This window comes from Streptomyces bugieae, assembly GCF_036352915.1.
GTDB lineage: Bacteria > Actinomycetota > Actinomycetes > Streptomycetales > Streptomycetaceae > Streptomyces > Streptomyces endophytica.
This window is the reverse complement of the sequence record NZ_JAZBJP010000002.1, coordinates 850,100-901,726: the sequence shown is the minus strand read 5'-3', so window position 1 is coordinate 901,726 and position 51,627 is coordinate 850,100. Positions and strand designations below refer to the sequence as shown.

78 protein-coding genes and 2 pseudogenes (2 of these 80 only partly in view) are annotated in these 51,627 nt (G+C 68.2%); 58 read left to right on the top strand and 22 right to left on the bottom strand.

Annotated elements, in window-relative coordinates; all coding sequences use genetic code 11:
- The 25 genes from V2J85_RS09330 to V2J85_RS09210 all read left to right on the top strand — a co-directional run.
- Nucleotides 1-139 carry the 3' portion of a hypothetical protein gene (locus V2J85_RS09330; protein WP_330821229.1) on the top strand. Its footprint begins 110 nt before the window's first position, so only the last 139 of its 249 coding nucleotides appear in the window; its start codon lies off the left edge, out of view; it ends in the stop codon at nt 137-139.
- A 103-nt stretch (nt 140-242) separates the two neighbouring features.
- A complete protein-coding gene (locus tag V2J85_RS09325) occupies nt 243-587 on the top strand; it encodes a hypothetical protein (RefSeq protein WP_330821227.1) in 345 nt (114 codons plus the stop codon).
- 4 nt (nt 588-591) lie between these two features.
- Nucleotides 592-807 (top strand): hypothetical protein, encoded by a 216-nt coding sequence (locus tag V2J85_RS09320; protein ID WP_330821226.1) that lies wholly within the window; start codon nt 592-594, stop codon nt 805-807.
- 18 nt (nt 808-825) lie between these two features.
- Nucleotides 826-1,104 carry a hypothetical protein gene (locus V2J85_RS09315; protein WP_330821225.1) on the top strand — a complete coding sequence of 93 codons (279 nt, stop codon included), beginning with the start codon at nt 826-828 and terminating at the stop codon, nt 1,102-1,104.
- Between the two features lie 49 nt (nt 1,105-1,153).
- Nucleotides 1,154-1,330 carry a hypothetical protein gene (locus V2J85_RS09310; protein WP_330821224.1) on the top strand — a complete coding sequence of 59 codons (177 nt, stop codon included), beginning with the start codon at nt 1,154-1,156 and terminating at the stop codon, nt 1,328-1,330.
- Nucleotides 1,331-1,370: 40 nt separating this feature from the next.
- Nucleotides 1,371-1,574, top strand: a complete 204-nt coding sequence (locus V2J85_RS09305; protein ID WP_330821222.1) for a hypothetical protein — start codon at nt 1,371-1,373, stop codon at nt 1,572-1,574.
- Between the two features lie 83 nt (nt 1,575-1,657).
- Nucleotides 1,658-1,861 (top strand): hypothetical protein, encoded by a 204-nt coding sequence (locus tag V2J85_RS09300; RefSeq protein WP_330821220.1) that lies wholly within the window; start codon nt 1,658-1,660, stop codon nt 1,859-1,861.
- Nucleotides 1,862-1,943: 82 nt separating this feature from the next.
- Nucleotides 1,944-2,105, top strand: a complete 162-nt coding sequence (locus tag V2J85_RS09295; RefSeq protein ID WP_330821219.1) for a hypothetical protein — start codon at nt 1,944-1,946, stop codon at nt 2,103-2,105.
- Between the two features lie 99 nt (nt 2,106-2,204).
- Entirely contained in the window at nt 2,205-2,543 is a 339-nt protein-coding gene (locus V2J85_RS09290; RefSeq protein ID WP_330821218.1) for a hypothetical protein, read from the top strand.
- Nucleotides 2,543-2,758, top strand: coding sequence for a hypothetical protein (locus tag V2J85_RS09285; RefSeq protein ID WP_330821216.1), 216 nt, complete (start codon nt 2,543-2,545; stop codon nt 2,756-2,758). Before V2J85_RS09290 ends, V2J85_RS09285 begins: the two co-directional genes overlap by 1 nt.
- Before the next feature lie 85 nt (nt 2,759-2,843).
- Nucleotides 2,844-3,026 carry a hypothetical protein gene (locus V2J85_RS09280; protein ID WP_330821215.1) on the top strand — a complete coding sequence of 61 codons (183 nt, stop codon included), beginning with the start codon at nt 2,844-2,846 and terminating at the stop codon, nt 3,024-3,026.
- A gap of 61 nt (nt 3,027-3,087) precedes the next feature.
- Nucleotides 3,088-3,240, top strand: coding sequence for a hypothetical protein (locus V2J85_RS09275; RefSeq protein ID WP_330821214.1), 153 nt, complete (start codon nt 3,088-3,090; stop codon nt 3,238-3,240).
- A gap of 50 nt (nt 3,241-3,290) precedes the next feature.
- A complete protein-coding gene (locus tag V2J85_RS09270) occupies nt 3,291-3,494 on the top strand; it encodes a hypothetical protein (protein WP_330821213.1) in 204 nt (67 codons plus the stop codon).
- Nucleotides 3,495-3,586: 92 nt separating this feature from the next.
- The gene (locus V2J85_RS09265; RefSeq protein ID WP_330821212.1) at nt 3,587-3,796 is read left to right on the top strand and encodes a hypothetical protein; all 210 of its coding nucleotides are present in this window, start codon (nt 3,587-3,589) and stop codon (nt 3,794-3,796) included.
- 101 nt (nt 3,797-3,897) lie between these two features.
- Entirely contained in the window at nt 3,898-4,110 is a 213-nt protein-coding gene (locus V2J85_RS09260) for a hypothetical protein (RefSeq protein WP_330821210.1), read from the top strand.
- A gap of 29 nt (nt 4,111-4,139) precedes the next feature.
- The gene (locus V2J85_RS09255; RefSeq protein WP_330821208.1) at nt 4,140-5,378 is read left to right on the top strand and encodes a hypothetical protein; all 1,239 of its coding nucleotides are present in this window, start codon (nt 4,140-4,142) and stop codon (nt 5,376-5,378) included.
- Nucleotides 5,375-7,465, top strand: coding sequence for a hypothetical protein (locus V2J85_RS09250; protein ID WP_330821206.1), 2,091 nt, complete (start codon nt 5,375-5,377; stop codon nt 7,463-7,465). The genes V2J85_RS09255 and V2J85_RS09250 overlap by 4 nt, the downstream gene beginning before the upstream one ends.
- A 210-nt stretch (nt 7,466-7,675) precedes the next feature.
- On the top strand, nt 7,676-7,852 hold the full coding sequence (locus V2J85_RS09245; protein ID WP_330821204.1) for a hypothetical protein: 177 nt from the start codon (nt 7,676-7,678) through the stop codon (nt 7,850-7,852).
- A gap of 18 nt (nt 7,853-7,870) precedes the next feature.
- Nucleotides 7,871-8,395 (top strand): DUF6197 family protein, encoded by a 525-nt coding sequence (locus tag V2J85_RS09240; RefSeq protein ID WP_330821203.1) that lies wholly within the window; start codon nt 7,871-7,873, stop codon nt 8,393-8,395.
- 20 nt (nt 8,396-8,415) lie between these two features.
- Nucleotides 8,416-8,976 (top strand): DUF6919 domain-containing protein, encoded by a 561-nt coding sequence (locus V2J85_RS09235; protein ID WP_330821201.1) that lies wholly within the window; start codon nt 8,416-8,418, stop codon nt 8,974-8,976.
- 15 nt (nt 8,977-8,991) lie between these two features.
- Nucleotides 8,992-9,531 carry a hypothetical protein gene (locus V2J85_RS09230; RefSeq protein WP_330821200.1) on the top strand — a complete coding sequence of 180 codons (540 nt, stop codon included), beginning with the start codon at nt 8,992-8,994 and terminating at the stop codon, nt 9,529-9,531.
- An 11-nt stretch (nt 9,532-9,542) separates the two neighbouring features.
- Nucleotides 9,543-9,731: a hypothetical protein gene (locus tag V2J85_RS09225; protein ID WP_330821198.1), complete on the top strand. Its 189-nt coding sequence runs from the start codon at nt 9,543-9,545 to the stop codon at nt 9,729-9,731.
- Nucleotides 9,732-9,747: 16 nt separating this feature from the next.
- A complete protein-coding gene (locus V2J85_RS09220; RefSeq protein WP_330821196.1) occupies nt 9,748-9,987 on the top strand; it encodes a hypothetical protein in 240 nt (79 codons plus the stop codon).
- A 62-nt stretch (nt 9,988-10,049) separates the two neighbouring features.
- Entirely contained in the window at nt 10,050-10,292 is a 243-nt protein-coding gene (locus V2J85_RS09215; protein ID WP_330821195.1) for a hypothetical protein, read from the top strand.
- A gap of 53 nt (nt 10,293-10,345) precedes the next feature.
- Nucleotides 10,346-10,648 (top strand): DUF7739 domain-containing protein, encoded by a 303-nt coding sequence (locus V2J85_RS09210; RefSeq protein WP_330821194.1) that lies wholly within the window; start codon nt 10,346-10,348, stop codon nt 10,646-10,648.
- Nucleotides 10,649-11,015: 367 nt separating this feature from the next.
- Here V2J85_RS09210 and V2J85_RS09205 read toward each other — a convergent pair whose 3' ends face one another.
- The 5 genes from V2J85_RS09205 to V2J85_RS09185 all read right to left on the bottom strand — a co-directional run bounded on the left by V2J85_RS09205 (nt 11,016) and on the right by V2J85_RS09185 (nt 15,919).
- Nucleotides 11,016-11,198, bottom strand: a complete 183-nt coding sequence (locus V2J85_RS09205) for a hypothetical protein (protein WP_330821193.1) — start codon at nt 11,196-11,198, stop codon at nt 11,016-11,018.
- 374 nt (nt 11,199-11,572) lie between these two features.
- Nucleotides 11,573-13,249: a hypothetical protein gene (locus tag V2J85_RS09200; protein ID WP_330821192.1), complete on the bottom strand. Its 1,677-nt coding sequence runs from the start codon at nt 13,247-13,249 to the stop codon at nt 11,573-11,575.
- A 17-nt stretch (nt 13,250-13,266) separates the two neighbouring features.
- Nucleotides 13,267-14,517, bottom strand: coding sequence for a PBSX family phage terminase large subunit (locus tag V2J85_RS09195; protein ID WP_330821190.1), 1,251 nt, complete (start codon nt 14,515-14,517; stop codon nt 13,267-13,269).
- A gap of 2 nt (nt 14,518-14,519) precedes the next feature.
- Nucleotides 14,520-15,044 (bottom strand): hypothetical protein, encoded by a 525-nt coding sequence (locus tag V2J85_RS09190; protein WP_330821189.1) that lies wholly within the window; start codon nt 15,042-15,044, stop codon nt 14,520-14,522.
- Nucleotides 15,044-15,919, bottom strand: coding sequence for a hypothetical protein (locus V2J85_RS09185; protein ID WP_330821188.1), 876 nt, complete (start codon nt 15,917-15,919; stop codon nt 15,044-15,046). The genes V2J85_RS09190 and V2J85_RS09185 overlap by 1 nt, the downstream gene beginning before the upstream one ends.
- A gap of 147 nt (nt 15,920-16,066) precedes the next feature.
- Here V2J85_RS09185 and V2J85_RS09180 point away from each other — a divergent pair, with 147 nt between their 5' ends.
- The 17 genes from V2J85_RS09180 (at nt 16,067) to V2J85_RS09100 (ending at nt 32,110) form a co-directional block, all read left to right on the top strand.
- Entirely contained in the window at nt 16,067-16,855 is a 789-nt protein-coding gene (locus tag V2J85_RS09180) for a hypothetical protein (protein WP_330821187.1), read from the top strand.
- Between the two features lie 19 nt (nt 16,856-16,874).
- A complete protein-coding gene (locus tag V2J85_RS09175; RefSeq protein WP_330821186.1) occupies nt 16,875-17,732 on the top strand; it encodes a phage major capsid protein in 858 nt (285 codons plus the stop codon).
- A 45-nt stretch (nt 17,733-17,777) separates the two neighbouring features.
- The gene (locus tag V2J85_RS09170; RefSeq protein WP_330821185.1) at nt 17,778-18,155 is read left to right on the top strand and encodes a hypothetical protein; all 378 of its coding nucleotides are present in this window, start codon (nt 17,778-17,780) and stop codon (nt 18,153-18,155) included.
- Nucleotides 18,155-18,784 (top strand): hypothetical protein, encoded by a 630-nt coding sequence (locus V2J85_RS09165; protein WP_330821184.1) that lies wholly within the window; start codon nt 18,155-18,157, stop codon nt 18,782-18,784. Before V2J85_RS09170 ends, V2J85_RS09165 begins: the two co-directional genes overlap by 1 nt.
- A gap of 2 nt (nt 18,785-18,786) precedes the next feature.
- Nucleotides 18,787-19,161, top strand: a complete 375-nt coding sequence (locus tag V2J85_RS09160) for a head-tail connector protein (RefSeq protein WP_330821182.1) — start codon at nt 18,787-18,789, stop codon at nt 19,159-19,161.
- Nucleotides 19,161-19,499, top strand: a complete 339-nt coding sequence (locus V2J85_RS09155; RefSeq protein WP_330821181.1) for a head-tail adaptor protein — start codon at nt 19,161-19,163, stop codon at nt 19,497-19,499. Before V2J85_RS09160 ends, V2J85_RS09155 begins: the two co-directional genes overlap by 1 nt.
- Entirely contained in the window at nt 19,499-19,825 is a 327-nt protein-coding gene (locus V2J85_RS09150) for an HK97 gp10 family phage protein (protein ID WP_330821180.1), read from the top strand. The genes V2J85_RS09155 and V2J85_RS09150 overlap by 1 nt, the downstream gene beginning before the upstream one ends.
- Nucleotides 19,825-20,049: a hypothetical protein gene (locus V2J85_RS09145; protein WP_330821179.1), complete on the top strand. Its 225-nt coding sequence runs from the start codon at nt 19,825-19,827 to the stop codon at nt 20,047-20,049. The genes V2J85_RS09150 and V2J85_RS09145 overlap by 1 nt, the downstream gene beginning before the upstream one ends.
- A 20-nt stretch (nt 20,050-20,069) precedes the next feature.
- On the top strand, nt 20,070-20,486 hold the full coding sequence (locus V2J85_RS09140) for a hypothetical protein (protein WP_330821177.1): 417 nt from the start codon (nt 20,070-20,072) through the stop codon (nt 20,484-20,486).
- Between the two features lie 10 nt (nt 20,487-20,496).
- Entirely contained in the window at nt 20,497-21,075 is a 579-nt protein-coding gene (locus V2J85_RS09135) for a phage tail tube protein (protein WP_330821176.1), read from the top strand.
- A 99-nt stretch (nt 21,076-21,174) separates the two neighbouring features.
- Complete coding sequence (locus tag V2J85_RS09130; protein WP_330821175.1) at nt 21,175-21,588, top strand: hypothetical protein; 414 nt, start codon at nt 21,175-21,177, stop codon at nt 21,586-21,588.
- Nucleotides 21,589-21,623: 35 nt separating this feature from the next.
- The gene (locus V2J85_RS09125) at nt 21,624-21,998 is read left to right on the top strand and encodes a hypothetical protein (protein WP_330821174.1); all 375 of its coding nucleotides are present in this window, start codon (nt 21,624-21,626) and stop codon (nt 21,996-21,998) included.
- A 15-nt stretch (nt 21,999-22,013) separates the two neighbouring features.
- A complete protein-coding gene (locus V2J85_RS09120) occupies nt 22,014-27,281 on the top strand; it encodes a transglycosylase SLT domain-containing protein (protein WP_330821173.1) in 5,268 nt (1,755 codons plus the stop codon).
- A gap of 4 nt (nt 27,282-27,285) precedes the next feature.
- On the top strand, nt 27,286-28,239 hold the full coding sequence (locus V2J85_RS09115; protein ID WP_330821171.1) for a phage distal tail protein: 954 nt from the start codon (nt 27,286-27,288) through the stop codon (nt 28,237-28,239).
- Nucleotides 28,240-28,252: 13 nt separating this feature from the next.
- Nucleotides 28,253-29,431 carry a siphovirus ReqiPepy6 Gp37-like family protein gene (locus tag V2J85_RS09110; protein WP_330821170.1) on the top strand — a complete coding sequence of 393 codons (1,179 nt, stop codon included), beginning with the start codon at nt 28,253-28,255 and terminating at the stop codon, nt 29,429-29,431.
- Complete coding sequence (locus V2J85_RS09105) at nt 29,431-30,456, top strand: hypothetical protein (RefSeq protein WP_330821168.1); 1,026 nt, start codon at nt 29,431-29,433, stop codon at nt 30,454-30,456. The genes V2J85_RS09110 and V2J85_RS09105 overlap by 1 nt, the downstream gene beginning before the upstream one ends.
- Nucleotides 30,457-30,478: 22 nt before the next feature.
- A complete protein-coding gene (locus V2J85_RS09100; RefSeq protein WP_330821166.1) occupies nt 30,479-32,110 on the top strand; it encodes an SGNH/GDSL hydrolase family protein in 1,632 nt (543 codons plus the stop codon).
- 112 nt (nt 32,111-32,222) lie between these two features.
- On the opposite strand, the gene V2J85_RS09095 is transcribed toward V2J85_RS09100, so the two are convergent.
- Nucleotides 32,223-32,465, bottom strand: coding sequence for a hypothetical protein (locus V2J85_RS09095; protein WP_330821165.1), 243 nt, complete (start codon nt 32,463-32,465; stop codon nt 32,223-32,225).
- Between the two features lie 343 nt (nt 32,466-32,808).
- On the opposite strand from V2J85_RS09095, the gene V2J85_RS09090 reads away from it, so the two are divergent.
- From V2J85_RS09090 to V2J85_RS09060, 7 genes are read left to right on the top strand one after another with little or no spacing between them, the layout of a single operon-like run.
- Nucleotides 32,809-33,735, top strand: a complete 927-nt coding sequence (locus V2J85_RS09090; protein WP_330821164.1) for an N-acetylmuramoyl-L-alanine amidase — start codon at nt 32,809-32,811, stop codon at nt 33,733-33,735.
- A 53-nt stretch (nt 33,736-33,788) separates the two neighbouring features.
- The gene (locus V2J85_RS09085) at nt 33,789-34,040 is read left to right on the top strand and encodes a hypothetical protein (protein WP_330821163.1); all 252 of its coding nucleotides are present in this window, start codon (nt 33,789-33,791) and stop codon (nt 34,038-34,040) included.
- Nucleotides 34,041-34,048: 8 nt separating this feature from the next.
- The gene (locus V2J85_RS09080; RefSeq protein WP_330821162.1) at nt 34,049-34,399 is read left to right on the top strand and encodes a hypothetical protein; all 351 of its coding nucleotides are present in this window, start codon (nt 34,049-34,051) and stop codon (nt 34,397-34,399) included.
- 17 nt (nt 34,400-34,416) lie between these two features.
- Nucleotides 34,417-34,779 carry a hypothetical protein gene (locus tag V2J85_RS09075; RefSeq protein ID WP_330821161.1) on the top strand — a complete coding sequence of 121 codons (363 nt, stop codon included), beginning with the start codon at nt 34,417-34,419 and terminating at the stop codon, nt 34,777-34,779.
- A 12-nt stretch (nt 34,780-34,791) separates the two neighbouring features.
- Complete coding sequence (locus tag V2J85_RS09070) at nt 34,792-35,136, top strand: hypothetical protein (RefSeq protein WP_330821159.1); 345 nt, start codon at nt 34,792-34,794, stop codon at nt 35,134-35,136.
- A gap of 53 nt (nt 35,137-35,189) precedes the next feature.
- Entirely contained in the window at nt 35,190-35,795 is a 606-nt protein-coding gene (locus tag V2J85_RS09065) for a collagen-like domain-containing protein (protein ID WP_330821158.1), read from the top strand.
- A complete protein-coding gene (locus tag V2J85_RS09060) occupies nt 35,792-36,100 on the top strand; it encodes a hypothetical protein (RefSeq protein ID WP_330821157.1) in 309 nt (102 codons plus the stop codon). The genes V2J85_RS09065 and V2J85_RS09060 overlap by 4 nt, the downstream gene beginning before the upstream one ends.
- A 4-nt stretch (nt 36,101-36,104) precedes the next feature.
- Here V2J85_RS09060 and V2J85_RS09055 read toward each other — a convergent pair whose 3' ends face one another.
- On the bottom strand, nt 36,105-36,815 hold the full coding sequence (locus tag V2J85_RS09055; RefSeq protein WP_330821156.1) for a hypothetical protein: 711 nt from the start codon (nt 36,813-36,815) through the stop codon (nt 36,105-36,107).
- A gap of 185 nt (nt 36,816-37,000) precedes the next feature.
- Here V2J85_RS09055 and V2J85_RS09050 point away from each other — a divergent pair, with 185 nt between their 5' ends.
- Nucleotides 37,001-37,240, top strand: coding sequence for a hypothetical protein (locus V2J85_RS09050; protein WP_330821155.1), 240 nt, complete (start codon nt 37,001-37,003; stop codon nt 37,238-37,240).
- A gap of 57 nt (nt 37,241-37,297) precedes the next feature.
- Here V2J85_RS09050 and V2J85_RS09045 read toward each other — a convergent pair whose 3' ends face one another.
- The 3 genes from V2J85_RS09045 to V2J85_RS09035 form a co-directional block, all read right to left on the bottom strand.
- Nucleotides 37,298-37,744 (bottom strand): YebY family protein, encoded by a 447-nt coding sequence (locus V2J85_RS09045; RefSeq protein ID WP_330821154.1) that lies wholly within the window; start codon nt 37,742-37,744, stop codon nt 37,298-37,300.
- Nucleotides 37,745-37,977: 233 nt separating this feature from the next.
- The gene (locus V2J85_RS09040; RefSeq protein ID WP_330821153.1) at nt 37,978-38,712 is read right to left on the bottom strand and encodes a hypothetical protein; all 735 of its coding nucleotides are present in this window, start codon (nt 38,710-38,712) and stop codon (nt 37,978-37,980) included.
- Between the two features lie 126 nt (nt 38,713-38,838).
- Nucleotides 38,839-39,009 carry a hypothetical protein gene (locus V2J85_RS09035; RefSeq protein ID WP_330821151.1) on the bottom strand — a complete coding sequence of 57 codons (171 nt, stop codon included), beginning with the start codon at nt 39,007-39,009 and terminating at the stop codon, nt 38,839-38,841.
- A 455-nt stretch (nt 39,010-39,464) separates the two neighbouring features.
- Here V2J85_RS09035 and V2J85_RS09030 point away from each other — a divergent pair, with 455 nt between their 5' ends.
- Entirely contained in the window at nt 39,465-39,740 is a 276-nt protein-coding gene (locus V2J85_RS09030; protein WP_330821150.1) for a DUF3761 domain-containing protein, read from the top strand.
- Between the two features lie 84 nt (nt 39,741-39,824).
- Here the strand turns inward: V2J85_RS09030 and V2J85_RS09025 are convergent, their stop codons facing one another.
- From V2J85_RS09025 to V2J85_RS41260, 10 genes and pseudogenes are all read right to left on the bottom strand, one after another.
- A complete protein-coding gene (locus V2J85_RS09025) occupies nt 39,825-40,028 on the bottom strand; it encodes a hypothetical protein (RefSeq protein WP_330821149.1) in 204 nt (67 codons plus the stop codon).
- Nucleotides 40,029-40,039: 11 nt separating this feature from the next.
- Nucleotides 40,040-40,195, bottom strand: a complete 156-nt coding sequence (locus tag V2J85_RS09020) for a hypothetical protein (RefSeq protein ID WP_330821148.1) — start codon at nt 40,193-40,195, stop codon at nt 40,040-40,042.
- Nucleotides 40,196-40,206: 11 nt separating this feature from the next.
- Nucleotides 40,207-40,368 (bottom strand): hypothetical protein, encoded by a 162-nt coding sequence (locus tag V2J85_RS09015; RefSeq protein WP_330821147.1) that lies wholly within the window; start codon nt 40,366-40,368, stop codon nt 40,207-40,209.
- Between the two features lie 2 nt (nt 40,369-40,370).
- The gene (locus tag V2J85_RS09010; RefSeq protein ID WP_330821146.1) at nt 40,371-40,682 is read right to left on the bottom strand and encodes a hypothetical protein; all 312 of its coding nucleotides are present in this window, start codon (nt 40,680-40,682) and stop codon (nt 40,371-40,373) included.
- A 159-nt stretch (nt 40,683-40,841) separates the two neighbouring features.
- Entirely contained in the window at nt 40,842-40,988 is a 147-nt protein-coding gene (locus V2J85_RS09005; RefSeq protein WP_330821144.1) for a hypothetical protein, read from the bottom strand.
- A gap of 60 nt (nt 40,989-41,048) precedes the next feature.
- Nucleotides 41,049-41,144: pseudogene (locus V2J85_RS09000) on the bottom strand (endonuclease domain-containing protein); the annotation flags it as partial.
- 12 nt (nt 41,145-41,156) lie between these two features.
- On the bottom strand, nt 41,157-41,390 hold the full coding sequence (locus V2J85_RS08995) for a hypothetical protein (protein ID WP_330821143.1): 234 nt from the start codon (nt 41,388-41,390) through the stop codon (nt 41,157-41,159).
- Nucleotides 41,387-41,956, bottom strand: a complete 570-nt coding sequence (locus V2J85_RS08990; RefSeq protein WP_330821142.1) for a recombinase family protein — start codon at nt 41,954-41,956, stop codon at nt 41,387-41,389. The genes V2J85_RS08995 and V2J85_RS08990 overlap by 4 nt, the downstream gene beginning before the upstream one ends.
- Before the next feature lie 217 nt (nt 41,957-42,173).
- Complete coding sequence (locus V2J85_RS08985) at nt 42,174-42,590, bottom strand: hypothetical protein (protein ID WP_330821141.1); 417 nt, start codon at nt 42,588-42,590, stop codon at nt 42,174-42,176.
- A 70-nt stretch (nt 42,591-42,660) separates the two neighbouring features.
- Nucleotides 42,661-43,251, bottom strand: a complete 591-nt coding sequence (locus tag V2J85_RS41260) for a GntR family transcriptional regulator (RefSeq protein ID WP_419836762.1) — start codon at nt 43,249-43,251, stop codon at nt 42,661-42,663.
- Nucleotides 43,252-43,660: 409 nt separating this feature from the next.
- Between V2J85_RS41260 and V2J85_RS41255 the strand changes: the two are divergent.
- The 5 genes and pseudogenes from V2J85_RS41255 to V2J85_RS08960 all read left to right on the top strand — a co-directional run.
- A pseudogene (locus V2J85_RS41255) lies at nt 43,661-43,819 on the top strand (acyl-CoA dehydrogenase family protein); the annotation flags it as partial.
- 149 nt (nt 43,820-43,968) lie between these two features.
- A complete protein-coding gene (locus V2J85_RS08975) occupies nt 43,969-44,577 on the top strand; it encodes a flagellar basal body-associated FliL family protein (RefSeq protein ID WP_330821140.1) in 609 nt (202 codons plus the stop codon).
- Nucleotides 44,578-44,875: 298 nt separating this feature from the next.
- Nucleotides 44,876-46,657, top strand: a complete 1,782-nt coding sequence (gene gcl / locus V2J85_RS08970) for a glyoxylate carboligase (protein WP_261954202.1) — start codon at nt 44,876-44,878, stop codon at nt 46,655-46,657.
- A gap of 113 nt (nt 46,658-46,770) precedes the next feature.
- Complete coding sequence (locus tag V2J85_RS08965; protein ID WP_261954201.1) at nt 46,771-47,610, top strand: TIM barrel protein; 840 nt, start codon at nt 46,771-46,773, stop codon at nt 47,608-47,610.
- Nucleotides 47,611-47,664: 54 nt separating this feature from the next.
- A complete protein-coding gene (locus V2J85_RS08960) occupies nt 47,665-48,564 on the top strand; it encodes a 2-hydroxy-3-oxopropionate reductase (protein WP_330821139.1) in 900 nt (299 codons plus the stop codon).
- A 93-nt stretch (nt 48,565-48,657) separates the two neighbouring features.
- On the opposite strand, the gene V2J85_RS08955 is transcribed toward V2J85_RS08960, so the two are convergent.
- Entirely contained in the window at nt 48,658-49,863 is a 1,206-nt protein-coding gene (locus V2J85_RS08955; RefSeq protein ID WP_330821138.1) for a cytochrome P450 family protein, read from the bottom strand.
- 122 nt (nt 49,864-49,985) lie between these two features.
- Between V2J85_RS08955 and V2J85_RS08950 the strand changes: the two genes are divergently transcribed.
- Complete coding sequence (locus V2J85_RS08950) at nt 49,986-50,213, top strand: hypothetical protein (protein ID WP_030417114.1); 228 nt, start codon at nt 49,986-49,988, stop codon at nt 50,211-50,213.
- 130 nt (nt 50,214-50,343) lie between these two features.
- Nucleotides 50,344-50,865: a methylated-DNA--[protein]-cysteine S-methyltransferase gene (locus tag V2J85_RS08945; protein WP_330821427.1), complete on the top strand. Its 522-nt coding sequence runs from the start codon at nt 50,344-50,346 to the stop codon at nt 50,863-50,865.
- 20 nt (nt 50,866-50,885) lie between these two features.
- Here the strand turns inward: V2J85_RS08945 and V2J85_RS08940 are convergent, their stop codons facing one another.
- Nucleotides 50,886-51,627, bottom strand: the 3' portion of a protein-coding gene (locus V2J85_RS08940; RefSeq protein WP_261954198.1) for an SDR family oxidoreductase. It continues 23 nt past the right edge of the window; 742 of the gene's 765 nt are visible here — the last part of the coding sequence; the start codon falls outside the window, past its right edge; it ends in the stop codon at nt 50,886-50,888.

Genomic DNA, 51,627 nt, shown 5'->3' with positions numbered 1-51,627 from the left:
GGACGTCGCCGGCTATCCGTGCACGACGCCGACGCCTCATCTGTTGGCCGACGCGCAGATCGATCGGCTCTCCGGGGTGCTGGCCGTAGACACCGCGGTTCTGATCGCGCACCAGGCCTCGAAGACCGACAACCCCTGATCGCCGTGCCGGCGGGTTGACCGCCCCCTACCGCCCGCCGGCGCGGTCATCCCTCGCACCTCATCCCATTCGTGCACCACCTCCACCGAGAGGCCATGCCGTCATGCCCGCAAAGACCGAGACCACCACCCAGACCACCTGGCCGGAGGGCGTCATCGCCCGCTACCTCACCGACGCCGGTAAGGCGCTCGGCGACCTCAATCTGGCAGTGACCATCACCGAGATCGAACGCGACGAGCGCGGCGGAGGCGTGTACGTCACGGCCGCAGAGTGCTCCGGATGCCCTTCCGCCGAACGGTTCCAGTGGGAGGACGGCTTCTACGACTACGGCAGCCGCTGGCACGCACTGACCCGTGAAGAGGCCCTGGCCCGCGCCGAAGCGAAGGCCCGCAACTGGGCCCAGTCCCACGCCGAGAAGTGCCGGGCCATGCCCCGGCCGGGGGCGTGACTCCGTGCAGTTCACCGACGAGGAGCGCGCCGAGATCGCGGCCTACTACGAGGCCAAGGCCATCCGCCTGCGGGTGAAGGTTCTCCGCTTGGAGGCCGCCGGCCAGTTCGATGCCGCTGCCCGCCTCCGTATGCAGGCCCGCCGCGCCGAAGCCCTCGTAGAGGCGGCCCGGGAGCCCGATGCCCGCCGCGCAAACGCTCTGCTCTCCCGCATCTACTGACCTCCAAGGAGCAACGCCATGCCTGGTACCCCGACCGAGATCCACGTCAGCCGCGCCGAGGATGGCGTCAACGGCAAGAACCCGATGCACGGCTTCTCCGTCCAGGACGGTCCGCAGAGGGCTGTGCCCCACGCGCTCCTGGCTCTGGTCACCGAGCAGCAGGCGACGAACGCGCACCTCGCCGCCATCGCCGACAGTCTCGACCGGATCGCCACCGCCCTGGCCAAGCCGACCGTCGTCGAGCCGGCGCCGGAGCCCAAGCGGCGCCTCTGGCTCCCCAAGCCCCGCACCGCCTGACCCGCACCACCCCCTGCCACCGCCCACACCTTCCGAGAGGACCACCGTCATGCCCGAGAACACCCGTATCGCCTACCTGAACGAGTACCGCGACGCCCTCCACAAGGACGACCTGGACCGGCAGCTCGGCCTCCAGCTGGCCGCGCTCGACCTCGACCAGGCGGATCCCGACGGGCCGCGGCTCATGGACGAGATCCGCGGCCTCCACCAGCCCGCGGCCGCCTGATCACTCACCACCAACACCCGACCTGACCGAGGAGCCCCATATGTCGAACGACCTGACCGACGACCGCGCCAACGCCCTCCACTGGGCCGCCGTCGCCATCGAACTGAAGGCGTCACGGGAGCGGCGTGGCATGCCGCTCACCACCGATGAGCTCGCCATGCACAAGCGCTACCAGGACAACGCCCGCGCCCACGGCTTCACCGACGCCGACGTCCGCAACTACCACGCCAAGCTCGCGGCCTGACGGCTGCCTGTCCCGCTCGGGCCAGCACCGAGCGGGGCGGGGAGCCGGGACAGCCCCGAGCCCACGGACGAAAGGACACGTACATGGGTTTCTTGAGCAGCAAGAAGGAAGCGGCGATCCAGGCCTACTGCGACGCCGCCGAGGACGAGGAAATCTCCCGCCACCTGCTCCCGGGCCAGAACCGCGGCTACCTGCAGCGCGCCGCCAAGGCCCAGAAGGAAGCCCGGGAAGCCGGCGCCACCTACGACGACATGGACAACGCGATGGCCAAGCGCCGCCGACGCTGATCGGTTGCCCGATCCGCCCGTCTCGCACGGGCGGGGCGGGGAGCCGGGACAGCCCCGGACCACACACCGCGAGGAGAACCGCATGGCCATCCGCAAGAGCTACGTCCCCAGCGAGATCTATGGCGTGTCCCGCCCGCAGTACCGCGTCGACGGCGACGGGTGGGGGCGCAGCTACTCGACCGAGGAGAAGGCCAAGGAGCGGGAGGCCGAGCTCGCCGAGAAGCGCAACTCCGAGAAGGACTGACGGTTGCCCGCCGGGCCCGACACGTGCGGGCCCGGTCGAGGGGAGCCGGCCAGCCGGACCACCGAACTACCCAGCCATTCACCGAGTGAGGAGACAGAGATGACCGAGTGGGAGCCCACGAGGCGCGGAGTCAAGGCCTTCCTGGCACAACTGGACCCGGAGAAGACCTACTACACGATCCACACCGAGTACCAGCCGTGGGGGCAGGAGAGGACCTGGCGCCCGTGGCGGTTCGACCAGAAGAAGCCCCCGCTGGGCGGCTATTGGTGCGGCGCGGTCTCGGCTGAGGGCGCCCTCCGGCGGTTCGGTCCGATCTCGGACGAGCGGCCGGGCAAGCACATCCGCCCGATGTTCGCGTGTGACGACGACGGCTTGTACGCGACCCCCGAGGACGTACTGAAGGTTCTTGCCTCCCGTCGCGCGAAGGCCCACCGCTGATGGCCGCCGTCACCACCGACACAAGCGACGAGGCACTGGCTGCCCAAGCCCGCGATGCCATCGCCCAATACGAGGTCGACATCGCGAACATTCACAGGTCGATCGCTTCGATGGTCGGCTCGGGCCAGCGCGACAAGGCCACCGAGATCTTCACGCTCGAACGGATCGCCGCCGAGCGCCAGCAGCGCATCGATCGACTCCATTCCCTGATCTGACCGGCTGCCTGTCCGCCCCGGGCCTCCACTGGCCGGGCCGGGCGGGGAGCCGGGACAGTCCCAGCTCACACAGGAGGTTGAACGCATGGCGAAGTGGGCCTGGAACGCGACCGTCGTTGAAACGAAGCTCGGCGAGCGCCGCGTCGGGTCGGCGTCCGGAGAGGTCGAGGCCCCCACGCGAGAGGCAGCGCACGCTGCAGCGCGCCGCAACATCGAGCGCAAGGGCAGCGGCCGCACCGCCCACGAACTGCGTGTTTTTGAGCAGTGACCGCCCAGTAACGGGCGGCCCAACCCATCCACCGATCACCAACACCAATTAGGAGGAACCCATGTTCCGGAAGAAGGACACGACTGAGGTCTACGACGCCGGCTTCGGCAAGTGGAACTTCACCTGCTCCTGCGGCACCCACGGGCGTGCTGTGCCGTCCCGCCAGGAGATGGAGACCAAGGCCCGCCTGCACCGCGAAGCAGCCAGTCGCTGACTGGCAGTCCACCCCCGTCATTGATCGCCAACAAGCACCAGGAGGAACCCGTGTTCGGAAAGAAGACCGACGAAGAGAAGCAGGCCATCGTCGACATGAAGGCCGCCGACAAGGCGCTCAACGAGAACAGCGACCGCGAGCGGCGGGCCGGAATCCGCCACGAGACCCCCGAGTACCACCGCCTCAACCGGGCCGCCAACGAGGCCGCCGCCAAGGTGTCGTGGCTGCGCGGTGGCACCAAGCGCGGACGCTGACGACTCAGCACCGGCGTCCAGCCGCGTGAGCGGCCGGATCGTCCCCCGGCCCGGGGCGCAGTACCCCATCCATCAACCCGAAGGGAGCCCACATGGGCCTGTTCAGCGGCAAGGCCAGCACCGAGCAGATCATGCGCGACGAGGCGAAGGCCGCCGACATGTGCAAGGAGTTCGCCGACAAGGTGGCCGCGACCGGCGAGGCCATCTTCGGCATCAGCGAAGCCGGCTGGAAGGCCCGCGCCGAGAACTTTCAGGCAGAGGCGAACCGACTGAAGGACCAGCTCGCCCGTAAACGCCGCTGACCGCTCGCCGGTAGCCCTCGCCGCCGGTCCCGCACCCGGTACCGGCGGCCTGGAGATCCGACGCAGCACCCCACCCTCCCCCCCCGTCGAAGGACACCGCCATGCAGCTCAGTCTCCTGATCGGCCTGACCCGGGCCCGCGTAGCCCTGCTGATTGCCGGGCTGGCTTGGTTCGTGGGCCTGTCCGTGCCGCCCGGCCTCCGGATCGTGATCGCCGTCCTCGTCCTGGCCGGCATCGCCGGTGACGGGGTCGTCGAAGAGCAGCGCACCAAGACCCCAACCTCATCGACCCGCGACTACGACACCGCCGCCTAATCCGATACCCCCGAAGGGACTGAACGACCGTGAGTACCTGGCGTGAAGAGCGGCGGGCCGACAAGGCGGCCGAAGCCGAAGAAGCCCGCAAGAACGCGGCCTTCAACGCGAAGCTGGCCCGCGAAGAGCGGAAAGCTGAGCGCGACGAGAAGCGCACCGACCAAATCCAGCGGCGCCGCGACCGCGCCCAGCGGCGGCAGGCACGGGCAGCCAAGCGTGAGAAGACCCTTACGCCCGGCAACGTGTACCGTCGCGGCACGCTGATCCTCGTCGGCCTTTCCGCGCTTGCATCCCTACCAGCCCAGATCCTCCACTTCGCAGCGATCTCGTGGATGCTGGCCCCGATCGGCCCGGCCGTCGAGGGCGGGGCCTGGGTCATGAACGCCGGGGTGGCCTATGCCGACGAGCGAAAGCTGCCCATGTGGGTGCGCTGGCTGCTACGCGGTCTGTCGCTCGGGGCCGCGGGATTCGCCGCGAGCGTCAACTACAACTACGGCACCAACCTCCCTGGGCTCACGGCGGCACAAGGTTCTGTGGCCGGCATCGGGCTGGCTGCTGTGACGCTCGGAGGACCGCTGTTCTTCGAGGTCCGCCAGTGGGTCATCACCCTGTCCGAGAAGGGAGACCCGAAGAAGCGCGCTGAGGAGAAGGCCAAGGCGAAGCATGAACGCCAGCGGCGGCGCGAGTTCAGGAAGGTCGCCAAGCGGGCAAAGCAGATCATGCTCGCAGCGCCCTACGGGACGCTCACGAAGCAGCAGGCGTTCGACCTCGCCTGGCCCGACATCGAGGGTGCTCCGGTGTCCGTCACGGACTCCGTCATCTCGACGCGGATCGCCGCGGAGAAGCGCGTTGCTGACGCCCTCGCTACGGCCGAGCGAACCCCCGAGCAGGTTGCCGTCGAGCTCCTCCTTGCCGATATCTTCGGCACCCCCAAGGGTGACGGCGGACCTGCCGGAGGGGCGCGCGGCAAGGGCCCCCAGAGCGGCCCGCGTGGAGGCGGTGGCGGTTCGACGCTTACCTTCCCCGGGAGGCCCGCAGAAGGCGAAATTCCCCTAGGGGGCAAAGGGGAGTCGCGGTTTCGGCGTGGCTCCGGAAAGGTCGCCCCAAAGCCCCTCTCCGAGGAGCACCTCGACACCGTCCGGCGCCTCGCCAAGGAGCTCGGTGACCCGTCCAAGCTGAGCCACTCGATGGTGAAGGCCGCCGTGGGCGGAGGCCGCGACGAGTACCTCGTTCGGCTCCGCAAGGCCGTCCAGAACGAAAGCCGGTGACCGTCGTGACTACCTACCCGAACCTCACCCGCGAGCCGGTGGACGGAGACGCGATGACGACCGCCACCGAGTCCGCCCCACGCGCGCCCCTCAGCCTCGTCAAGGAACAGCCGCAGCCCATCGAAGGCGCGGTCGTCGAGCACCAGGGCGAGGCCCTGCGGCCCACGTTGATCGAGTCCGGGACGGAGCTCACTATCCGCGCCCGGGAGCACGTCGCCGAGAACCGGCTGTATGTCGGCTGGACCGTCCGCGGCTACCGCAACCTCGTCAGCCAGTGGCTGGAAGCCCGGCGGGACGACCACCCCCAGATGATCCTGTCCGCGAAGGCGGAGCTGAAGGCGGCGGCCGGCGACACGGACGCCGAGTCGTCTGCGAGGAAGCTGCTGGAGGCCCGCCGCGAGGCATACAAGCTCCACAAGCGCTGGCACTGGATCAAGACCGGCGCCTGGGGCGCAGCGACCACCACCGGCGTCACGACCGCGGTCGTCGTCGGAGGCGGGTGGGTAGACGTTCTCCTCTCGCTCGGCGCCTACGCCGTCGGTGCATGGCACGGCCGACCTGGGGCTGGTGAGCTGCTCGCGGACAAGACCAGCGGCCTGATCGTTCTGGAGGCCGGCGCCGAGGACCCGTTCCCGATCGCCGACGCCAACACCCGGGACGAGGCGGCCGAGTGCGTGCGACGCGCCCTCGTCTCCGAAGGCATCAACGTTGCCTCGGTGGAGGCCGGCCGCCGTTACGCGTGGGGCTGGGAGGTCACCGTCCGGCTGAAGAAGGGCACCCCCGCCGACCTGATCGCCAAGGCCCCCGAGCTGGAGACCCCGCTCGATCTGCCGACGGACGGCCTGCTGTGCCAGCCCATGCGGCAGAAGAGGGCCCAGGTCGTTCTCCGCCTGGTCGAGGGGGATCCGTTCGAGGACATGCCGGCCCTGCCGGTCCGCAAGCCGAACAGTCTCGCTATGCGGGACAAGGCGCTGATCGCCAAGCGGATGGACGGGCAGCCCACCAGCCTGTCGTTCCTCGGCGTGCACTTCGTCGCCATCGCCTCCTCCGGCGGCGGCAAGTCGGTGACGCTGCGGACGATCGGCGACGTGCTGACCGCCTGCGAGGACGTGGTCGTCGTCGACCTCGACCCGGGCGGCAACGGCCTGGAGCCCCTCGCCGCCGCGGTAGGGGTACGAGTTGTGGGCGCCGACCAGATGCACGTCATCGAGGCGGTACTGGAGAAGCTCCTGAAGATCGCAAAGGCGAGGAAAACCCTGGTAGGGAAGCTGGGCATGGGCGATAACTGGATCCCGTCACCCCGCTACCCGGCGATCGTCGCGCTGATCGATGAGTACCCTCAGCTGTCCCAGCACGCCAAGGCGCTCGTCGTCGCGATCCTCCGCGTCGGCCGCGGTGCACGAGTGCAGATCGGCCTCGCAGCCCAGGAGGCGACGAAGGACGCCATCGGCGCCGCCATCGCTGACTCCATCGCCCTGAAGATCGTCGGCCCGAGCCGGCACCAGGACATCGTCCAGGTCTTCGGCGCCGGAGCCGGAGCCAACGGCTGGCGCCCCGACCGACTCCACCCCGCACAGGGCGAAGACCCCGCCGACGCAGGCAAGGTCTACATCATGGGCGGCGGCTCCACCGACCCCCTCATCCACAAAGTCATCCCCGCCTCGCCGGAAGAGGGCAAGCAGCGCGCCGACGAGCGCGCCGCCGCCGGACGTCCCTGGTTCGATGAGGAGTCCCTGGCCGCCGCCGACGTGTCGTTCGACGACCTCGACGAGGTGCGCCCCCACGTGCGTCTGCCCGAGGTAGTCGAGCTGGCTCGGGCCGCGTTCACCGCCGCGGACGACCCGCAGCGGATGACGACGGAAGAGCTGTATGAGTACGTCGCATCCGCGGCGCCGGAGAGCTGGGGCCCGAGGGAGGACGAGGAGGCCGAGGCAGCCCGGCGCCGCTACCTGAAGGAGCTGCGCGACACGGCTGCCGTCATCGCCCCGACCGTCGACATGAAGACGAAGCAATGGGCCGGGGGCCGTGGCTACTACCTCTCGACGATCACTGAGCTGGCTGGCGAAGAGGCTCCCGAATCCGGCTGATTCTCCGACGCGGCGGGCGTGATGCCGCAGGTCAGGACCGTGACGCCACCCGTGATGGGGGCGTGATGAGCCCGATCTGCCCGTGATGCATCACGCCCCCATCACGCCCCCCATCACGCCCCTGACCTGCGCAATCACGCTCCATCACGGGCATCATCACGGCCATGAATGCCCGAAAGATCCATAAATGCCCTAGCTGAAGGAATCGCCATGTCCAAGATCGACGCGGCCCAGAAGAAGCGTGATCGCGACGGCCAGCGCACCGTCTGCGCCGCCTGCGGCCACCCCGCCACCGCCGTCGACCAGCTCCTCGTCGCCGACGGATTCCGCATCCACCGCAGCCACACCACCGACCCGCGCAGCGGCTACTACCGCGGCAAGCGCTGACCCGAGGAGACGATCGAGATGCCCACGCTGACCGCCGCCGACCCCAATCAGGTCGCCGCGCACACCGCCCCGACCCTGACCGAGCCCAAGCGGTCAGCGTGGGCCCCCGCCCTCACCTTCGACGAGCGCCTCGCCCTCGCAGCCCTCGCCGTCGACGCCCGCATCAACACTGAGCCCCTCGACCTGGCTGACGTCATCCGCAGCCCCGTCGACGCACCCACCGCCCCGGTGCCGCAGCCGTACCGGACGCCGATCGCCGCGCTCTTCCACCGCGCCCACACCCGGCTCCTCCGCGACGGATGGTGCAGTGACCGGCTCCGCGACGAGCAGGGCGCCCGCTGCATGATCGGCGCCATCCGTGCCGAAGCCGGCAGCCGGTCCGCCGCCGACGACGCCTGCATCTTCCTCCTCGACATCGTCCGCAACGAGTTCGACCCCACCGCCGAGACGATCGCCAGCTGGAACGACCGGCAACGCGACGGGCACATGCCCGCCCGCATCCTCGGCCACGCCGCCAGCCGCGCAGACGCGCGCGGGATCTGACAGCCCGAAGGGAGCCACCGATGCCCAACCCCTGGAAGAACGCCCGCACCGTCGCCGACCTCGGCCAGCTCATGGCCGACTGGCTCGAAGGCCGCATCCGAACCTGGCCCGGGTACGGCGACACCCGACCCGACGACGAAACCCGCCACCTCATCCTCCCCCTCGCCAGCGCCAACCGGGCCGGGTATGTCACCACCAACTCGCAGCCCGGCCTCGCGCCCAGCCGCGGCTACGACGGCCGCACGTGGCGGCAACGCGCCGCAGTTGACGGCTGGATCGCCGATCCTCAACTCCTCGACCGGATCCGCACCCAGGCCACACGCGCGGGCATCGTCGTCATCACCAACCAGCCCGGCGACCGCAGCCACCCCGGCATGCCCGCCACCGAAGCCGACACCGAGGTAACCACAGGATTCGGCTGGTCACCCGGACACCGGCGACTCATCTCCAGCACATTCCCAGGCGTCGGTAGCCAAGCGATCCGCGAGCTTCGCAAGGCCACCCACACCACGCTCATCGACCCCGTCTGGGGCCGCGAACATCGACTCTGGTCCGCGCTCAACAAGGCCACCGGCTACTGACATCGAAAGGACCCCGTGAACATCACCATCGACCGCCGCAGCCGGAACGCCTGCCGTATCGAGCAGCGCATCCGGGAGATCGGCGACCAGGCGGGCAGGCTCGCCGCACGCCATCTCGGCGGCCAACTGCCCCAGGTGGAGATAGTCCTGACCGACGGGAACGGCGTCACCCGGCTCACCCAGGACGCAGATCTCTCCCTCGCCGGCCACACGCCCTGGCGCCGCCGCGCCGTCGGCCGCGTCATCGACCACTGGCACGCCCGCCACGCATTCGCCGCCACCGCTCTCACGAACCGCGGAGCGCTGGTTGCCATCAACGCATCCCGCAACAGCGACCTCCGCGAACTCGACCGCACCGTCATCCACGAGCTCGGTCACACCGTCCAGCTCAACCAGCCCGGCGCCGGTGACCAGCACGTCGCCTACCTCCGCCAGCAGTACGGCATCACCCCGCACAGCAAGACCGACCAGCGCGAATACGAGCGGCTCATCGACGTGCGCGAACAGCAGGCCGAAGCCCTCGAAGCCCTCGCCCGGCAACTCCCCAACCACTGAAAGGAACCGTTATGGACATCAACCTGACCGGCAAGACCTGGGTCAACAAGAAGGCAGCCGAAATGACCCTCGAAGAACTCGGCGACGCCGCCGACACCTACCGCAAAGCCGGAGGCGACCTCAACCGCAACTGGGCCGGCGTCTACGAACGCGAATGGGAACGACGCCACGGCCTCCGCAACGCCAACGACTACAGCTGAAAGGACACCACGCCCCATGGCAAATAGCCCCGCAGCCGACAAGCAGAGCCTCCGCACCGAGGTCGGCGAGCTGAACTCCATCATCCGCGAACTGTGGCTGCGCGTCGTCGACGCCGGAAGCCTCATGAACACCTCTTGGGTCCGCGACGCGCTGGAAGGCAGTACCGAACTGTCGGACCAGGACTACGTGCGCAACGCGTTCAAGCTCCCTGCGCACGTGCGTGACGCGGTCCCCGCCCACGTGGCCCAGGACTAGCTGCCCCGGGGCCCGTCCGAGCCGACACGGCGGGCCCCGCACCAGACCGCGAGGAGTACCCGATGAGCAGCACACCCGAGGGCCTCATCTCCCGCTTCCAGCCCACCACAGGCCCCGCCATCGACATCGTCTACGCCCCCCACAGCGGGGCGCTCACCGCCACCTGCACCGCCTGCCCCTGGAGTGAACGCATCAACACCGGAGCACTCACCACCGACCCGCCCGAGAAGGAAGACCTCCTAATCGAGCGACACATCCCCGACGCCTACGACTACGCCCAGACGCACGCTGCCAGCCAGCACTGACCCCAGACCGACCCCCTCACCGTCAACCCACCCGCGACCGAAGGGAGCCAGTCATGGGCTGGACTATCTCGCACGGCGTCAACAACACCCGCTCCGCCACCACCATCCACAACCTCGGCAAGCACCTAGCTCACGTCCTGTCGGCATCCGATTGGCGGACCATCGAACCAGTCTTCGGCGACCGTTCAGGCGACCCGTTCCGCGTCCCGCACACCGACGCCCGACACATCGCAGCCGTGCTGCGGCGAGCCGTCAGCCACCGCAAGATGCCCGCTGACTGGGGCGCCCTCGCCCGCGAATTCGCCGACGCCGCACAGAAAGCCGCCGACGCCCGGCAGGCCTGGGAATGGCGCTGATGGCCAACCCCTGGAAGAACGCCACCACCGGCGCCACGGTCTGAAGCTGGCCCGGGAGTTGAAGAAAGACTGGTCCCCACCGCGGGGGGACTGCGGTGGGGACCAGTGCTGTGCAAGCTACTCCGGAATGTGGCCGCACAGTTCGCGCGGGCACGTCCAGTCGAGGACGCCAACCGGGTCCACTTCGGCTTCCAGGCTTGAGGTGGGCGACCAGCTCGGACGGTAGCGGAGCCCGCACTCGAGGCATCGGCGGGACGATATACGGCGGTACTCAGATCGCGTGCATATACGCGGCAGTTGCGTCGTCATGCCCAGACCGTGACACGGAAACGTCGGTCTGTCCGAGGTGCATTGCCCCGGTGCAGGGTCAGGCCGACTGCTGTTCCCGCCGGGGCTTGGGTCGTGCTTCCGCGCGAGCCAGCCACCGGCCCCGGCCCAGGATGACGGAGGGCCGACCGAGCGGCGTCAGATCCAGCGCGCGGCACAGGCGCTGCAACTCGGCATCGGCAGCGGACTCCGAATCCGCTAGCACCGTATAGACCGTGGCCATAGGAGCATTCTGCCCTGGATGGTGGCGAGTTGGTGGGCGGATCGCACACAATCGCTCGGGTGGCGGTCTCGCCAGAAGGGGCCGCAGAGTTAGCGTGACCCCTTTGATTCTAAGATTTTTCGTACATAGCCCCTTCGAATCAAAGGCCTTCCGGCGTTCCGGGGTGGTGACAGCGTGCAGACTAGAAGAGACGACAGCAGGGAGGTGAACATGGCACGCGCCCGGCATACCGGCTTCAAATCCAAAGCCCAGTGGCGCTTCTTCTGGGCGAACCCGCGACTCCGACGCTACGCCCGCGACAAAGCCCACGCCACCAAGGGCGGCAAGGGAATCCGCTACCGCCGACTACCAACCCGCAAGGGGATCCGCCGCCGCTAAGCGGCCGCACCCTGCGAGCCCCCGCCCGCCCCCTCTACCGACTGCCCGTCCTGGGCCGCGCCTGGGCCAGGATCGCTTCCCCCTCCGAACCGCCCCGAGCCACCGCTGTTGAACGGGTCTCCGGCCGGCGCCGCAGCATTGTCGCGCCGGATGCGGTCCACCTCTTCCTTGACCTGCTCATCGTCCCACTCGGGCCGCAACGTCTTCACCTTCATCCACGTCGAGATGGCGCCCGCAGTCTCGAGCAGCGACAGCGAACGAGCCGTCGCCTCCTGGTCGGGCTGCACCGCCTGCGGCCACGACACGGTCAACTCAACTTCGGGGTCAACCTTCGCCGCAAACCACTTCTTGTCCACGAGCAGCAGAGTCTGCAGTACCTCAATCAGCGCCGGCCGCTGATACAGGATTTTCTGCCCCCGGGTTGTCAGGGACTGTTCCTTGCGGGCCGCTACCTCCGTGGCCGTCACCGCGACTGCACCCTCCTCGCCCAACGACTGGGCGGAGTACCCGGCCGAGGTGAGGACCTGCCTGCGGAGCGCCGCCGTTGTCCGCTCATGCTCGTCCACGCGGATCGCGAACTGACTTGCAGTGATCGGGTTCCGATCACCATCGTCGATCATCGTGAGGCCCACGAACACCTCGCGGTCCAGGTCGAACGTGGCGCCCTGGCCCGGCCCGTCGGTCTCCAGCATCGACTGCGGCAGCATGATCCGCCCCTTGCCCAGGCGAAGATCCCGCATCCAGCTCGTCCACGCCTCATCCAACGCGTCCATGACCGGCTCGACCCCGGCATAGTCGCTGCGCCCCAGCGGCTCCGTGCCCGCAATCCCGCGCCATAGCCGGTTCGGCGCGATGTTCGGCACATAGGTCACCAGCAACCGAGGCACGCCCGTGTCCTGGATGCCGCCGTCCCGCACCCGGCCGACCAGATCCTTGGTCTCCGGGTGGTCGTCAAGGGCCATCAGCATGCCCAACGTGTCTGCATCGCCGCGGTACAGGCCGTACTCGATCGTCCCCGGCTCATGCCGCTCCAACAGCCGCCACACCTGGGTGGCGTTGTGCTGCTGCTCCAGCTCCCGCCACAGAGTCACCGCCGACAGTTCGCCCCACCGCCACTCGGGCACCGCCGCGTCCGGGTAGATGACGTCGAGCCACGGGCGCGGCCGCACCTCTCGGTCCCATACCGCCCGCAGGTACACACCGCCCAACGCGGCGCCGATCTCAGCGGCCTCTCGCAGTTTGGCGTGACCTTTGTCGTCCAAATAGCGGTGCAGTTGGTCGGTGGTGGCGACCATGTCGCTGGTCGTCTGCGCTGAATCGGTGTCGACGGTGACTGCGGGAATGTCGGCCCACAGCAGGTTCGCGGACAGTTCGGCGATGTCGCCGGCCATGGGGATATGCAGCTTGGAGGCGGGCTGGCCGGGGGTTATTGGCTGCCCCCAGAACATGCGGGCCAGGCCGCCGAGGAGGCCACCCCGGTACTGGCTGGGCTTGTTGAGGTCGAAGAAGGAACGGGCTGTGGAGTTGCCGGCCAGTGATCCGGCGCCGCCGTACACCTGCGTCAGGCGGTCGACGTCGCCGCTGTACCAGGCGTGCCAGGTGTCCATGTCGGCGAACGGGGCGGCGAGCTGCGGCGGCGGCCACGCGGTCTTCCCGGATGGGGGCAGCGGCATGACGATTCCTTTCGGGGCTAGGCGGCGAGGGCGAGGTGCCGATGCCACGTGGCGCGGGTCGTGTAGATCGCGTAGCGGAGGGCGTCGACGCCATGGTCAGCGACCTTGATCGGCTTCTCGTCGCCGCGGAGCGCAGCCTGGTCATCCCACGAGTAGCCGCCGATCTCCGTGATCAAGTCTTTGCAGGAGGCGTGCACGAGGAGCCTGCGGCGGGCCAGCAGGCTGGACACCGTGCGGATCCCGTCCATCACCTCGTTCTTCGCTTTCGTCGGGACGAGCTTGTCCCGCTTCAGTTGCGTGACGAACGAGGCGGCTGACGGGTCGACGGTGACGAACTGCGGGCGCACCGGCCCGTACCCGGGCACATCCGAGAGCCAGTCCCGCAGCCGTTCCGAGTACTCGGAGTCGGTGAGTTGGTGTCGTGTCTGCCGGGAGTCGTAGCGCCACTCGGCCGCCGCATAGAGGCGCCGGTCCGTGCCGAGGCCGAGCAGCACGGCGTGGAACGGGTTTTTCGTGCCGTAGTCGACGCCGAGGGAGATCCATCGGTGGATGCGGTCGCGGGGGATGTCGGTGACGATGTGTGTTTCCCGGTCCCACGCGTCGTAGATCGCACCCTCCGCTGCAACCCATTCGCCGAGGATGAACCGCCGGTAGAACAGGCCCTGGTGCATGGCTTTGATGTCGCGCACATAGTCGGCATCGAGGAAGGGGTTGTCGTCGATCGTGAAGGAGAAGCGGCGCAGGGGCTTCTTGCCTTCCTGGGAGAGCCAGTCCCGCATGAACCAGTGCCCGGGGTTGTCGGGGTTGGTTGTGCAGAACAGCTGGGCGCCCTTCACCGACATGCGGCCCAGCAGCTGCTCGAAGAACACCTGGGGGACGAGGGTTACTTCGTCGACGTAGGCGCCGCACAGCGTCATGCCTCGGATCTTGGGTTCGCTCTTGGCGTCGTTCGCGCCGATGACGTGGACGATCCGGCCGAGGATCGTCGCCGTCGGCGCACCGGCCGTGTAGTGCACGTGCCTGGAAATCTCCCCGAACAGCGTCGGGTCCTGCATGGGCAGGAACAGGTTGCGGTGGATGGTTTGCGCCGTCTTCCCGACAATGACCAACTCGCCTCGCGGCGGCGCCTGCGACACGTAGATCAGCCACTTCAACAGCGAGGCGATCGTCTTGCCCGACCGGATCGCCCCCTCCCAGCACGAGACCCGGGTCGTCGACTCGGCGACAGACCTCACCTGCTTGGGGGAGAGGGGCAGGGTGTCCAGCACAACTACGCCTCGTCGCCTTCGGCGGGCTCGTCGTCGGCGGCCTGCGACAGTTCGGTGATGGCCTTGCCGAGGTCGCCGAGCATGCTGCGCGCCTCATCGACGCCAGTCGCGTCCTCGGGCGGCGCCATCTTCAAGCTCCGGTCGAAGGCGGTCGCTGCGGCCTGCACCAGAGACTTCTTCTCCGCGGGCGGCGGTTCGGGGTGGTGCTCTTCGGCGTAGGTGTTGTCTTTGCCGCCGAACGCCCACACTGTGTGCGGCTGGAACACCTGGGCGAGAAGCTTGTCGCCCATCTCGTGCAGTTCGATCGCCGTCTTGTAGCGCATGGCCGCGAGGTCGGCTTGCCGGGCGGCGGTGGCTGCGGCGGTGGCGGACCGGTCGAAGGACAGGCCGGCGTCTCGGGCGATTCCTGTGATGGTGGCGAGGGCAAGGCCCACCTCGCGTGCAATCTCGTTACGGCCTTTGCCGTCCCGTATGAGCTGGCAGACGCGTTTGCGCTTGGTGTCGGTGACGACTCCGGATGCTGCCATTAGATCCTCCGGGCGGTCTGTGCGCGCTGGCGCAGCAGGAGAGGAAGGGGGGTGCCGCCGGTCTGCCAGTCGGAGCGCCAGGGGATGACGACGCATCGGCAGTGCGGGTGGCGGGGTGGCCCAACAATGGGGCTCGGGAAGACGGTGCGCGGGTCGAGGGTGAGCCCGCCGGGGAACGGCTTGCCGGGGCGGGTGGTGCGGCCTGCGTAGGCGCGGCATGCCGGACAGGCGTCGACTTCCGCGACCCACAGAAGGAGCATGTGGGGGCCGAAGGCTCGGGCGACGGCTGCAGCTCCGGCCGCGGCCGCGCTGGTGACGGCGACTGCGGCGGCGTTAGCGACGCGGGCGACCGCGCGGCGCGCCCGACGGAAGACCGCGGTGACGCCAGCGAGACCCCCTGCGGTGATGGCCGCCGTGGTGAGTAGGGCGAGGGCTGCGTGGTGTTCGTTGTCGATCGCCTTGGTCACGCCTTCGGTCACGGCCTGCGCCTGCGGGCCGGGTTCGAGGACGGGACTGGTGGGTGGCGGGCTGCCGCCGATCAGTGTGCCGATGCGGGCGGCCTGTGCTGCGCCGAACTGCACGGCAGCCAACGCCGCTTCCTGGATGGCCTGTTGGGCGTGGGCGCCCTGGCCGCGGAACGCGCCGGCGAGGAGTTCGCGGATGCGCTGCAGGAGTCGCCGAATCGCGTCAGCTCCGGGGGCGGTGCGCACTGCGCTGGTGATGGTCAGCCATTGGGTGGTGGCGGCTCGTTGGGCTGCGGCGATGGCTGCGGCGAGCGGCGCGGTGGCTGTGTGGGTGGCCTGCTGTTCGAGGGCTTGGAGGTCGGCGGTCTGCTTGTGGGCGTGGGTGGCCCATGTGTGGCTGTCGGTGCCCATCACCCACCCCCTAACCTTTGAAGTCAAGGATATCTTGCCTTTTAGCCTTTGATTGTGCAGCATTGCATTAGGTTCAGGGTTACGATCGGAGCCAACGAGAGGCGATCTAGGTGTCGCCAGACCGTCGGCAGCCCAAGGAGGCCATCCGTGACGACCCCCGCCCCCGCAGCACCCCAGGAGCCGACCCCGGCTGAGCCCGGCACCCAGCCGGAGCCCACCACCCCGGAGAAGACACCTGCCGCGCCGACTCCGCCAGAGCCGACCGCACCCGCAACCCCCGCCGAGCCGGCAACCGAGCAGCCCACCGAACAGAAGGCCAAGGCGCCGAAGTTCGAGGGAGAGTTCGACCCGGCCCGCTTCGAGAAGCTCGTCGAAAACCTCCGTGGCGACGTCTCAGCCGAGAAGGCCAAGCGCGAAGCCGCAGAGAAGAAAGCCAAGGGCGACCAGGCCGACCTGATGAAGAGGGTCGCCAAGGCGTTCGGCCTCGAGACCGACGAAGAGAAGCCGCCCACACCCGAACAGCTCGCCCAGCAACTGGAAGGGGCCCGCGGAGAGACCAAGGCGTCCCGCGACCAGGCCCGCCAGACGCAGGTGGAACTCGCCGTCTACAAGACGGCCGGGCAGCACGGCGGCGACCCTGACGCGCTCCTCGACTCGCGGAGCTTCGCAAGCGCCATCGCCAAGCTCGACCCAGAGGCTGACGGATTCGCCGGCGAGGTCGAAAAGGCCGTGACAGCGGCGGTGGAGGCCAACCCCAAGCTCGCAGCGAAGGCCCCGGAGAAGAAGCCCGAGGCCACGCCCGCGGGCGGTGCGCCGATGTCCGGGGCGCCTGGAGGGAAGCGGCAGCTGGGCGCGGAGGACGCGAAGCGGATGACCCCCGAAGAGATCAATCAAGCTGTAGCAGAGGGACGGTTCAGGTCCTATCTGGGCAGCTGAGAGGCCCTAGGAGCCCGCCTTGTCCATCAACAACTTCAAGCCGGAGATCTGGAGCGCACAGCTCCTCGTCGGCCTCCGCAACTCGCTCGTCTACGCGCAGCCGCAGCTGGTCAACCGCAACTATGAGGGCGAGATCACCTCGCACGGCCAGTCGGTGCACATCACCACGATCGGCGACCCGACGATCTTCGACTACGACGCGGGCGACACCCTCAACTACGAGGACATCGAGACTGCCGGCGCGGACTTGGTCATCGACCAGGCGAAGGCTTTCGCCTTCAAGATCGACGATGTGGACAAAGCGCAGGCCCTCATGAACCCCATGGCGGACATGGCGCAGAATGCGGCCTACGGCCTCCGGGACAAGGCGGACGCCTACGTCGCCAGCCTCTACACCGGCGTCGCCTCCGCCAACACCGTCGGCTCCACCGGCGCCCCGATCGACATCCACACCGCGGCGACCGCCGCCTACGACAGCGTCCTCGTCCCGCTGCGGACCAAGCTCAACCGCGCCAACGTCCCCTCCGAAGGCCGCTACGTCGTCGCGAGCCCCGAGTTCACCGGCCAGCTCCTCAAGGACGGACGCTTCGTCCGCGTCAACGAGAGCGGCACCGACCAAGGCCTGCGCAACGGCATGGTCGGACGCGCCGCAGGATTCGACATCCTCGAGTCCAACAACACCCCGAACCCGAGCAGCGACACGCAGGTGATCCAGGCCGGCTACCCGGGCGCCATCACCTACGCCGAGCAGATCCTCGAGACCGAGGCGCTGCGCCTGCAGTCCACCATCGCCGACGCGATCCGCGGCCTGCACGTCTACGGCGCCAAGCTCCTTCGGCCGACCGGCATCGCGGTCGCCTTCATCGACCCGGCGTGATCCTCCCTGATTCTCGTCCGCGCTGACTCACAGGAGGTCACACCCATGGCGCGCACCGCAGTCAGCTACACCGCACTCACCCCCAACGGCCACACGAGCGATGTGGCCGGCACCACGATCGACTCGACGCTCGTCACCAACGGCGTTGTTATCAACGGCGTCGACCCCGAACGCACCGTGCTGCGCGTGGCGAACACCGCGGCCGGCGCGAAGAACGTCACCGTCAAGACCGGCACGGGCCCCCAGTCGTGGATGGCCGGACAGGGCGACCTCGTCGTCTCCGTCGCTGCGAGCACCGGGAAGGAGTTCGTGGGGCCGTTCACCTCGGCCCACTTCCAGCAGCGGGGATCCCAGCTTTACATCGACTTCGAGTCCGGGTTCACCGGGACGATCACCGTCTTCAAGCTCCCGAAGGCGTACTAATGGCGGGCCGCGAATACCAGGGCCTGAGTGGGCTCCGCCTGCACCTGGATGAGCCCCTGTCGCCGCAGATGGCCCGCCAGGTGGCCCGCGGTCAGCTCGTGCCGGTCTCCGGCGAGGCGCCCGACGTGCAGGACGGCGACAAGAGCCTGGTTGTCGTTCACGGCTCGGAGGCGCGCACTGTCGACCGTGTCGGTGTGCACGTCCCGGATGCCGGCGATCGACCGTCCGGGGACGACCCGCGTGAGTTGGCTACCTATGCGGTACGCCGCGGGCTGCTCGCCGACCACGCGTCGACGATGACCGCCAACCAGCTTCGCGAGTGGCTGGAGGCCCGTGACGAAGCCGACGAGGCGATGTCTCGCGACGACGCCCTCAAGCCCGTCGAAGACGAGCCTGAGGAGGAGCCTCTTGGGCCGTCTTCGGATGGCGAATCCCAGACTGGCAATCCGGAGGCCACCCCCGGTGGGACCACGGAGGAGCCCGGCCGGGAGAAGCCGAAGGCCGCCGACAAGGTCGACACCTGGCGCGCCTACGCCGTCTCGCAGGGCCTCGACCAGCAGCTCGCCGACGACATGACCAAGGCCGACCTTCAGGCATGGGTCGCCGACTATGAGGCCGCGGGGGAGTAGCCGTGCCTTACGCGACGATCGAGGACCTCACCACCTGGCTGGCACCCGACCCGGTGCCGGACAACGCCGTGCGTCTCCTCGAGGAGGCGTCCGACGCGTTGGACGAGGTGCTGATCGGCGCCGTGTACGGCACCGATGACCCGGCGGTGGCCGAGGTGCTGCGCCGGGCGTGTGTCCGCCAGGTGCACTGGCTGATGGAACGTGACGACGAGACCGGCGCCAACAGCGACGTGCAGTCAATGAGCGTGGGCGGCAGGTCGTTCACCCGACGCACCGTCGGCTCATCGGCCGGGGTCGCTCCGCGCATCGGCTCACAGGCAGCGTCGGTGCTCCGCTCTTCGGGGCTGCTGACGATCTATCCGCTGGTGGTGGGCTGATGCCAGGACCCATCGGACGGCAGACGGTCGTCTTCCTGAACGCCCCTCTCGTGGCGGGCGCCTACAACGTGCAGTCCCGCGACTGGGGGAACGCAACCGAGACCCCAGTTTCGGGTTGCACCGTCGACTACGCCTCCTCTTCCGAGAGCACGCAGGCAGGCGACCAGACCACGACCCGGGCCACGGTGTGGCTGCCGCGCCGCGCGCCCCGCGTCACCGAGTGGCATCGGGCCCGGTGGGACGGCCGCACTTGGGAGGTCGACGGCGTGCCGAGCACGGCGGAGGCGGCTGGGCCGCTGTCGGGGCAGGCCGTGTCGCTGCTGGAGGTGGCCGGCTGATGGCACTCACCGACATCCAGATCGACGAAGAGGCGATCCAGTCGCTGGCTACCGGCCATGAGGTGCAGGCGGACCTGAAGGACCGCATGGGACGTGTCGCCGAGCTGGCCCGCCAGACCGCACCCGTGGACACCGGCGCCTACCGGGCCAGCATCCACGTCAACCCCGACCACGACACTGACGGGTCTGTCCACGTAGACACCGGCGTTCACTACGCCATCTACATCGAGTACGGCACCCGCCAGACCGACCGCACGGGCCGCCTCATCCATCCGGCACGGCACACCCTCGGAAACGCCCTCGACGCCGCAGGAGGCGACCACTGATGGCCAGCGACACCGACACCGTCGAGATGAAGTTGACGTTCTGGCGTGAAGGTAAGAAGCCCGGCGACACCATCGAAGTCCCTGTCGACGAGGTGCCCCGCTGGAAGGGCTTCGCCGAGCCGGTTGCTACTGGCAAGGGCAAGGCCGACGCCACGGAGGACCGCACTGGCACCCGTGTCGACACCAAGTCTGCGCCGTCGGTCGAGAAGAGTGGCGGCAAGTAGCCATGACGGCGACTCCGCTGATGCTCCCCGACAGCAAGGCCATCGCGATCACGCTGCTCGCGCTGGGCCTGCCGAGTGACGTCCTGGTGTCGTCGAAGACCCCTGCCGGTTCTACGTTGACCGGCGCGCGGGTTGTCCGGGTGCTGCGCATCGGAGGCACGGCAGACATGAGGGGCTGGGGCGACCCGGCATCTCGCGACCGGCCGCGATTCAGCGTGGACTGCTATGCGCCCACCGAGGAAGCCGCGATGCGTCTGGCTCAGCAGGTTTGCTCGATCTGGGAGCTGCTGCCCGGCCAGGTGACGGACACCGGCGAGGTAACCGGCGTCAGCCAGGAGACAGGGCCACAGGACCGGCCGGAAGAGCCCAATACCGGCGTCGCGCGCGTCGGCATGACCCTGGGGATGAGCGTCCGCCCACCCCGGATATCGAGCTAGGAGGCCCGCCGTGGGCGACGCGAACAACATCATCGTCGGTACAGCCGGCAAGGCATACGTAGCCGACGTGGGAGCCACCTTCCCGACCGGCCCTGAGGTTGCGTGGGGGAGCTCTTTCACTGACCTCGGCTACGTCACCACTGAGGGCCTGGAGGAGGCGCTCGCCGAGGACAAAACGGAGCTGGACGCGTGGGGCGAGGACGCGCCGGTCGTCAGCCTGACGAAGAAGCGCACCCAGACCTTCAAGATCACGTTCCGCGAGACGACAGCCCAGATGCTGTCGCTCTACTACCAGGTCGCCATTGCCAACATGACCAGCACTCCGGCGGCTACTGGCAAGAAGCAGTTCGTCAGCTTCGGCTCCGGCTCCACCCAGGACAAGGTGGAGATCGCCCTCGGCCTGGACGTTCTCATGTCTGGCAAAGTCCACCGAATCATGGTCGCCCGCGCAGAGGTGTCCGATCGCGGCGCCATCAAGCACAACGCCGACGACAGCTCCAACTACGAGCTCACCTTCACCGCGCTGACGGCGCCCGGCGGTGGGCAGTCCGTCCAGCACTTCATCACGGACGTCGAACTCCCGGCCTAACCCATGCCGGTGGCCTGCTGCGCTCATCTCCGGGCGAGGGCGGCACGGCAGGCCACCACCAGATAGCCCCCGCCTAGTCCCCGCCCGAGAGGAACCACCGTGTCCAAGCCCAACCGCAAGGTCCTCCGCCTCCAGCAGATGCGCGCCCAACGCGCCGAAGCCGCTAAGACGCAGTTCGTCGACTTGGTCTTCGAACGCGCCGACGGCGTCGAGGAAACCATCAGCTTCCCCACGCCGGACTACTGGCCGGTGGAGGTCATCGAAGCGGTCGAAGAGAAGGGCGGCAACGTAAACATCGCCGTCCTCCGCGAGATCGCGACGCCCCCCGAGGCTTTCGACCGCCTGGTGAGGGAGGCACACCTGACGGTCGGCGAACTCACCGAACTCATCGAGGAAATGGGTGAAGTGGCAGGCACCAACCAGGGGGAAGGCTCCGGCTCCTCGATCTCCTCCGTGAGCACTCCGGGAGCCTCCGAGCCGACATTCAGCGCTACTACCCCGGCCGTCGCCTAGAGGAGTTCTGGGCCGTGTCATGGGGAGAGGGGTCGATGAGCTGGGCCGAGCTGCGGGATCTCGTCGACGCCCTGCCCGAGGACTCCGCCACCAAGGCGGCCATGGCCGGCGACATCGACGGCCGACGGTGGAGCCAGGACACCTACGCCCTGGCCTCCATCTACAACGCGACCTTGATGACGATCCGGGTCCTGTGGGCCGCCCACCTCAAGGGCAGCCCACCCGACATGCAGGCCATCCATCCACCGCGCCTCGAAGCGGACGTCGAAGCAGCCGAGCTGCGCGCCGCAGCCGACGAGCGGGCCTTGGCGTACATCGAGCGCTACGCGCCCGCCCGTGCGGAGCAGGACGCCGCGGAGATAGCGCGGCTGGAGCAGCAGATCCGCGACCTCGACCAGGTCGCCCGATAGGAGGGAGGGGAGAGCGTGGCGGGACCCACCATCGTCGGCAGCACCCGGGTCAGCATCCTGCCGGACACCAGCGGCTTCAGCACCCAGCTGCGCTCTGACCTCACCGGCATCGACCAGTCCCTTGCGATCGACATCAAGCCGAAGATCCACCAGCCGTCGTATGAGGCGGTGGAGCGAAAGCTCGACAAGTTGATCCGTGACCGGGTCGTCGAGATCCGCGCCAATGTCGACACTCGCGTCGCGGCCAATGAAATCCAGAACTTGATACGGCGCCGGGTGGTCCGTGTCGGCGCCGACGTGGATACGAGGGTCGCCGCCAACGACCTCGCCAATCTCACCCGCCGCCGCACCGTGCGGATCACGGCCAACGCCGACACCAGGGCAGCATCGACAGTCCTCGACCGGGCGGCTCGCAATCGCACCGCGCGGATTGACGCGAACGTCGACTCCTCGCCCGCCCGGCAGCTATCCAACGTCCTGTCGCTGGCTGGTGGCGCCATGGGGGCGCTCGCCTCAAAGGGCATGCTGCTCACCGCTGCGATCCCGATTGCCGGGTCGCTGGCTAACGCGGTAGCTGCCATCGCCCCGGCTGCGGCGCTCGCGATCCCTGCTATAGCCGCGATCGGCTCGGCGTTCGGCGCCATCAAGCTCGGCACGTCCGGGCTGGGGGATGCGTTCAAGCAGGCTTTCGCGCCGCAGGATTCCGCGAAGGCCGTCAAGTCAGCCAACACTGTGGCATCCGCTGAACGAGCCGTGAAGCAAGCCGTCGAGCAGGTCGGGGTGGCGCGTGAGAATGCTGCTGCCGCCAACCAGGCTGCGGCGCGATCAGTGCTCAGTGCGGAGAGGGACCTGACCGACGCCCAGGCCAACGCCAGGCAGGCGCAGCAGGATCTCAACGCGGCCCGCGAGGAGGCCGTCCAGAACCTGCGTGACCTCAACCAGCAGCTCGCACACGGGGCGCTGGACCAGCGCTCGGCGTCGCTGGCGGTCAAGCAGGCGCAAGAGGATCTCTACAAGACGCTGTCCGATCCTCGGGCCTCCGAGTTGCAGCGGCAGCAGGCGCAGCTCACCTACGACGAGGCGGTCCAGAACCTCAAGGATCAGACGCAGAAGCAGAAAGACCTCAAGGTCGAAGTGGCCGCCGCCAACAAAGCGGGCGTCGAAGGATCCAAGGTCGTCCTGCAGGCGAAGCAGGCTGAGGCCCGTGCCCAGCGGGACGTGAAAGACCGGGAGCAGGCGGTCGCGGACGCGCGTACCGCCCAGGCGCGCACGGCCCGCGACGGCGCCCGGTCGATCGCGCAGGCGCAGCAGGCCGTCGCGGACGCCCAGCAGCGGGTCGCCGATGCGCAGACATCGGCGGCTGCTGGCACATCCAAGCTCAACGATGCGCTGGCGAAGCTGTCCCCGAACGCACGATCGTTCGTGTCGGCGGTTCAGGCGCTGAAGCCGGCGTGGGACGCCATGCGGCTGTCGGTGCAGGACAAGCTGTTCGCTGGCCTCGGCAGCAGGCTGCAGGATGTTGGCGGTCGGGTGATTCCGATCCTGCGAGACGGTCTCGGTAGGACCGCCACAGTGCTCAACCAGATGGGCCAGAGCGCTCTCTCGGCGGTGGACAAGCTCGCAAAGACGGGCAAGCTCAAGCAAATCCTCGACGGCGCCGCGAAATCACTGTCCCCACTGAAGCGGGTGCCCGGCCAGCTGGTGACGGCGTTCGGCCAGGTGTCCATCGCTGCGCAGCCAGCTCTACAGAAGCTGAGCGAGAAGACCGCGGGCGTTGTGGATCGGATCGCGGGGAAGCTCACTGCTGCGTTCGAGTCGGGCACCATGGAAAAGACGATCAACAACGCCGTCGATCTCTTCGGCCAGTTGATGCAGGTCGGCGGCAACGTCCTCAAAATCATCAACGGTGTGTTCCAGGCTGGCGCCAAAGATGGCGGCGGCATGATCGGATTTCTGAAGACCATCACTGGCGAGATGGCGAAGATCGTCAACAGTAAAGAGGTCCAAGGCGGACTGAAGGCCCTGTTCGGCGTGATGGGTCAGTTCGCGAAAACCGCCGGGCCGATCCTCGGCCAGGTCATGAAGATCCTGGGGCGGGTCTTCGAGAAACTCGGCCCGCCCGTCGAAAAGCTGATCTCCGCCCTCGGCTCGGCCCTTCAGCCGGTAATCAAAGCACTGGAGCCCGTCTTCGTGCAGCTGGCCAGCACGATCGGCGATCTCGTGCCCGTGATCACGCCGCTGCTCGACTTGATCAGCGATCTATTGGTGGCCGCACTGAAGCCGATGACTCCAGTGATCAAGGAGATCGGCAAGCTGTTCATTCAGCTCGCACCGATCTTCAAGCAGCTGGCCGACGGACTCGGCAAGGCGCTCACGCCAATCCTCAGCGGCCTCGGCGCTGTCCTGCAGGAACTGGTTAAGCAGGGGGCAGCCGAGTTCCTGGAGCTGCTCAAAGCCTTCAAGCCGATCATGCCAGATTTGATCTCGGCGATGGTCCAGTTGGGGAAGTCGTTCGGGAAGATCCTCACCGATCTAGCCCCGCTGATCCCCCAAATCCTGACGCTCAGCGACCAGTTCCTCATCGAGTTGCTGCCGGCGATCCTGCCGCTCGTCCCGCCGATCCTCCGCCTGACAGAGAAGTTGACCAAGCTCGGAACCGAGGTCATCGAGCGGATCGTCATCCCCGCTCTGACGAAGTTCATCAACTTCATCAAAGACATCAAGCGGAAGATGCAGCCCTTCATCGACGCGGTGAAGTGGGTCACGGACAAGATCGCAGCCGGATTCGAATGGCTGTCAGATCACCTTGTCGGGCACTCCGTCATACCCGACATGCTCAAAGCGATCCGGGACTGGTTTAACCGGGCCAAGGCCTGGATCCGCGGCATCTGGAACGCCTGCTGGGAAAACACCATCGGACGGGTCGAGGATGCGGCCGATGCCATCGGCACCAAGATCGGCGACTTCGCGCACGGCGTCCGCGACTGGTTCGGCCGGGTCCGCACCTGGGTGGCAGACCGCTGGAACGGCCTATGGTCCGGGCTGTCCTCTCGCGTCTCTTCCATACGTAAAACCATCGAAGGGAAGATCAGCGACTTCCGTGACAACGTCGTGAGTTTCTTCCGCAGCGCCGTCAACGGCATCGGTAGCGCCTGGTCCAAGCTACAGAACCTCGCCAAAGCGCCCGTGAAGTTCCTGGTAAACACCGTCTTCAACAAGGGCATCGTCCGAGTCTGGAACGCAACCGCCGCCAAACTCCCCGGCATAGGCGAGATGAGCCCGATGACCCTGCCGAAGGGATTCGCGCGCGGTGGTGTAATCCCCGGCCAGTCCTCATGGCGTGGCGGCGACACCCACCTGCGCCCCATGCGGGAGGGCGAAGGCGTCTACGTGTCCGAGGCCATGCGCGACCCATACGAGCGGGCCCGCCTGTACGCCGTCAATGCCGCCGCTATGGCCGGCCGCAGCCTCAAGCAGTTCCGCGGCTACGCCACCGGCGGCATCATCGGCGACATCTGGGACACCCTCACCGACAACCCCGTCAGCCGGGCGGTCGGCAGCATCCTCAACAAGGGCGTCGACTGGGCGAGGGGAGGACTCGCAGACCTCGCAAAAACGGCGTTCGTCAAGCTGCTGGGCCCTCTAGACGCCGACGCCAGCCCCACGTGGACGGGGCTCGTGCAGGCTGTCCCACGCCGACTGGCGAGCAAGGCCGTGTCCTGGATCCACGGAAAGGAAGGCGAGGGCAGCGCGCTCCTCGCCAACTACAAGCCCGGATCCGGCGTGGCCCAGTGGACGAACGTCGTCCTCGACGCACTGAAGGCCGTAAGTCAGCCCGCCAGCCTGCTCAACACCGTGCTCCGCAGGATGAACCAGGAGTCCGGAGGTAACCCGCGCGCGATCAACAACTGGGACATCAACGCCAAGAACGGTACCCCGTCCAAGGGCCTGATGCAGGTCATCGATCCCACCTTCGACGCCTACGCCGGAGCCCTCCGCGGACGCGGCATCTGGGACCCGCTCGCGAACATCTACGCCTCCATGCGGTACGCGATGTCCCGCTACGGCTCCCTGGCCCGCGCTTACAACCAGCCCGGCGGCTACGCCCGTGGCGGCAGCGCGAAGCCCGGCGAACTCGCCTGGGTCGGGGAAGAAGGCCCCGAGTTGATGAAGGTGTTCGCCGGCGGCGTGCGGATCTACTCGCACAGCGACTCGGTGCGTATGGCCCGCCAAATGGGCACCCAGATCCCCGGCTACGCCTCTGGCGGCGTTATCTCCTCCACCGGCAGAGGCAGCATCGCCTCGGTCATCGGCAAAGCCTTCCTGGATGGGCTGGAGGGCACGGCCACTCAGATCAAGGACGCCATCGCCAAGGTCACCACCGCTATCAAAAACGCATTCAAGGGTCTCCGCTCGACCATCGATGACCGACTGCTGAAGTCCCTGTCGACGACGTCCACCAAGCTGCAGGCCCTGTCCACCCAGCAGGCGAAGATCGCAGCGACTATCGCCACGGCCAAGCAGCTCGCCACCGACCAGACCGCGGCCGGCAAGTCCTTCGCCTCGGTCACCGCCCTACCGAACAGCGGGCTCACCTTTGATGCGGGCGGCATCCTCTCTGGCCTTAACGTGCGCCTCGGCCAGCTGAAGGCCTTCTCGAGCAACCTCGGCAAGCTCGCCAAGATGGGGCTCTCCAAGGAGCTGCTGCAACAGCTCGTCCAGGCCGGTCCGGACTCCGGCGCGGCCTACGCTCAAGCCCTTGTCAACGCCACCCCGGGACAGCTCAAGTCGATCAATGCCACACAGGCGCAGATCGACTCTGCAGCCAGCAGCTACGGCAACAGCGCCGCCGACGCCCTGTACGACGCCGGCTCGCAGGCCGGAAAGGGCTTCCTGGCCGGGCTAACTGCGCAGCAGAAGAGCATCGAGTACTCGATGTCGGCGCTCGCGAAGGCGATCCAGAAGAGCATCAAATCCGCCCTGAAGATCAAGAGCCCGAGCCGGGTCATGGCCGAGCTCGGCGAGTACACCGTCCAGGGCTTCGCGCACGGCATGGCCGCAGCGACTCCACAGGCAGCCGAGACGGCCGCCCGGATGGCCGCCGCCGTTCGCTCCACCACCGTGGCGACCACCACCAGCATGGAGACGACCACGACCAGCACTGTGGGGGAGCGGCACCTGCACTACAACGCCACCACCCGCGAAGTCGCCTCCCGCCAGAGCATCCTCGCGGCGCTCGCCCTCGACGACCAGCTGCACCGACCCGTGCTGATCGGAGGCTGACGCCGTGCCCATCCTCGTCGCGCCGCTCCCCACACCGGAGCCACCCGAGCAGCCCACACCCGCACCCGAAGTACCGCGGCCGCCAGCTCACGAAACTCCGCAGGTCTCCTTCACGGATGCGTCCGGAACCGTGACGCTGCTTACCGACTGGGAAAACGGCTGGGTTCTTCAGCCCGGCGCCAAAGGCTTGGACATGCCCGGCTACGCGGTAGCGCAGGACGAGAGCCCTGGCATTGACGGCTACGCAGTCCGGCAGGTCCGAGCCCAGGGCAAGGACATCAGCCTGCCGATCGCCTTCTTCTCGGACGACTCCCGGGAGGCCTACCTGGCCCGCCGCCGCGGGTTCATCCGCTCCCTCAACCCGAAGCGCGGGCTCGGCACGTTGACGGTCACCCAGATTAACGGTGAGGCACGCACCATCGGGGTGCTGTACGCCTCCGGCATGGAAGGCGACGAGTCGCTCGATGCGACGGGCCGCCGCTGGTGCATCAACTCGATCACCTTCAACGCGCCCTCCCCGTACTGGCTCGGCGCCGAAGTCGAGGAGACGTGGAAGACCGGCAGCACCGGGACGTTCCTGCCACTGCTGCCGTTGACGGTCGGCGACTCGCAGGTGCTCGGCGCGGTCGAGGTCGACAACGATGGCGACGACGACGCCTTCCCCGTCTGGACCATCGAGGGCCCCGCCACATCAGTGACGCTCACCAACAACACCACCGGTCAGACGCTCATCCTTACCCGCACGATCACCAGCTCGGACACCATCGTCATCGACACGCGGCAGCGCCAGCAGACAGCGCTCCTCAACGGCACGACGAACCTGTGGCCGAACCTCAGTGACGCCTCCGAACTGTGGGCACTGGAGACCGGCATCAACGACCTCAACCTCAGCGTCGCCGGCTCCACTACCGCCACCCGTGTCCGCATGAGCTACCAGCTCCGCTACCTGGCCGCCTGAGGAGAGGCACGCGATGGACTCGACCGCGCTCCGCGTCTACGTGCGCGACGCCTCCCTGGCCCGCATCGGCCAAATCGACGACTACACCAGCCTCACTGCTATCCCGCGCTACAACGCTGTCGGCGCCTTCACCATGGAAATCCCCGCGGACAGCTCCAAGGCACCCCTGCTGATGGAGGGCAACGGCCTCATCATCCACACCGCGAACGGCGACACGGTCATGTCCGGCCCCATCCGCACAGTCGACTGGTCCCGCTCGGCCACCGATGCGGGCACGGGCAAGCTGACGGTCGGAGGCGTCGACGACACCGGGCTGCTCGCCCAGTACTCGTGCTGGCCCACCCCCACCGCGGCAATCGGCTCACAAACCGACCCCGTCTACAAGATCTCCGCCATGAAGGCCGAGACCGCGATGCGCACCCTCGTCAACGTCAACGCCGGCCCCGGCGCGCTGGCGAGCCGCAAGAACGCCACGCTCACCCTCGCCGCCGACGGAGCCCACGGCAGCACCATCACCCGGCAGGTCAACCAGTTCGACAACCTGCTCACCACTCTGGCCGACATCGGGAACACCGCCGGGCTCGGCTTCCGCATCGTGCAGGTCGGCAGCAACCTCCAGTTCCAGGTGTACGTACCCGTTGATCGATCCGGAACCGCCCGTCTTTCGTTCGGGCTGGGCAACCTCCTCGACGCCAACTACACCACGACCCCGCCCACCTGCACGCGCGCCATCGTCGTCGCCGGCGGCCAATCCAGCCCGCGCGTCTGCAAGACCTACGACCGCAGCGATCCGCTCTTCACGAGCCTCGTCATCGAGCAGTTCGTCGACCTCACGAGCGTCGACACCGCGTCCGTGGACCTGACCGCCCAAATGGACCAGGCAGGCGCCGAAGCGCTCGCCAGCGGGGCCGGGCAGGGCTCCCTGGCCATCTCGCCGATCGACATCCCCCTGCTCCGCTACGGGCGCGACTACCAGGTCGGAGACACCGTCGCCGCACAACTGCGCGGCGGCACTTGGTACACGGACGTCGTCCGCGAGGTGACCCTCGCCTGCACTGCCGCCGACGGCACCAAGACCACCGCGGCCGTCGGTGGCGGCGACTCCACCGCGAACGCCGTGGCCCGCATCTACTCCTACATCGCCCAGGTCAAAAAGGACGTGGCGCGGCTCAAGACAAGGAAGGCCGCCTGATGACAGAGTTCTCCGCGCCGTTCGACGGCTCCCAAATCGCCACCGAGCTGCAGTGGTCCCGCATGGCCCGCCGCTGGGGGCTCGACGGCGTGCACGCCGATTCGCCCGGTTCTACGGACCTGAAGGTCACCGGCAACGGCACCGGCAACGTGAGCCTTGCCCCGGGCAGTGCCTACGTCAACGGGTTCTTCTACCGCAACGACGCGGCCATGAACATTCCCGTCACGGCGAACGCGGGCGGGTCAGCCCGCGTCGACCTGGTCGTGCTGAGGGCCGATCCGTCCGCGAACGCGGTGAACGCCGTTTACAAGACTGGTGGTGCGGTGGCGCCGACACTGGCGCAGGACGAAGCCGGTACGTGGGAGATCCCGGTTGCTCAGTGCACCGTCGCGGCCGGCTCGTCGGTCGTCACCGCCACTAACGTGCTTGACCAGAGGTGGTTCACCGGCAAGGCAATCGTGCCCAGCATCGCCAGCCAGCGCCGACCGCCGACCGCCGGCCTGTTCGCTCTTGAGGGCAGCGAGGTTCTGGTGGCTGACGGCTCCAACTGGAACCTGCTGGGCACTATCCAGTCCCGCGAGCCGTCCACCTACACGCCTGTATGGACGGCGGGCACCGCGGCATCATCGACCGTCATCAACTGGGGGAGCGGCAGCCAGAACTCTGGGCGCTACCGACTCCTCGGCGGCAAGCTCTGCTGGGTCAGCATCCAGCTCACCCCGACTGGCAATCCCGCGGCCTACGACGATCCGATCGCGGTAACCCTGCCTCTACCGAGCACGGTGGCGTACAGGCAGATCTTCACCTGGAACTTCACCTCCTCCAACGGCGAGGGCAGCGCGGTCGGCGTTGGCATGACGTTCCCCACCGAATCGGCCACGAAGATCGCGCGCCTACGTTTCCCGCTGGCCGATGGCATCAGCGCGTCGTCCACGCCCAACAGCTTCAACATGCTCACGAATGACCCGTTCAACATCAGGACGGGTGACGTCCTCACCATTACCGGCACCTACGAGATCGCCTGACCGGGCAGACAGGAGCGGCCACATGGCCAGGCATTCCTTCGGTGGCAGCCCCGCCGACATAGCCATGGAGCGCGTCAGCAGCGCCCTCGTCATCCGAGGCGGCGCCACCGGCACGGTGTGGGATGCGGCCACTGGCGGCAATCAGCTGACCGACCTTACCGACATGGCAGGTAGCGCGATCACGCAGATCGTCAGTGACGATAACGGTGGCGTGCAGTTCTACGGGCCCGACACGGTCACCCGCTGCTGGGTGGATTTCGGGTTCGGCCGCTACCTCATGCAGGCAAATGACCTTGGCGCGGACGTCGAGGCGCTGCGCACCTCGGTGAACTCGTCGATCAGCACGCTGACCACCGCGGTGTCCGGCGTGCTGTCGCAGACCACCGTGGACGCCAAAGGTGACCTGCTCGTCGGCTCGGCGAACGACGCGATCGCGCGGCTCGGTGTTGGCGCCTCCGGCCAGCAACTGGTGGCCGACTCCCTCGCGGCGACGGGGGTGCGCTGGTCGAATGCGTGGCGACGCCGGCATTTGCCGGACCAGTTGACCGCGGAGAGTCTGTCGACGTTGACGCCGACGATCACGACGACGCAGCAGTCCACGTCGACCATCGCGAGCGCGCAGGCGCTCCTGCCGCCGGACACGGGCCCGTTCCTGTACCTGGGTGCTGGGGCGTTCACCTACGGCACAGGCACGCCCGACTCCAGCTACTACCTGCCGACGTCTCGCTACCCCAACACGTATGCGTCCGGGCAGGCGAACTGGGCGGTGTCTTTCTGGACGGACGCGAGCCAGTTCGAGATCAAATTCAAGTACGTCTCCAGCACAGCGACCATGTACCGACTCACCGTTGACGGCCGCAAGCTGACGGACCTAATGCAGTCGTCGGGCGGCACGACAGTCGGCAGCTCACACGTACTCAAGGTCAGCTTCGGCTCTAGCACGCCGCGGCTCATCCGGTTCGACTTCACGACCATGCCCTTCGGCGGCTTGTTTCTGGCGCCAGGCGCCACCGCGTGGAAGCCGCAGGCCCGCGGCGGCCGGCTCGGCATACTCGGTGACAGCATCAGCGACGGCTCAGCGCAGAACACCGGCGCCGGTACGGGCACCTGGACCTACCGGCTGGCCCGACTGCTCGGCGTGGATGATGTGTGGGATCAGTCCCGTGGCGGCACCGGCTACATAACGCCCGGCTCCTACGCCACCCTCGCCAACCGCGTGGCAGGCGACATCACCCCCTACAGCTTCGACAGGCTCATCGTCTGGGCCGGCTACAACGACAACGGAGGCGTACAAAGCGACATCGCCACCGCAGCTTCGTCGCTGTTCGCAACGCTCAAGACCGCGACCGCACCCAACGCGGAGATCATCGTCATCGGCTGCCACTCGCCGACCGGGTCCCCGGCGACATCCATCACGAACACCGACAACACCATCAAGACGGCAGCCACGGCAGCTGGTCTGTCATTTATCTCTCCTCTGAGCGGCAGCGTGTACGACGGCGCTGGCAACCTTGTCGCTACCCAGGGGGCCTGGATCACCGCGGCGAACGCGTCGGCGTACATCGGCGCCGACAACGTCCACCCGACGGACGCCGGGCACGTCTACCTGTCCCGCCGCATCTACGGGGCGCTTCGGGCCCTTATGCCAGCCTGATCTGCCGCAGGGGTTGAGCCCCGGGGCCGCGGGTCAGTACGGTCGTTGTGCAGGAAGGTGCCGCCTTCGAGAGCCCCATCATCTGCGGATGGTGGGGTCTTCTCGTGCCGCCTCACTCGTCTTCGTCCTCGAAGGCGTTGACGAATCCGCTGTTCTCGATGGTCTGCGCGGCGGTCATCATGCCGAGCGCGGTCACCCAGTCCACGGACTCGGAGCGCCCCTTGATCAGGGTGACGGAGCCGTCGGCCTTGATGGCCTTCAGGATGATGAGTGCGTCTGTCGGCAGGTCGCCCTCATCCAGGTCGGCCGTGACGCCCAGAGAGTCGAGGAGCTGGCCTATCTGCTGCTCAGCCATCAGTTGACCTTCTTGTCGTCTTGGTGCGCTGAGCCTGCTTGGCGAGCTCCTGCGGCTTGCTGCTCACGACTGGCGCTCGACCCACAGCGCGAGCAAGCGTCGCTGCCCTGATGCGCAGGTGAATTCACCGTCGTAGTCGATGACAGGCATTGCTGCCTCCGGTGCGGGTTGTTGGTGGCGGAGCGGGACCCGCACGGCCGACTCCGCCACCGGGTCAGGACCGTGACCCACACCCACACTACCTCGCCCCCCTTTGATTCGTAGGTAAAATGAGCCATAGAGGCTACGATTCAAAGGTGAAGGTGTGGCGTGTGGTCACACCACGCGCCTACCGGAGGCACCCATGGCCACCCCACTCACAGCCGACCAGCTCGTCGCCGCGCTCAGAGCCGAAGGGCTCACGGTGCACGAGCATGAGGGATGGCGGACACGCAGCCGTGACTCGGCGACCGGCAAGTCTTTCGGGCCCGTCTACGGCGTCCTGATCCACCACACGGCCGGACACGGCGACCGCGAAATCTGCTACAACGGCCGTTCCGACCTGCCGGGTCCGCTCTGCCACTCGTGGCTCGGGAAGACCGACGGCCTGTGGATGATCTCCTCGAAGCGCGCCAACCACGCTGGCCTGGTCGACTCGGACGTGATCGCCGCTCTCCGGGCTGAATCCGCGCTGCCGCACGACGACCAAGCCAACTACGACGGCAACGACTCCCTCTACGGCATCGAGATCGAGAACCTCGGCAACGGCAAGGATCCCTACCCGGCAACCCAGTACCGGCAGGCTGTCCTGTGGGCAACGGCCTTGTGCCGCGCCCACGGCTGGAGTGAACGAAGCGTCGCTGGCCACAAGGAAGCGCAGCCCGGCAAGGTCGACCCGTCCTTCGACATGGATGTCTTCCGTGCCGACGTGCGGAAGCAGCTCGCCACGAAGCCCGGCAAGCCCGCAACGCCGCCGCCCACCCCGTCCAGGCCTCGCGTCGACCTGTCCCAGCTCATCGCCGCGGCGGAGGCCGACCCGCCCGCCAAGCAAGGCCATGTCACCTACCGGGCAGGTGTCAACTTGGTCGAGGCCGCGCTCGTCAGCGAAGGACTCCTCGCCAAAACCTACGCGGGCGACGGCAGCTACGGGACCACCACCAAGGACGCATACGCCCGCTGGCAACGCTCCCCGGCCGGCGGAGGCTACACGGGCAAGAACGCCGACGGCATCCCCGGCAAGGCCAGCTTGCAGCGGCTCGGCGCCCGGCACGGCTTCGTGGTGGTCGCGTGAGCGCGCGACGCCCAGTACCTCCGTCGGACTGGCCCGGCATGGAAATGGTCGGCATGACCAAGCTGGCCGACGACATGTATTTCGGTTGGCTGGCCAACGAGGCCAACCCCACCTTCTGGCATTGGTGCAGTGCACTGGAAGGCGTGCCCGAGGACCACAGGGTGCACGACGGTTGCTGGGTGGCTGCCGGGACCAGCGCGCACACCCTCGTCTCTCGTGAGCCTCTGCATCTCGAACCATCCCTGCTGTGGCCGTGCTGCGGCACGCACGGCTTCGTTCGCGATGGCCAGTGGGAGGCGGCGTGATCCTCAACTTGACCCCACACCCAATCCGCCTCTACGCCGAGGACCGGCTCGACGGCGTCGACGATCTGGAACCCGGCCTGCGGCTGGTGATCGAGCCGGAGGATACCCCCGCCCGTCTCACCATGGTCTCGGTCGGGATCCTGCGTACCAGACTCCGCGACGGTGTCCCCGTCGAGACCATCGAGTACGGGCACGCCTATGGTCTCCCGGACCCGCACGACGGTATTTCCTTCGTTGTCTCCCTGCCGGTGGCGCTGGCGCTGATACCGCACCGGTCCGACCTTCTCGTCCCCTACCGCGAGGTGCGCAACGCCTCCGGGACCGTCATCGGCTGCCGCTCGCTCGCGCAGCCCATCTGATCAGAAATGAGCCCCCGATGAAGATCCTCATACTCAACCGCGAGCCAGCTCTCTGGCTCAACACCCTGTCCGCTGTCCTCGGGCTGGTCGTAACGTTCAACATCGGCCTGACTGAGACGCAGGCCGGCTGGACCGTGGCCGGCGTCTCCGCCGTCCTCGGCGCCATTGCCGCAGCCCTCACCCGACCCATCGCAGTGCAGGCGTTCACCACGCTCGTGGCAACCGTGGCCTCGGCAACGGCGGCGTTCGGCTACGAGGTGCGGCCAACCTTCACAGCGGCGGTCAACGGCGTGATCCTCGCGATCCTGATGTTCGTTACCCGGGGGCAGGTCAGCCCCATCACGCCGGACCGGGAACCGGCTCTGCCGCGGTCTGTATAGCCGGAGGCCAGCATGGGCGACGAGCCGACGAACGGCGAGTTGGCGAGGCGCCTGGACGCCGGATTCGACGACCTCAAAGAAGACATGCGGGACCTCGCCGGCCGCCTCGACACCAAGGTGGACGCCAACCTCCTGACGCTCCAGCAGCAGGCGCAGGACGAGCGCACCCACCTAATCGCCGTGCGGGTCAGCGCGCTCGAGGACGCCCGCCAGAAGGAAACAGACGTTCGCCAGGAAGAGGCCCGCAAGGCTGAGGCGCAGCGAGCCTCCGACCGTCGGCTCATCCTCACCTCCCTGGTCGTACCGCTCCTCCTGCTGCTGCTGCAGGTCTATCTCGCGAGCCGAGGAACCAAATGATGGCGACAGGACTACACCGGTCCGATCGCGGACGTAAGCGCCGGGCCGACCTCATGTACACCGCTGGCGTCGTCCTGCTGGTGGCGTTGCTGGCCTGGATCGTCATCACCATCCAGTCGCTTTCAGCACAACTCCATCAGGCCCTCGCGGATCGGGATGCGCTTGCCAGGCAGGTGCAGCGCATGGGCGGTGTGCCAGTGGTCGGCCCGCGCGGCCACCCGGGGAAGGACGGCACCAGCACGCCAGGAGCCAAAGGGCCGAAGGGTGACCGCGGCGAGCCCGGCGCGCAGTCCACCGCGCGTGGCCCCCGCGGCCCAGCCGGATCACCCGGCCCCAGCGGATCACCCGGCACCAACGGCAAAGACGGGCAGTCGGGCGCTCCTGGCGCCGACTCCACCGTCCCCGGCCCCACGGGACCCGCCGGCTCCAACGGCCGAGACGGCACCGACGGCAAGGACGGGCGCGACGGCCAGACCTGCCCCGACGGATACGTCCTCGAACCCGACCCGCAGGACCCCGACACGCTCGTCTGCCGCCGCAAGGGTGCCAGCAGCGACCAGCCGTCGACCGTCAGCCCAAGCCCAACCTCCTCACCCAGCGAAACGCCCCTGCTGCCCAACCTGCTGGGCGGCAGGCTGAACAGAAGGGGCGGAGCATGACCGCACCACTACCGGCCCGCCGCCCCGTCGGCGGCAACGCCATCATCGCCGCCGTCTTCGTCACCGTCACCGTGCTGGCTGGCGTCCTCATATGGATGCAGTCCACCGCCCAGGACCGGCTCACCACCCTCCGGTCCGGACAGACCACAGGGCAGGCGCAGCGCACCGACCAGCAGCAACTCACGTGCGCTCTGTGGGCGATTCTCCGTGACGACAACGCCAAGCAACTCAGTGCCGCGATGCGCAAAGCCGCCGACAAGATCTGCGCTGACGTGCCCACACCCACCCCCGCATCCAGCCGCTGACGGTTCACCCGTAGTTGCCGGCCATACCCTTCTTCAACGCCGCCAGTTCGGGCCCGGTGTCGGTCGCGGAAACCTTCCACCGGTACGCCTTCCCAGCGCCGTCGGTGTACAGCAGGGTCCCGCCGCGCTGAGCATTCGTGATGTCGAAGGCGCGCGACGTCCACTTATAGGTGCCGGCCTGCACCATGCCGCCGCTCTCGAAACCGTTCGGCACGATGCTCGACGCGTCTCCGTCGCCTTCGGACAGCGCCTGCCCGTCCGGGGCGATCCACTGCCAGCCGCCACCCTCAATAGGCGCAGACTCGGCCGCGGCAACCGCATTCGGCGCCCGATCCTTCACGGTGACAATGGCGTACACGCCGCGAGATGACGTGCTGCCCATGGCCTTCTTCACGTACAGGACGCTGGTCGGGGTGACCTCGAGGCCGCCACCGCCAGTCTCGCCGCCGATCGGATTCTGCGCCCCGATCGTCTCGGCGGTCTTGCCGAGGGCCATAGCGCTGCCGGTCTCTCTCTTGGCCTTCTGTGGGCCGGCGTCTTTGCAATGCTTCACCCAGTCGACCTGGGAGAGGCTGCTCTCGCTGCAGTCGAACCGGCTATGTGACGGCTTTGGTGCCTGCGGCTGTGCGTCGGCCTTGTCGCTGCCGCTGGCGCCGCAGGCGGCGAGAGAGAAGCAGGTTGCGGCGATGACGGCCGCAGCTGTGGTGGTGCGCATAGTGCCCCCTGGTGTGTGGATTGGGCACGGTAAGGGGAGCGTTGAGCCGGAGAGGAGTAGGATGCGCGATTCGTGACCATAACGTTGCATGCTCAACAACCGGCGGCCGGTCTTCACGGGAGGGCCGCGCGTGCGGCGCATCCGTGCGCGATGATCCCGCCATGACGAGCCTCCCCTGGCGCCCAGTGCGCACCCTTGAACTGAACGACAAGCTGATCCCCGACCCCAACGCCCAGCACATCAAGCTCGACCGACTCCACGGCGTGCGAGTCGCCATCGACGGATCCTTCCTCCACATCGACCCGCGTTCCGAGAGCGAATGGAAGAAGCCGGGGGAGTTCACCATCTACACCGTCCCGGCGAGTAACGTCCTAGTCATGGAGTCCCAGGAGCAGGTGAAGTCCGGCAAGGTCGTTGGCTTCTGAGGTGTACCCCCAACCCCGCCCCTGCTTCGGCAGGCGGCGGGGCGATTTATTGTGCCGTCAGCAGAGCCCGCGCCCGTAGTCGAGCACCTCGGAGATGTCGACCTTCAGCCCGTTGCCGAGCTCTTTGTCTTCGGCCCAGATGGGCTTGACGGATGGATACCCGGCGTCCTGCGCGGTGCCATTGACGCCGTACTCGGTGCCGCCGGCCTCGAAGGTGACGGACACGCCATCACGGCATCGAAGGGTGCCGGCGTCGACGGTGAAGGGCCACTCCTTGAACCGGCCTGCGGTGACGACGGCGAGGTGCGTGTCGGAAGCCGGCGGGCCGGCGGTGGTGTCGTCGTCGCTGGGCTCGATGCTCGATCTGGTTTCTGTCGGTGCCGCGGTAGAGGAATCGTCCTGGGCGCCGCAGCTTTGCGCGCAGGCCAGGATGAACATCAGCACGAGGAAGCTGCCGGCGATAGCGCTCCCGGCCTTGCTCGTCTGTCGCGGCTCGTCGGCCATTTTCGTCCCCCTTGGTCAGCGGAAAGGCGAATGTAGCCCTCCGTGGTCAGGCGGGCCGCTGGCGTTACCGAATCGCGACGCCGGGGTGCCCTGTCGAGCCCGCCGACCGCAGGATCCGTCTGAGGGAACCCCGCACGCCTCACTTGCCCCGGGGCCCCGGCTTCACAGGTTGTTCTCCCCCCGTGGGCAACTTGGCCGTGGCGTGCACCGGCACGTTGGCGTGACGGCCTGGATCACCGCGCACGGCGCAGCTGCCGCGCCAACCGCGCTGGGGGCGTCGTACTCGACATAGCGACGGCATTGGCGAGCTGTTTATGGGCGTCGACCAGCGCTGCGCGGCTTTCGGCCCGCCTGCGCTGCCGATCGGCGAGGCCCTGGTGGAGGGCGCGTCGTTCGGTCGGAGGAAGCAGGAGAGCGTCGACTTCTTCTGTACCGAAGCAGTCCGTGTCCTTGATGGCCTTTCGCACAGGGGCGGCGTCGGGGTCTTCGCCGGCGTCCTGCCGAGCGTAGAAGACCTCAAGGGCGTCACGCGCCTTGATGTGGAGCGCTTCCAACGCGACGCCGAAGGAGTCGTCTTCTTCATCGATCCGGGAAATGCACACTTGGGCGTCCTTGGCGTTCTCTCGCAGGGCGTCCAAGAGCTGGAAGTAGGGGTGCTGGCGCCGCCAGCTGTCGACGTGGGCGCGGTTGAAGTCGGCAGCGGCGCCGATGACCCCCTCGGCCAGGTCGCGGACGGGGCCACCCGTGGTGATGCGCACTCGGGTCCTGGCAGATGTGAAGCTCAAAGGATGGCGTCCGTCGTGCCGGTCGAGATCGGTGGCGTCGAGGAGGTCGGCGAGAGCCTCGAAAGTTCGGTCAGAGTGTGCGGCCTGCCAGGTAGTCCTGGAGGTGCGTAAGGAAGCCCAGGAAGTGACAGACGCGGTGACGAACGCGGCGAGGGCCGATGCGATGACGGGAGCGAAGTCCATAGTCTCGACTATGGGCAGCGCAGCCTAGTGCTGGTGGGAGATTTGAGGATGCCCAGAGGGAGGGCGCAATCGGCGCAGAGTAGAAAACGCCCCACCCCCGGGCAAGGCGGGGCGCTCTGCTGTGCGTCAGCCGCGCAGGTAGTGCCAGAGCACGGCGACGGTGACGCCGACGGCCATGTAGCCGGCCTGGTGCGCGGCACCGCCGATCAGCTGACGGATGACAAGCCGGCGGTACCGCCAGGCCCGCCAACGCTGGGCGAGGTGGCGCAGGCGGCGCCGGATGTGATTGCCTCTCATCGGAGTGGTCCCTTCTGGATTTGCGCGTGTGGGATCGCCTCGCAGTTGAGCCCCTTCCGGCCTGTGCCCGCCAAGACGCGGTCGGTAGCGGGCTCTTCGGCGTTGCAGGGGGAAGCGTATTGCAGTTCAAAGCGGCCCCGTACCAGGCGAGTTGTGGGCGATACGTTCACTCCAAGGATCCTTGGGGATCATGAACTGGGACACTCCAAGGATCCTTTGCGGAGCATCGCCCATTTGCATCGCAATGCCCCCTTTTGTTCTGGGGCTGGTGATCTGCAACACGTCGTTCGGCTCCGCCGATGCCGCGCCCTCGTGCCCCGAGGTGACGCGTCCACGGATCGATCGCCATCGAACGGCCCGTCACGCATTCGTCACAGCGCCCCTGACGCCCGGCCGCGGGGCGCTGGAGGTGCCAAGCTCAGCGCACCAACCGAACCACCGCACTGGGGGGACTCTTGACCAGCACACTCACGCGCCCGGCCCGCCGTATCCGCAGCGCCATCGCCGCCGCCACACTCGCCGCCGCGGTCATCGCACCCATCACCATCAGCGCCGGCACCGCGCAGGCCGCCACCGTCCACTGCGCACACCACACCGTCGGCGTCTGCGGCACCCACATCAAGCACCCGCGCGGCGTCATGGCCAAGTGCAAGGACGGTACCTGGTCCTACTCGAAGCACTTCTCCGGCACCTGCAGCCGCCACCACGGCGTGAGCTACTGGTTCAAGTAGACCGACCCGAGGCGTATAGCCTCACATGCCGACGCCCCGCCTGCTTTCCTCAGGCGGGGCGTCGGCGCGTGCAAGCTCAGGCGGTCACTGCTCGCGGTGCTGGTCGCTGGAGTTTGGGGTGGCGGACGGCACCTGCTGATCGAACCAGTCGCAGAACTCGACCGTGGAGCCGATGCGCGCGATGCGCTGATGGACGGCCCGGTGGTCGTGCCCACCGGGCGGCCATTCGCTGCCAGGAGAGGGCGTCTCGCCGCAGCCGCAGCGGCAAACTGTAGGAGCATCCTCCATGGTCGTGCTCCTCACTGCTCGGTGGTGTGGTCGGTGGTGGGCGACGGGATAGGGGCGCCCGCCTCGTCGTAGTAGGGCCACTCGCTGGGTGCTGCGCCACTCACCCACTCCTGCGAGATGCCCGCCTGCCGCAGCTCGTCATCGGTCATGGCGTTGACCTGCTTCATGGTCGTGCTCCTCACTGCTCGGCGTCGCCGTGGGCGTGGGACAGGAGCCGCTGGAGCGTCCAGGCCGCCCCGTCACCGCTGGCATTGGCGAGCGCGTCACGGTTGGCGTGCGCCTCCGCGTCGGTGAGCTCGATGGTCGTGGTGCCGTCCTTCTTGATGTCCGTGAGCTGCATGGTCAGGACTCCTTCGCGGCGGTGCACTTCTTCTCATGGTTGCGGACGCTGGCCGGGGCGCCGACGTAGTCGCAGCGCGGGCACTTCTGCCAGCCGGCTTCCTCGACGGCCTTGGCCGTGACGGAGTGGCTGGGGCCGAAGCCGTTGGCGTGGAGCATCTGCGGGATGGATCCGCCGTACTTGACGGCAACGAGGGCCGCTTCGGCGACCTTGTCGTGGCCGCGCGCAAAGAACGAGCCGAGGCCGATCTCGGCGCCGCAGCCGCACCAGCAGGTGCCGGTCGGGATCAGGCGGGGGAGAGGTTCCTTCGTCATGCAACCAAGGTAGTGCTCCTTGGTTGCCTGGCAAGCAGTTTGACTAAGGATTATGAACTAGGAGGAGCGTGGCAGGATCGCGTGCGCCCCCCGGGTGGCCCGAACTGCACCGCCCCCGACAACATGCCGTATCGAGGGCGGTGCGGAGCTCCTCCTGGGCTACGACCGGAACTGCGGCACGACTACCGCGAACACGGCCTCCGCGGCGTCGACGTGGGCCATGTTCCGCTGCCCCTTGTTGCGCCGGTCCTCGTTGTTTCCGTGACCATCCCAGGGCGAGCCGTACTGCTCCTCGACGCTCAACATCACTGCAGGCGGCCTCTCCCTGTATGCGGCGAATGCTGGTGAACTGCGCAGCCCTTCTGCGGTGTTGCAGCTGGTGCAGAGCAGGCCACGAACGAGCCCGGTCTTGTGGCAGTGGTCGACAAGGAGACGTCCGCCGGACGCGCTACAGATGGCACACGCGCCTGCCTGTCAGCGACGGAGAGCTTGCGTAGCGGACAGGTGAGGCGGAGCCTCACTCTCGGGAATCCGCCAGACGTGACAGGACGGGATGCCCTGCCGGTCGAGAAGTTCGGCCTCGGCGAAGGAGGGGCGTCGTGCCGTCGTGTCGCCCAACCACTCTCGCTCCAAGCGCTTCTGGCGCTGCACCTGCTTCGTGGCCCATTCCAGCGAGCCGTGAGCCTCGCTCGCCTTGGAGATCGTCATGTGCGCTCCAGGTGGCGGTAGATGGTGGGGCGGCTGACGCCGAACTCGTCGGCGATCTGCTGGACGGTGTGCTTTCGCTTGCCGTCGGCGCCGACCTCGTCGTACATCTGCCGGGCGAGCTGGATCTGGCGGGGGCGGAGCTTGGGTTTCTGGCCGCCGGTGCGTCCGCGAGCCCTGGCGGCTTCGAGTCCTTGCTTGGTGCGCTCGACCATCAGGCTGTGCTCGAACTCGGCGATGGCTCCGATGATCTGGAAGAAGAGACGCCCGGCCGGCGTCGAGGTGTCGATGCCTTGGTCGAGGACGACGAGGCCGACGCCGCGCTCTTGGAGTTGGTCGGACAGATCCATCAGGTTGCGCAGGGACCGGCCGAGTCGGTCGAGTTTGGTGATGACGAGGTGGTCGTCCTTGCGGACGGCGACGAGCGCCTTGTCGAGTTCGGGGCGGGAGGCGAGTTTGCCGCTGAGCTTGTCGATGAAGATCTCATCGCAGCCGGCGGCCTGGAGGGCATCGCGCTGAGCTTCGGGGTGTTGGTCGGTTGTCGATACGCGTCCGTAGCCGATTCGCATGACTCATTGTATCGAAAACGGGGGTGATCGTTACATAGATGCGGACACGGGTTCTGTAACAACAAAGGTGCAGGAAGGCCCTGTTGAAGCAATCCGTCTCACAGACGTTCGTTTGCGGACGTCGACGCGGGGCGCTTCAGGGAACGTTATGCGCTAGCAAGGTCTTTCCGTGACCGTAGGGTCAGGGCCCGAACAGTTGAGCCGAACCCTGCGGCCGTCATGCCGCCTCCTGTCGATCTCGCGCGGGCTTCCGTTTTCCGGCGAGCAGGTTGGACAGTCCTGCCTTGGAGTAGCCGGTCTCCTCCGACAGGGCCTGGAGGGTGGCTCCGTTGTTGCGTCGGCTCCGCAGTCGCTCCAGATCCGACTCCGTGAGAAGTCGCCGGCCCTGCCATGTCCCGGAGTGGGTCAGCACTCGCTTGTCGAGTCGTCGCCGTCGCGGGGGCGTCTCATGCTCGTACCAGAGCTGGAAGACCCTGCGGCGCGCGTTCTTCAGCCGGCCGGAGAATGCGATCAGCGTCAGCCCCAGGGAATCGGCTGCTTCCTGGTGGTCACCGGTGAGGGCGAGCGCCATGACGGCCTGTTGCTGGGCGAGGGAGAGGAGCGGCCATATCTGCGTGAGCGTCAGGGATTCCACTAGCCGCTCGTCCCACGGGGTGCGACCGGACTGCTGCCAGTACCGCTGAAAGCCCGGGAGGGCTTCGGGGTCAGCGATCTGAGGGGAGTACGAGATCTGCTACCTCCACCGGTGCACCGTCCGCGCCATACCGTGTCCGCTGCACGATCAAGGCGGGGGTGTCCGCTGGGAGTCCCAGCAAATCGGCATCCAAGCGCGCCATGGACTCCGTGCGAACCGTCACTCGGTATGACACGTGCCGTCGCCCCGTGCCGCGGTGCCACGTGGTCACCACCATCGCTGGCCGGCCGTCAGGGTCAAGGCGCTCGACTCGCTCCCGCTGCAGTGCAACTCCTGGCTGGACGCCAAGTCGCGCTGCCAGGTCATCGTCGGCCCGCACCCGGGTCCGCTCGACATCTCCGTGACTGTGAGGCCATGGGGCGTCGGCATTGGAGAGGGTGCGCACGCCTACAGGGTGCGCCACCGTCAGCCGGCGGCGAGGGCGCCCCTCAAGCAATCCCTCCGATCGGAGGGTGTCGACGGCGAGGAATGCGGCGCCGGCGCCTACCCCGTGCTCCCGAGCGATGGCGCGAATCGAGGGGAATGTGGAGCCCGGGGGATAGATGCCGTCTGTAATGCGCCGCCGCAGCGTGGCGGCAAGTTGCTGGTGCGGCGCATCCATGGCATCCCCGGTGGCGATCTTGAGGTCGCCACCGTAGGGGAGCCTGTCGTATCTGTTACGTAGCAGATAGCCTGGGTGATCTGTGCTGGTGAAGGCTTCGTCGTAGGCCTGGTCGCGGGGTGACGACCCCATGCAAAATCGAACGCATGTTCACGCGATTGTGTGAACATGCCAATGATGTGGGTGTGGCGGGGCAGGATGAATGTCATGCCACCCCTCACGTCGTGCCGGGATCCGGGGTGGCCCCCTCGTTCCCCGGCGTAGGTGGGCCCCCTCCGTACACGGAAGGGGGCCCACTGGCATTCTGCCCAGGCGCGGCCGGTGGTGCGCATAGGGGACTTGGGAGATCTTTGGGAGTTGATCTTTCACTTTGAACCCAACGGAACGTCCAAGCAATCCGGCGATACGCGACGGAATGCGGGGGGAATGGCCAGGTCAACGCCGCAATGAGGCAGCGTGCCGGCTAAGCATGCATCGCGACGCCGCGATCTACACCATCTTCGAGGGCACCAGCGAGATCCAGCGCCTGGTCATCGCCCGGACGCTGTCGGGGATGCCGATCCGGTAGCGGCCGTCTCCCGCAGGTGCGGCGCGGCCGGACCCGGTTACGGGTGGGCCGCGCCGTCTTCACGGGAATGTCACAAGTTCTTCACTTCATCTATTTCCGGATTCAACAATCCGCTACTCTCGCCCTCCCGGAACAACCTTGGGGGGATCGTGACGTATCAACAGTTCCCGGACCGGCCCGGGCATCAGCCGCCACCGCCGCCCGGTATGTACGCCCCGCCGCCGAAGAAGATGAGCACCGGGGCGAAGGTCGGCCTCGGATGCGGAGGCGCGGTGGGCGTGTTCGTCATCCTCGGCGTGATCGGTGCGGCCCTCAGCGGGGGTGGCGCCTCGTCCGGAACCGACAAGCCGGACCAGGTCGCCGCGGCCCCGAAGCAGGAGCAGCAGGCGAATGATGACGCCAAGTCCGTTCCCGTAAAGGGGAGTTCGGACCGGGCGAAGCGCGGTTCGGCTCCGGAGAAGAAGCCGAAGGCGCCCGCGTCGCAGGCCGACCGGTTCAAGGCGTTCGTGAACAAGAACGGGACCGCCAACGAAAAGGCGGCCATCGCGCACGTCACCAAGGTCCAGGGCGCCGACGAGCAGAACGACATCCTCGACTCGGCCGACGTCTACACGGACTTCACCGGCGGCATCATGGGGCCGCACCAGAGCGAGGGAAAGCTCATCGCCAGCGCCTTCGCCGACTGGAAGGACTCCAGGAACGGCCTGGTCACCATCTATGACGCCAAGGGGGAGATCCTCTCCAACGGCAACTTCTAGTCCGGTTCCGTCCGGTTCCGGCAGGGAACCGGTCCGGTTCCGAATCGGACACCCCCGACGCCCCGTCGCGAGCAATCGCGGCGGGGCGTCGCCGTTTCGGCGCCCGCCCCTCCGTGTCGTGCGAACCGTGCCCCTTGCTGCAGGTCGGCCGGCCGGGTCGGCAGGGCTCCCCCTTGACGGCCGGTGCATCGCGCTCTACTTTCCTTCCATAAAGCAAAACATTGATTCCACGATACGGAATCAGGTGTCCCGGCTCTCGCCGGGGTCCGCTCGTGACAGGTCGACGCAGGAGTACGCGATGCCTCGAATGACAGCCGCCCGCGCCGCGGTGGAGATCCTCAAGCGTGAGGGCGTGACCAACGCCTTCGGAGTGCCGGGCGCCGCGATCAACCCCTTCTACGCCGCGCTCAAGGGCGCCGGCGGCATCGACCACACGCTGGCCCGTCACGTCGAGGGCGCGTCGCACATGGCCGAGGGCTACACGCGGACCCACCCGGGCAACATCGGCGTCTGCATCGGTACCTCCGGCCCGGCCGGCACGGACATGATCACCGGCCTCTACTCCGCGATCGGCGACTCCATCCCGATCCTCTGCATCACCGGCCAGGCGCCGACCGCGGTGATCCAGAAGGAGGACTTCCAGGCCGTCGACATCGCCTCGATCGCCAAGCCGGTCACCAAGGCCGCGACCACCGTCATGGAGGCCGCCCAGGTCCCCGGCGTCTTCCAGCAGGCCTTCCACCTGATGCGCTCCGGCCGCCCCGGCCCGGTCCTGATCGACCTGCCGATCGACGTCCAGCTCACCGAGATCGACTTCGACCCGGAGACCTACGAGCCGCTGCCGGCCTTCAAGCCGACCGCGACCCGCGCGCAGATCGAGAAGGCCATCGCGCTGCTCAACGAGTCGGAGCGGCCGCTGATCGTCGCCGGCGGCGGCATCATCAACGCCGACGCCGCGGACCTGTTGGTCGAGTTCGCCGAGCTGACCGGCACCCCGGTCATCCCGACCCTGATGGGCTGGGGCATCCTCGCCGACGACCACGAGCTGAACGCCGGCATGGTCGGTCTGCAGACCTCGCACCGCTACGGCAACGCCAACTTCCTGGAGTCGGACTTCGTCCTGGGCATCGGCAACCGCTGGGCCAACCGCCACACCGGCAAGCTGGACGTCTACACCCAGGGCCGCAAGTTCGTCCACGTCGACATCGAGCCCACCCAGATCGGCAAGATCTTCGCCCCGGACTACGGCATCGCCTCGGACGCCAAGGCCGCGCTGGAGCTGTTCGTCGAGGTGGCCAAGGAGCTCAAGGCCGCCGGCAGGCTGCCCGACCGCGGCGAGTGGGCGGCCTCCACCCAGGAGCGCAAGGCCGAGCTGCAGCGCCGTACGCACTTCGACAACATCCCGATGAAGCCGCAGCGCGTCTACGAGGAGATGAACAAGGCCTTCGGCCCGGAGACCCGCTACGTCACCACCATCGGCCTGTCCCAGATCGCCGGCGCCCAGATGCTGCACGTCTACAAGCCGCGCCACTGGATCAACTGCGGCCAGGCCGGCCCGCTCGGCTGGACCATTCCGGCCGCGCTGGGCGTCGCCACCGCCGACCCGGAGACGCCGGTGGTCGCCCTCTCCGGTGACTACGACTTCCAGTTCATGATCGAGGAGCTGGCGGTCGGCGCCCAGCACAAGATCCCCTACGTCCACGTCCTGGTGAACAACGCGTACCTGGGCCTGATCCGGCAGGCGCAGCGCAACCTGGACATCAACTTCCAGGTCAACCTGGAGTTCGAGAACATCAACTCGCCGGAGATCGGTGTCTACGGCGTGGACCACGTCAAGGTCGCCGAGGGTCTGGGCTGCAAGGCCATCCGGGTCACCGACCCGAACGAACTGGGCGCCGCCTTCGAGGAGGCCAAGAAGCTGGCCGCCGAGTACCGCGTCCCGGTCGTCGTCGAAGCCGTCCTGGAGCGGATCACCAACATCTCGATGAGCGGCAGCGACATCGCCAGCGTCAACGAGTGGGAAGAGCTGGCGACCGAGCCGGGGCACGCCCCGACCGCGATCAAGCCGCTCAAGAGCTGACGCCGGACCGGATCCCGTGGTGTGCCGGGCGCGCTTGACCCGCGCGCCCGGCGTCGCCACTATCCCGTAGAACAGAAACGCAAATCCGCTATTCGGAAGGGGCGCCGGGCCTCATGGCTTTCACGGACACGCGCTTCAACGTCAATCTGTCGATCCTGTTCACCGAGCTTCCGTTGCTGGAGCGGCCGGCGGCCGCGCGGGCGGCGGGCTTCACGGCGGTGGAGCTGTGGTGGCCGTGGGTGGACGCCCCGGTCCCCGAGCAGGCGGAGCTGGACGCGCTGCGCGACGCCCTGACCGACGCCGGCACCCGCCTGGTGGGCCTGAACTTCTACGCCGGCCAGCTGCCCGGCCCGGACCGCGGCGCCCTGTCCATTCCGGGCGAGGAGTCGGAGAAGTTCCGGGCGAACGTGCCCGTCGCGATCGAGTTCGCCAAGTCGCTGGGCTGCACGACCTTCAACGCCCTGTACGGCAACCGCGTCGACGGGGTCCCGGAGGAGGAGCAGGACCGGCTCGCGCTGGAGAACCTCGCCTTCGCCGCCCGTGCGGTGGCCGAGGTCGACGGCACGCTGCTCATCGAGGCGCTCAACGCGCCCGAGTCGCCGAAGTGCCCGATCGTCTCGGCGCCGAAGGCGATCGAGACGGTGGACGCGGTGAACGCGGCGACCGGCCTGGACAACGCCCGCTTCCTGATGGACCTGTACCACCTGTCGATGAACGGCGAGGACCTGGACGAGGTCATCGACCGCTACACCGCCAAGACCGCGCATGTGCAGATCGCCGACAACCCCGGGCGCGGCGCCCCCGGCACCGGCGAACTCGACTTCGACGCCCTGCTCGACCGCCTGAAGAAGGCCGGCTACGACGGCTGGATCGGCCTGGAGTACAAGCCCGGCGACACCCCGAGTGCGTCGTCGTTCGCCTGGCTGCCGGCCCCGCTGCGCGCCGCCCCATAACGGGGTCCGCCGCTCGCTGTCCCCTGATTTTTGAGTGTGAAAGAGGTTATTTCGATGAGCAATCTGCCCAAGATCGCGTGGATCGGCCTGGGCATCATGGGCTCGCCCATGGCCGAGAACCTGATCAAGGCCGGTTACGCGGTCACCGGCTACACCCTCGAGCAGGACAAGCTCGAGCGCCTGGCCGGCAACGGCGGCACCGCAGCCACCTCGATCGCCGAGGCCGTCGCCGACGCAGATGTCGTGATCACCATGGTCCCGGCCTCCCCGCAGGTCGAGGCCATCGCCTACGGCCCCGACGGCATCCTGGAGAACGCCCGGCGCGGTGCGCTGCTGATCGACATGTCCTCGATCACCCCGCAGACCTCCATCGACCTGGCCCGCGCGGCCGGCGAGAAGGGCATCCGGGTCCTGGACGCCCCCGTCTCCGGCGGCGAGGCCGGTGCCATCGAGGCCGTCCTGTCGATCATGGTCGGCGGTGAGCAGGCCGACTTCGACGCCGCCCGCCCGATCCTCGAAGCCCTCGGCAAGACCATCGTGCTGTGCGGACCGCACGGCTCCGGCCAGACCGTCAAGGCCGCCAACCAGCTCATCGTCGCCGTCAACATCCAGGCCTGCGCCGAGGCCGTGGTCTTCCTGGAGAAGTCCGGCGTCGACCTGACCGCCGCCCTGGACGTCCTCAACGGCGGCCTGGCCGGCTCCACCGTCCTGACACGCAAGAAGGACAACTTCAAAAACCGCGACTTCGCACCCGGCTTCCGCATCGACCTGCACCACAAGGACATGGGCATCGTCACCGACGCCGCCCGCACCGTCGGCGCCGCCCTGCCCGTCGGCTCCGTCGTCGCCCAACTCGTCGCCTCCCTGCGCACCCAGGGCGACGGCGGCCTGGACCACTCCGCCCTCCTCCGCGGCGTCGAACGCCTCTCCGGATACCCCACCACCGAAGGCTGAGCCGGTCCGCGGGCACGTCCCGCGACGGTCCCGAACGGCCGGCGCCGCGACCGCCGCACTGCGGTCGCGGCGCCGGTTCTCGTGCTTCCGGGCTCAGCGGACGAACGTCACCGGCAGGCGCGCCGGTCCGCGCATCAGGCGGGTCCGCCGCCATTCCACCGCGTCCGGGCCCGCGCCCGCGGGACGGATGTCGGTCCAGCGCGTCAGCAGCACCTCGAACGCGATCCGGGCCTCGACGCGGGCCAGTGCCGCGCCGAGGCAGTGGTGCGGGCCGTGCCCGAAGGAGAGGTGTCCGCCCGCGCGGCCGAGTCGTACGGAGTCCGGTGCGTCGAACCGTGCCGGATCGCGGTTGGCGGCGCCGGGCGCGACCTGGACGACATCGCCCGCGGCGATCGTGGCGCCGCCGAGGACCAGCGGTTCGGTGGCGTAGCGGAAGGTCGCGACGGTCAGCGGGCCGTCATGGCGCAGGAATTCCTCGACCGCGGCGGGCAGCAACCCGGGGTCGGCCCGGAGCCGGGCGCGCAGGGCTTCGTCGCGGAGCAGGGTCACCATGCCGTTGCCGATGAGGTTGGCCGTCGTCTCGTGCCCGGCGACCACCAACAGCACGGCCAGCGAGACCAGTTCGGGTTCGGAGAGCCGATCGCCCTCGTCCCGGGCGGCGATCAGGCCGCTCAGCACATCGTCCCCGGGGGCCCCGCGCCGGTCCGCGATCAGCCGGGTCACATAGCCGCTCAGGGCATGTGACGCACGGTCCACGGTGTCCGGGGCGGCCGCGGCGAACAGTTCGTTGGACCAGCGCCGTACCGCCGCGCGGTCCGGCTCGGGGACCCCCAGCAGCTCGCTGATCACGGCGATCGGCAGCGGCACCGCGAAGCCCTCGACCAGATCCGCCCCGACACGCTCCGCCAGCGCGTCGGCCAGTTCCTCGGCCAGCACCCGGATGCGCGGTTCCAGGCGTGCGACGGCCGCCGGGGTGAAGGCCGCCAGGGCCAGTTTCCGCAGCCGGCCGTGGTCCGGCGGGTCGGTCGCGAGCAGGGTGCGGCTGACCGCGGGGGCCAGGTCGCGGTTGCTCGGCCGGCCGGCGAAGTACCGGGCGGTGTCCTTCGACAGCCGGGCGTCGGCCAGCGCCGCCCGCGCCTCCGCCCACCCCGTCACCAGCCATGTCGTCCGGCCGTTCGCGGTCCTGATCCGCTGCACGGGACCGCGTGACCGCACGGCGGCGAGCAGCGGGTACGGGTCCCGGAAGTACTGCGGCGAGGCCAGGGGATCCGGATCCGCTCCCGAGGCGTTTCTCTGCACGGCAACACCGTTCCTTGTAGGGAGTCCTTGATTCTTTGCGGGGAGTCCTTGCGTGGGCAACGATTGCCGCCCCTGGAGGCGGTCGACGTGCGGGAGTGCGCCGCCCGTCGCACGCTGGAGGCATGACCGAGCACCCGCCAGTCATCGTGCACCCGCCGACACCGTCCGGTGGACGACGGGTGACCGTGCGTGGGCAGATCGTCGGCCTGGCCCACGGCCGCGGCGACGTGGCCGAATTCCTCCGCCGGGCCGGGGTCGCCGGCCCGGCCGAGGACATCCGGCTCGACGACCCGCGGCTGGTCGAATGGCGGGGCGGCTCGCTGGACGACTGGCCGATGCCGTCCGCCTGAGCCACCGGCCACCGCGGCCCGGCCGCCCGGCACGGCGGCGCGGTCCGCGCAGCACGACGCCCGCAGCTCGATGTCCGATTTCCGCCGGTGGACCGCTCCGACCTGCGGCACAGTGGATTCCGTGACGCTCATGACGCTCTACACCACCCTCGACAGCCCGCTGGGCGAACTCCTGCTGGTCGGGGAGGAGTCGGCCACCGCACCGGGCGGTACCGCGCTCGTCTCGCTGTCCCTGCCCGGGCAGAAGGGCGGTGCGGTCGTACAGGACGGCTGGGTCCGCGACCCCGCCGCGTTCGACGGGATCGCGCGGCAGCTGCGGGCCTACTTCGACGGCACGCTGACCCGCTTCGACATCGAGTACGCCGACACCGCGGCCACCCGTGGCACCGCCTTCCAGCGGCGTGTCTGGCAGGCCCTGGAGGCCGTTCCGTACGGCACCACGACCACTTACGGGCGGGTCGCCGAGGCGATCGGGGCGGCGCCGGCGGCGGTCCGCGCGGTGGGGACCGCGATCGGCCGCAACCCGCTGCTGATCGTGCGGCCCTGCCACCGCGTGATCGCCGCGAACGGCTCGCTCTCGGGCTACGCGGCCGGGCCGGAACGCAAGCGGCAGCTGCTCGGCCTGGAGGGCGCCGCGCCGCGCCCGCTCTGACCCGGGCGCGGGCCGCGCGCTCAGAGCATGGACCCGCCGGTGACGTCGATGCGCTGGCCGGTGATCCAGCGGGAGTCGTCGGAGGCGAGGAACGCGGCGACGTCGGCGACGTCCGCGGGGCGGCCGAGCCGGTTGAACACCGAGATCGCCGCCAGCGCGGCATGCGCCTCGGGCGTCGCCCGCATCGCGGCGTTCATGTCCGTCTCGATGAAGCCGGGGGCGATGGTGTTCACCGTGATCCCGCGCTCGCCGAGGTCCTTGGCGAGGGTGAGGGTGAGGGTCTCCACCGCGCCCTTGGAGACGCCGTAGGCGATGGTCGACGGGAAGGCCGTAGTGGTCACCGCCGACGAGATGTTGATGATGCGTCCGCCGTCGCGCATCCGGCGCAGCCCGTGCTGGGTGACGAAGAACGGCGCCTTGGTGTTGACCGCGAGGATGCGGTCGAACTCCTCGGGGGTCACCTCGTCGATGTGTCCCGGCAGGCTGATCGCGGCGTTGTTGACGAGGATGTCGAGGCCCGCCCGTGCGCCGTGCGCCGCCAGCCCGTCGTCGAAGGCGGAGAAGAGAGCCTCGGCGTCGCCCGGGACCCCCAGTTCCGCGCCGATTATGAAGGCCTGGCCGCCGGCCTCTCTGATGTGTTCGACGGTCTCCTTGGCGGCGATGTCGTTGCTGCCGTAGTGGACGGCGACCAGCGCGCCGTCCTGGGCCAGGCGCTGGGCGATGCCCCGGCCGATGCCCCGGCTGGCGCCGGTCACCAGCGCG

Coding starts and splice junctions, on each gene's coding strand:
- V2J85_RS09105 (WP_330821168.1), top strand. CDS start 29,431: ATGACAGAGTTCTCCGCGCCGTTCGACGGCTCCCAAATCGCCACCGAG.
- V2J85_RS09245 (WP_330821204.1), top strand. CDS start 7,676: ATGTCCAAGATCGACGCGGCCCAGAAGAAGCGTGATCGCGACGGCCAG.
- V2J85_RS41260 (WP_419836762.1), bottom strand. CDS start 43,251: ATGGATGCGCCGCACCAGCAACTTGCCGCCACGCTGCGGCGGCGCATT.
- V2J85_RS09260 (WP_330821210.1), top strand. CDS start 3,898: ATGCAGCTCAGTCTCCTGATCGGCCTGACCCGGGCCCGCGTAGCCCTG.
- V2J85_RS09305 (WP_330821222.1), top strand. CDS start 1,371: ATGTCGAACGACCTGACCGACGACCGCGCCAACGCCCTCCACTGGGCC.
- V2J85_RS09210 (WP_330821194.1), top strand. CDS start 10,346: ATGGGCTGGACTATCTCGCACGGCGTCAACAACACCCGCTCCGCCACC.
- V2J85_RS09220 (WP_330821196.1), top strand. CDS start 9,748: ATGGCAAATAGCCCCGCAGCCGACAAGCAGAGCCTCCGCACCGAGGTC.
- V2J85_RS09035 (WP_330821151.1), bottom strand. CDS start 39,009: ATGAGAGGCAATCACATCCGGCGCCGCCTGCGCCACCTCGCCCAGCGT.
- V2J85_RS09040 (WP_330821153.1), bottom strand. CDS start 38,712: ATGGACTTCGCTCCCGTCATCGCATCGGCCCTCGCCGCGTTCGTCACC.
- V2J85_RS09020 (WP_330821148.1), bottom strand. CDS start 40,195: ATGAAGCAGGTCAACGCCATGACCGATGACGAGCTGCGGCAGGCGGGC.
- V2J85_RS09060 (WP_330821157.1), top strand. CDS start 35,792: ATGACCGCACCACTACCGGCCCGCCGCCCCGTCGGCGGCAACGCCATC.
- V2J85_RS09300 (WP_330821220.1), top strand. CDS start 1,658: ATGGGTTTCTTGAGCAGCAAGAAGGAAGCGGCGATCCAGGCCTACTGC.
- V2J85_RS09205 (WP_330821193.1), bottom strand. CDS start 11,198: ATGGCCACGGTCTATACGGTGCTAGCGGATTCGGAGTCCGCTGCCGAT.
- V2J85_RS09235 (WP_330821201.1), top strand. CDS start 8,416: ATGCCCAACCCCTGGAAGAACGCCCGCACCGTCGCCGACCTCGGCCAG.
- V2J85_RS09015 (WP_330821147.1), bottom strand. CDS start 40,368: ATGCAGCTCACGGACATCAAGAAGGACGGCACCACGACCATCGAGCTC.
- V2J85_RS09110 (WP_330821170.1), top strand. CDS start 28,253: ATGGACTCGACCGCGCTCCGCGTCTACGTGCGCGACGCCTCCCTGGCC.
- V2J85_RS09225 (WP_330821198.1), top strand. CDS start 9,543: ATGGACATCAACCTGACCGGCAAGACCTGGGTCAACAAGAAGGCAGCC.
- V2J85_RS08990 (WP_330821142.1), bottom strand. CDS start 41,956: ATGCGAATCGGCTACGGACGCGTATCGACAACCGACCAACACCCCGAA.
- V2J85_RS09185 (WP_330821188.1), bottom strand. CDS start 15,919: ATGGGCACCGACAGCCACACATGGGCCACCCACGCCCACAAGCAGACC.
- V2J85_RS09265 (WP_330821212.1), top strand. CDS start 3,587: ATGGGCCTGTTCAGCGGCAAGGCCAGCACCGAGCAGATCATGCGCGAC.
- V2J85_RS09165 (WP_330821184.1), top strand. CDS start 18,155: ATGGCGGGCCGCGAATACCAGGGCCTGAGTGGGCTCCGCCTGCACCTG.
- V2J85_RS09280 (WP_330821215.1), top strand. CDS start 2,844: ATGGCGAAGTGGGCCTGGAACGCGACCGTCGTTGAAACGAAGCTCGGC.
- V2J85_RS09155 (WP_330821181.1), top strand. CDS start 19,161: ATGCCAGGACCCATCGGACGGCAGACGGTCGTCTTCCTGAACGCCCCT.
- V2J85_RS09240 (WP_330821203.1), top strand. CDS start 7,871: ATGCCCACGCTGACCGCCGCCGACCCCAATCAGGTCGCCGCGCACACC.
- V2J85_RS09100 (WP_330821166.1), top strand. CDS start 30,479: ATGGCCAGGCATTCCTTCGGTGGCAGCCCCGCCGACATAGCCATGGAG.
- V2J85_RS09070 (WP_330821159.1), top strand. CDS start 34,792: ATGGGCGACGAGCCGACGAACGGCGAGTTGGCGAGGCGCCTGGACGCC.
- V2J85_RS08995 (WP_330821143.1), bottom strand. CDS start 41,390: ATGACGATCTCCAAGGCGAGCGAGGCTCACGGCTCGCTGGAATGGGCC.
- V2J85_RS09310 (WP_330821224.1), top strand. CDS start 1,154: ATGCCCGAGAACACCCGTATCGCCTACCTGAACGAGTACCGCGACGCC.
- V2J85_RS09085 (WP_330821163.1), top strand. CDS start 33,789: ATGACCAAGCTGGCCGACGACATGTATTTCGGTTGGCTGGCCAACGAG.
- V2J85_RS09010 (WP_330821146.1), bottom strand. CDS start 40,682: ATGACGAAGGAACCTCTCCCCCGCCTGATCCCGACCGGCACCTGCTGG.
- V2J85_RS08960 (WP_330821139.1), top strand. CDS start 47,665: ATGAGCAATCTGCCCAAGATCGCGTGGATCGGCCTGGGCATCATGGGC.
- V2J85_RS09295 (WP_330821219.1), top strand. CDS start 1,944: ATGGCCATCCGCAAGAGCTACGTCCCCAGCGAGATCTATGGCGTGTCC.
- V2J85_RS08965 (WP_261954201.1), top strand. CDS start 46,771: ATGGCTTTCACGGACACGCGCTTCAACGTCAATCTGTCGATCCTGTTC.
- V2J85_RS09285 (WP_330821216.1), top strand. CDS start 2,543: ATGGCCGCCGTCACCACCGACACAAGCGACGAGGCACTGGCTGCCCAA.
- V2J85_RS09125 (WP_330821174.1), top strand. CDS start 21,624: ATGAGCTGGGCCGAGCTGCGGGATCTCGTCGACGCCCTGCCCGAGGAC.
- V2J85_RS09065 (WP_330821158.1), top strand. CDS start 35,190: ATGTACACCGCTGGCGTCGTCCTGCTGGTGGCGTTGCTGGCCTGGATC.
- V2J85_RS09290 (WP_330821218.1), top strand. CDS start 2,205: ATGACCGAGTGGGAGCCCACGAGGCGCGGAGTCAAGGCCTTCCTGGCA.
- V2J85_RS09025 (WP_330821149.1), bottom strand. CDS start 40,028: ATGGAGGATGCTCCTACAGTTTGCCGCTGCGGCTGCGGCGAGACGCCC.
- V2J85_RS09170 (WP_330821185.1), top strand. CDS start 17,778: ATGGCGCGCACCGCAGTCAGCTACACCGCACTCACCCCCAACGGCCAC.
- V2J85_RS09200 (WP_330821192.1), bottom strand. CDS start 13,249: ATGCCGCTGCCCCCATCCGGGAAGACCGCGTGGCCGCCGCCGCAGCTC.
- V2J85_RS09005 (WP_330821144.1), bottom strand. CDS start 40,988: ATGTTGAGCGTCGAGGAGCAGTACGGCTCGCCCTGGGATGGTCACGGA.
- V2J85_RS09145 (WP_330821179.1), top strand. CDS start 19,825: ATGGCCAGCGACACCGACACCGTCGAGATGAAGTTGACGTTCTGGCGT.
- gcl (WP_261954202.1), top strand. CDS start 44,876: ATGCCTCGAATGACAGCCGCCCGCGCCGCGGTGGAGATCCTCAAGCGT.
- V2J85_RS08945 (WP_330821427.1), top strand. CDS start 50,344: ATGACGCTCTACACCACCCTCGACAGCCCGCTGGGCGAACTCCTGCTG.
- V2J85_RS09315 (WP_330821225.1), top strand. CDS start 826: ATGCCTGGTACCCCGACCGAGATCCACGTCAGCCGCGCCGAGGATGGC.
- V2J85_RS09190 (WP_330821189.1), bottom strand. CDS start 15,044: ATGGCAGCATCCGGAGTCGTCACCGACACCAAGCGCAAACGCGTCTGC.
- V2J85_RS09150 (WP_330821180.1), top strand. CDS start 19,499: ATGGCACTCACCGACATCCAGATCGACGAAGAGGCGATCCAGTCGCTG.
- V2J85_RS08950 (WP_030417114.1), top strand. CDS start 49,986: ATGACCGAGCACCCGCCAGTCATCGTGCACCCGCCGACACCGTCCGGT.
- V2J85_RS09095 (WP_330821165.1), bottom strand. CDS start 32,465: ATGGCTGAGCAGCAGATAGGCCAGCTCCTCGACTCTCTGGGCGTCACG.
- V2J85_RS09045 (WP_330821154.1), bottom strand. CDS start 37,744: ATGGCCGACGAGCCGCGACAGACGAGCAAGGCCGGGAGCGCTATCGCC.
- V2J85_RS09215 (WP_330821195.1), top strand. CDS start 10,050: ATGAGCAGCACACCCGAGGGCCTCATCTCCCGCTTCCAGCCCACCACA.
- V2J85_RS09075 (WP_330821161.1), top strand. CDS start 34,417: ATGAAGATCCTCATACTCAACCGCGAGCCAGCTCTCTGGCTCAACACC.
- V2J85_RS09140 (WP_330821177.1), top strand. CDS start 20,070: ATGCTCCCCGACAGCAAGGCCATCGCGATCACGCTGCTCGCGCTGGGC.
- V2J85_RS09275 (WP_330821214.1), top strand. CDS start 3,088: ATGTTCCGGAAGAAGGACACGACTGAGGTCTACGACGCCGGCTTCGGC.
- V2J85_RS09325 (WP_330821227.1), top strand. CDS start 243: ATGCCCGCAAAGACCGAGACCACCACCCAGACCACCTGGCCGGAGGGC.
- V2J85_RS09090 (WP_330821164.1), top strand. CDS start 32,809: ATGGCCACCCCACTCACAGCCGACCAGCTCGTCGCCGCGCTCAGAGCC.
- V2J85_RS09055 (WP_330821156.1), bottom strand. CDS start 36,815: ATGCGCACCACCACAGCTGCGGCCGTCATCGCCGCAACCTGCTTCTCT.